The organism is Vibrio sp. 10N.222.49.C9 (assembly GCF_041474985.1).
Classification (GTDB): Bacteria; Pseudomonadota; Gammaproteobacteria; order Enterobacterales; family Vibrionaceae; genus Vibrio; species Vibrio crassostreae_C.
Genome location: NZ_JBFRVD010000030.1, coordinates 130,535 through 172,515, shown reverse-complemented (window position 1 = coordinate 172,515; position 41,981 = coordinate 130,535). Strand labels below are relative to the sequence as shown.

The following is a 41,981-nucleotide window of genomic DNA, read 5'->3' as shown; positions in this document are numbered from 1 at the left end:
CGCTAATCCGCGATGAACCATAAAAAAGGGAAGCCATTGGCTTCCCTTTGCTGTTTGCTGATTATTTAGTCATTTTTTGTGTAGAAACGCTGTAGCTCTGTCAGGCCTTGCATCAACACAGGTAAGCGAGGGCTTACGTTTTTCAGGCGCTTGTAATTTTGGTCGTACAATTTGTAGTTACCAAATTTATCCAACACCGTTGTTTGCTGGTCAGTAACAAGAGCAAGTTCACGAGAGTCGCCCGCGAGAATCCACTTTCTGTTACGTTCATTAAACAGGCTGCGACCACTACTGAAATCTGTTGGGTTCGAAGATACACCCAATAGCTCTTGCATCAGTGTTACTGACACGTCTAGATGACTAGAACGGTGGGTGTATTCAGAAGCAGACTTGCCAGGCCAGCTGATAAACAGTGGTACTTGTAACTGATAACGACTGTAGTTGGAGTTTGCACCCCAGCTGTTGGTTTTGGTTTCGTTAAACTCAGTACCGTGGTTAGAGGTAATGATAACCACCGTGTTATCGGCAAGCTCTAAGCGTTCCAGTTCAGCGTAGATAGTTGCTAGCTGAGCATCGGCCGCTGTCGCCGACTTTTGATAGTCTGCTGCAAAACGCTCTGCTGTCGTTAGCGTAGAGTCCGACTCTGAACTTGAATCGTAGCTGGCGAAGTTATCCAGTGTGGTTAATTCAATAAAGTTAAACCAAGGGCGTTTAGCTTGCGGTGATTGAATCCAGTTAGACCAAGCTTTTATGGCACTCTGGTCATCATAAGTTGCTTGCTCTGGCATCACATCACGGCCTCGGAAGATGATATCCGAGTACAGTGCATCACTAAAGTTGTCGCCACTGAAAGCAGCGAACTTGTAATCGTGATTCTCTAAAACATCGAGCAATACTGCGCTTGACCCCTGAGCTTCAATGCTGCTTGCGTAGCTGCTCGGTAGGCCGTAGAACAAGCCAAAAATACCAAACATATCGTTACTTGAACTGTAGTGGTTGGTGAAGTTGATCGACTGTTGTGCGTAGGCATAGCTGTTTGGCATCGCTGTCGCATTAAGAGCGTCAGAGCGAAGGTTGTTCACACTCACCATCAGGATATTAAGATCATCACTGCGGCGGTTGTATTGAATTTTTTCTAGCGGGTAGCTAACTAGGTTTACATTCTCTTTGTTCGCTTCTAAACGCTCAAGGTACTCTTCACGGTCTAATAGGCCATGTTTTTCCATAAAGCTTTTCGCTGTCATTGGGTAAGACAGTGGGAAGTTCGCTTTCTGGCTAGTAATTGGGTTATAGAAGTACGCATCAGCCCACATGTAGGTCAAGTGGCTGCTGATGAAACACAAGAAGAAGACGGCAGTAATCGGACGGCCAATGTGTTTATGAGACAGTTTACGCTGCTTACGCCAAACCCACTCAGATAGACCGAGTTGCAGCAAGAAGATAAGCGGCATAACAATGAAGAGGTGCTGCAAATCAGACGTGAATGCAGATTCCTCTCCACTGAATAAAACCTCCCACACGACAGGCGTCAGGTGGAGGTTTATATTTTGATACGTTTGGGTATCAATCAGTAGGACAGTTAAACCTATGGTCGCGAAGATAACGGCAACCAAACGTAATAACTTCCTCGACGGAAGAATAAAAGTGAGCGGGAACAGCACTAATAGATAGAGCGCGAACACTAAAAAGCCAAAATGACCAACCCACGATGCAGCCAAATAGAATTGGCCTAGCAAGGTTTCTGGCCAAGCAGATTGAGTAATATAACGAGTACCAATCAACATCGCAGCAATGATGTTGAAAAATGCAAACCAGTGACCCCAACCAACCAGTCGAGATACACGATCGCTATATGAGTTTGCGCTGTCTACCATTTATAATTCTTTTATCCGTCAATCAAATTTAGTGAGACTTTTTATCTTCAAGAGAAGAAATTAAAGCCTCGGCAAATTTTTCAGCAATTCCTTTGCGTTGTGAAGCAGCAACATTCTGATTTAAGACATTGGTTGCGATATTTCCAGCGATCATCAGTGAAAGTTCTGGCGAAGCTTTGTGCTTAGTTAGTACAGCACCTACTTCAGCTAGGATTTTTTCAACTTGATCATCTGTGTATTTAGATATAATCGGCATAAGGACTCTAATAATGATAGTAAAAGCGGCTTATGATAACCTACTATGCACGACAACTGAAACCTGAACGGTAATATTTTCACTATGAGCCTTCACCTTTCCAACGTAATTTTACACCAGCTGAGCAAGAACGATCAGGATGAGCTGATTGTTAACTATCGTGCTGAATCTCTAGAAAACGATGCTTCATCTGAAAGCCTAGTTGCTGAACTTCACCGTGTTTTTAATTCAAAAGCAGGCAAAGGGTTTGGTTCTTTCAAATCTGACAGCGAATTCCAGCAGTGGTTGCATCAACTTCGTGCTGGTGAGACAAACTTTTACGATTTTTCTCAAAAGAGTGCGCAACGTCTAAAAGACGAACTATCAAAGTACCCATTCGCTGACGAAGGTATCTTGGTAATGGCTGAATATCAGTCACTTGCAACAGATTACCTTTTCATTGGTTTATTGCCTTCAAACCAAAGCCTAAAGGTAACTGAAGGGCTTGATATTAGTGCGACTGACTACCTTGATATCTCAAAAATGGATATCGCGGCTCGCCTAGACCTTTCTACTTATGAGACTGATAAAGAGTCAAACCGTTACTTAACTTATATTAAAGGACGTGTTGGCCGTAAAGTCGCGGATTTCTTCTTAGATTTCTTACAAGCTGAAGTCGGTTTGGATGCGAAACAGCAGAACCAAGTACTGATGCAAGCGGTAGAAGACTTCGTTTCTGACTCTAAATTAGAGAAAGAAGAAGCGATCAGCTACAAAAAGCAGGTTGCGGATTACTGTAACGAGCAGCTTAAAGCGGGCGATGAAGTACAAGTTCGTGAACTTTCTGGTGAGTTGCCAGCAAGCACAGGTGGCACAAGCTTCTTTGACTATACTAGTGAGCAAGGCTACGAGTTAGAAGACAGCTTCCCAGCCGATCGCGCAACTATGCGTAAACTAACAAAATTTGTTGGTGCTGGTGGCGGTTTGAATGTTAGTTTTGATAGTCTGCTTCTAGGCGAACGTATCTTTTACGATCCGGAGACAGACACGCTAACGATTAAAGGCACTCCACCGAACTTACGTGACCAACTGACTCGCAATAAGTCATAGTCCGAAGTTAACGGATAAAAGCGGCAGCAGGACGTTGTCGCTTATTTTGTGCTTAATCTTTTAGCTACGGTCATGGCTTCAAGTTAACACGCACAAGGAATATAGATGGAACAATCAGTAGCAAAGCCCAAACGCTTTAAAAAACCAGCCACCTTTTTGGTTGTGCTCTTGGCTCTGTGGTTACTTCCTTCATTGGCTCTTCTTAATCTAAGCCGTTCCTACACCAATTCTCTAGCTCAAATCGAAGAGCTCGGTATTCGAGTCAACGAATTGAGGCAATCGCTTTATTTCTCAGAACCGCTTCGAGTCTCTCGTATCAATGATCTCGCACTCGATGCTCAGTTGGTTTATTCGATCCGACTGCAGATTGAATCTGATTTCCAACACGCCTTGTTTCGTCCTGATGTCAACCAACTGTTGTACGTAGCTGATCAGTTCCTAGAAAAGTTCGATGAGTTCATTCCAATAGAAAGCCAAGTTCAAGACATCGTTGATAACATTAAGATCTTGCGTGCTGATAAAGAGCTTTCCCCTCAGCTAAAACCGCTCCTCAACGAATTCGGTGTTGTGGTATTTGAAGCAATGTACTCTGAAAATCAAAGTTCGTCAGCGACTTATCGCGCCTTTGATTCCATTCTAGAAAAATCTTATTCCTTAGAAAACGAAGAACAAGATGCACTCCAACAACTACTGGCTGATGCGTCAGCATTGTTGAGTGATTACGCTCAGCTTAACTATTTGGTTGATAAGATTAAGAAAAACTCAGTAAATGAACAGATCATAAAACTCGAAGCTGAGTTCCATGATCGTCAATTCAACCTATTGTTGGTGATGCTAGGCTTAAGCTTGGTGGCGATGAGCGGGATAGTGTTTTGGGGCGTTAGGTCCACAAAAACGATGAAAGAAGCAGACCAAGAACTCAGCTCTGAACTAGAAATTAATTCAAGTAAGGAAGACGCTTCTTATAGCGATGTTGTTTCCTCAGCAGTGAAACAAGCAGATAGTGACGCTTATGTATCCGAGAACAGGCCAACGCGCCAGTCTTCCGACTCTCAACCTCCGCAGAGCGTTAATGTTACAAGCCAACCCGTTGTACCGCAATACTCTATTCAGCAAGTCCCTGAACAGGCGCCAGTAGTAGAGAAACACGTTGCCAGTGTCACAGATTCAAAGCCTGCGATTGATATCGAAGACATGTTAGAAACGCTCGATGGTGATGCTGAGTCTGTTGAACTCTTGCTTGGTGTGTTTGTACAAGACCACGCAGGTGACTACGAGAAGTTTAAGTCTTTGTTGACCAAAGATGAAACCTCCGCGGCTCGCATTGTACATAGCTTAAAAGGCGTGGCTGGCAGTATTAAAGCGTCTCGGTTAGCCATCATTGCCGCAACCATTGAAATGACAATGAAGCAGTCCAGAGCGATCAGTGAACATGATTTAGCTGAACTAGAGCAGGCTATAAAAGCCTCTGTGGATTCTGCTCATGAATATTTAGACAGTCAGCGTTAACTTTTACAGGATTTTTGACAATACTCTGACGAAGCGCTCATACAATCAGCGCCCTTAGTCTTTGTCAGAGGTTTATATGTTACGAGTTTCGAGTCGAAGTTGGATGGTGTTGGTGCTTAGCATTGTGCTAAGTGGTTGTTCTCTCTTAGAAGTTAAGTTAGATAGTCAAACGACGCCTCTCACTCAACAAGAGTTAAATGCTCGGATCATGACGCGTGAATACGCCAAGATGTTCTTTACACGAGTAGAAGATTCGGCCGATCTCATCGCGCAATCTTACCCTGCTGATGACACCTTACATCAATCTTATGTGTTGCTTTGGAAGATCCATGCAGAGCAGGGCTTACAACAAGCGGCTTACCAAACTTCCCCTATGTCTGCGTTAATTGACTCGTGGGTTTTCACTGCCCAAATGAATCAGTTTTATAGCCAAGGCGACGGCGCGGATCTGTTCGCGACGGATGATGCAGTAGAGACCGCTCGTTTTCTTGATCAAGAAGCCGAGAAGCTGGCAAAGGGTGTATTGAGCTCGAGTGATTTCAAAAACAGCAAAGCGTTCGTTGCGCAGTTTTCTGCTAGCCACCCATTTAAAGACCTCACATTCAGAAGCACACCTGCTTACCGTGAATGGCTAAATTACCTTGGTAAAGACGAATCGCAAATCGTTCAGAGCTTAGGCACCATGCCAGAAGCAATGAGTGACGCATCTGATCGTTTAAGCCTTATGGCTGACCAGACACCAAAACTGATGTCGTGGAAGGCGGAGTTGGTTGCATTGAATAGCTCACTAACGGGTGAAGACCTATCGATGACGCTGGAAAGCCTTCGTCAAACATCAGCAAGCATGCAAGACTTCATTGAGAACAATCCGGAGTACATGCAAACACTGGCTTCTATTATGTCGACAGAAATGCAACCATTGCTCAACGACCTCAGTGATAAAACCGACCAAAAATTAGCGATGCTGAGTGATGAACGTGTGGCATTAGAAAAAATGGTGACACGTGAGAGAGAAGCTCTAGTAGAGATGATTGCGAAAGAGCGCATCGAGATTGCCGGCATTGTGACTTCAGAAAGAGAACTGTTCACGCAAGACCTTGATCGCGTCTCTCAAGAGGTGGTGGTACTGGCGATTGATAAGCTAATGGAGTTAATCAAAGGTGTGATTATCTACTTCATCCTGTTTATCTTAGTAGTGTTCTTTGCACCGTTAGGCATCGGTTACTGGTTGGGTAAACGAACCGCCAATAAATAGATAAATAAGTAAATCAGCAGATCAAAAAAGAGCGCTCTAGGGCGCTCTTTTTGCATTTATCCATTAACGTTTTGAGTTACGTTCGAAAGCGTTAGCTCCTGAACTTAAGCTTGTTGCTTGCTTAACTCGGTCGCTTCTTCAGCTTCAAACGCTGGTGCTGTTGGTTCACACTTATCAACGAACCAACCCATGTAAGATGTCACGATAGTCACGATGATACAGATGAAGCTTAACCACATGAAGGGTGCGTAAGACAGCGTCGCAACACCAAGAATACTCGCCATGTAGATACCGTTATCACTCCAGGGAACCATACCCGACGTTAGCGTGCCACCAAACTCAGCATTACGAGATAGGTTCTTACGCTTGTAGCCTAAACGGTCGTAGTTTTTCGCACAGATTTTTGGCGTAAGGATTAACGATACGTACATTGCAGAACCGAACACGTTACCCATGAAGGCCGTACCAATTGTGCTCGTCGCTAGTGAGCCTGCGCTGTTTACGCGGCGCTCAAACACCTTAGCGATTGTCTCTAGTACGCCCACTTTATCCAGTAAGCCACCGAAACCTAGACCAAATACGATAACCGCAACTGAACCTAGCATTGAAGACATGCCGCCACGGTTAAGAATCGAATCAATAAACTCTACGCCAGATGAGATTGAGAACGGTGCCCAAGCAGTGTTGAATGCCGTTAGGAAGTCGATATCTTGGATCATGACTGCCCAGATAATACCCAGCAGAGAACCAAAACTGATGACCGGGAATGAAGGCATACGGAAAGCCAACAGACCAAGCACGATAAGTACCGGAACGAATGAGTAAGGCGTGATGTAGAACTGAACTTCCATTGCTTTGATTACAGAGTCTACTTGGCTCATGTCAACGTTGCCCGCGTAGTGGAAACCAAACGCAGTAAACATGATGCCTGTAATCACGTAGCTGATTAACGCAACTGGAAGCATGCCCTTGATGTGTTCAACCACTTCAACACCAGACATTGAAGAAGCCAGAATCACTGAATCAGAAAGAGGAGACATCTTGTCACCGAAGTAACAGCCTGACAGCACGGCACCTGCAGTAATCGGTGCTGGAACACCTAGGCCTTGGCCGATACCCATCATCGCGATACCTGCTGTACCCGCAGCACCCCAAGAAGTACCGGTCGCCAATGCAGTTAGAGAACAGATGATCATGGTCGCTAAAAGGAAGATAGAAGGGTGGATAGCTTTCAGACCATAGTAAATGATAGTAGGTACGATCCCGCCTGAGATCCAAGTACCAACAAGAGCGCCAACGGCTAAAAGTATTAAAACCGCGCCTAAGCCATTGGATATTCCTTTGAGTGCTGCTTTTTCTAAGTCTTTGTATTGGTGTCCAAGACGAATACCAAGAACCATGATAATGAACCAGCCAATATACAAGGCAAGTTGAATTGGAAGGTCAAGCTTTGCAGTAAAGGAAAAAGCAAGGGATAGAAATAGTCCTAACGCGATGAATACCTGCAATAGGTTCGGTAGGCGAGTTTTACTCTGCTTCATAAAAGCCTCTTGTGATTTCGAGCATTTATAGTGCTTCGTTATAGTGTGTGGTGCAAAACGGACACTACAGTAATTAGTTTATTATATCGAAAAAATACGCCCAAGTTGTGATATTTGACTGTTAACTCAATCAATTGTGGTTTCATAATCTAAATTTTTGTTACATTCATGATTGTTACATGTTGAAATCTGTCGCACGTTGTTTTCGTTTTGTAAAATAAAACTCTGATTAACCTTGGTTTAAAAGAGGGATTTACTGTTTGTGATGAGCGTCGATTGAATCGACTTTGGCGATGTAAATGTTTGAATTTGACGATAATGGACGCTTAATCAATGAGGTGGAGATGGAATGTCGATACAGAGATAACTGCACGATTCATTACGTTCACTTAAAAGAAACGAAAAAGTTACACTTTTTGACAAAAAGCACTTGAGTTCTGTTTCTGAAAAACTTATAGATGGGGGAGAGCAATTTTTAATTTATACATGGAGAGTGAGCGATGAGAGTAGGTCTAGTTGGTTGGCGCGGTATGGTTGGTTCTGTACTGATGCAACGTATGGTTGAAGAGAAAGACTTCGACTTGATTGAGCCTGTTTATTACAGCACATCTCAGATTGGTATTCCTGCCCCTGTTTTAGGTGGTAAAGATGCGGGTCTACTTCAAGACGCTTTTGATATTGATAGCCTAAAACAGCTTGATGCTGTGATTACCTGTCAAGGCGGCGATTACACATCAAAAGTATACCCAGCACTGCGTCAAGCAGGTTGGAAAGGTTACTGGATTGATGCAGCATCTACTCTGCGTATGGATGCTGATTCAATCATCACTCTTGATCCTGTTAACTTGGCTCAAATCCAGCAAGGCATTCACAGCGGCACCAACACGTTCGTTGGCGGTAACTGTACTGTGAGCTTAATGCTTATGGCTCTAGGTGGTCTGTACGAGAAAGGCATGGTTGAGTGGATGAGTGCCATGACTTACCAAGCAGCTTCTGGTGCGGGTGCTAAGAACATGCGTGAGCTGATCTCACAAATGGGTGTGATCAACGACAGCGTAAGTTCTGAGTTAGCAAACCCTTCAAGCTCAATTCTTGATATCGATAAGAAAGTGGCTGATACGATTCGTTCATCTTCATTCCCAACAGACCAATTTGGTGCTCCGCTTGCAGGCTCACTGATTCCTTGGATCGATGTGAAGCGTGAAAACGGTCAGAGTAAAGAAGAGTGGAAAGCCGGTGTTGAAGCGAACAAGATTCTTGGTCTAGATGGTCAGCCAATCCCAATTGATGGTACTTGTGTACGAATCGGTGCAATGCGTTGTCACGCTCAAGCACTAACGATCAAGCTTAAGCAAGACGTGCCAATGGACGAGATCGAAGAGATCATCGCAACGCACAATGATTGGGTTAAAGTGATTCCTAATGACCGCGACATCACGGCACAGGAGCTAACACCAGCGAAAGTAACAGGCACAATGTCTGTACCTGTCGGTCGTCTGCGTAAGATGTCGATGGGTAACGACTTCCTAAACGCCTTCACGGTTGGTGACCAACTACTTTGGGGTGCTGCAGAACCACTACGTCGTACTCTACGCATTATCCTTGCTGAGAAATCGTAATAGGCAAGATTGCTTAAATTCTATTAGCTGATAAACCGAAAGGGTTGACGACAAACGTCAACCCTTTTTAGTTTATTGCTACCTCGTTATTCGGCCCTCGAAACTGCCCTTAAATCTCTTCGCATCTCGCTACTCGAATCTCGTGTCTGCTTTTATTTCTCGTCGGTGACGACACGCTTGTCTGGATCCGCTAATTCGCTAGCACAGTGCTTGCAATACATGGCGTCTGAATCATGACCCGCTCGGTTACAATTCGGGCACTTAACCAACTCTTTGTGCGAGTTCATCTCATTACTGAGTTCTGCAGTAATGATCCCGGTTGGCACTGCTAAGATAGAGTAACCCAATAGCATGGTCAGTGATGCTATGGCTTTACCAAGCGCGGTCTGCGGCACCATGTCACCATAACCTACCGTAGTGATAGTCACGATGGCCCAATAGATACTGTGAGGAATACTGGTGAAGCCATTGTCAGGACCTTCAATAACAAAGATCAAGGCGCCAAAGATAACCACCAAGATGCCGACGGTGCTAAAGAAGATCATTATCTTTCGTCGTGCCATTAATAGTGAGCGCAACAGAATATTGGAATCTTGCAGGTAGCGAACCAGCTTTAGAATTCGGAAGATACGCATCACACGCAGCAGTCTCACCACACCCATAAATGAAGCGCCTGGGAAGATGATTGCTAGGTAGGTCGGAAGAATCGCCAATAGGTCAACGACACCATAAAAACTGGTGGCGTAAGATTTTGGCTTTGGGGAGCAATAGAGCCTTAACAAATACTCAAGAGTGAAGAGTGCAGTGAAGGTGTATTCGATATAACGCAGCTGTTGTGACCATTCGGTCATCACATTAGGGATGGATTCTAAGATCAGAACCAACAGCGAAGCCAAGATTGCAACGATCAGAGTTATATCAAATGCACGTCCGGCTGGCGTGTGAGTACCAAAGATAATGACGTACAAATGATGCTTGAGTGGCTTGCGTGACATAAGGAGAGGTTCGTCTTCTGTTAAATGCATTAACAGTCATTATACAAGCTTCATAATAACGAGGCGAGTGAAAGCCCAATTGCTTTACTCGCCTCATCTATATTTCAATATTGTTGCCCTTTATAGAGCAACCGAAATGTTGTTAAACGTTATGCCAAGCCTGGGAACAGATTACGTAGGCCATTGGCGATGAACTCGATGCCCAATGCGCCAAGAATCAGACCCATGATACGAGTGATCACGTTGATACCCGTTTGACCTAAAAAGCGAACGATAACCGGCGCTGAACGGAACAAAAGCCAAGAGCACGTTGCGAATGCGATGATGCTAATGCCGATGCCGACCGTATCAATAGCAGCAGGGTAGCGAGAACCATAAACAATGGTCGAGCTGATTGCACCTGGGCCTGCCATTAGCGGCATAGCAAGTGGAACAACGCCGATCTGCTCTTTGCTGATGTATTCAGACTTCTCTTGTTTGTTCTGCTTATCTTCACCGAGCTTACCGCTCATCATCGAAAATGCGATGCTCAATAACAGTAAGCCACCAGCAACGCGGAATGAATCCAACGAGATGCTAAACATATCAAGAAGCATTTGCCCTGCAACAAGTGACATAATCAAGATCACGGCAACAGCAATATTTGCTTGTAAGGCTGTCCTGTTCCTCTCTTCTGGCGGCATATGAGCAGTAAGAGAAACAAAAACAGGCATGATGCCGATTGGGTTTACGGCAGCAACAAGCCCAAGGAAGAATTGCATAAAAATTGCGAGTTCTAAGCCTTGCATGAGAGCGATCTCCAGTTAGCGTACTTAAGGTTGAAGGGTTGATCTGTGAATAGTTTAGGCGCGTAATGTAAGGGACAAACTCAATTTACGCGAATGAAAAAAACTAACTTGAAATGGGTGATTCTTTTTAGAAAAACTAATTGAATCTCACTTTTGTTTTAAGCCTGTTGCAAGCTAGCTGGTAGTGTTTCATTTTGTAATTTATTATTGAGTAACTGTTAACCGACGCACGAAATTAATAAAAATTATGTCAGAATCTAGCCCGTACAACGCTATGGATATACTCTCAGTAGCACGAATATAGCTGTATACATGTAATTTAACGGACTAAAAATGAAACTTTTTTACAGTTTATTACGCTATGTAGAAAAAAGTTGTCTGTTTGCTTGTTTTTTGCGCGAACGAAAAGTGTGAGTTTAATCTATATAAATCATGCTCTTAAGTTCATTTTTGCGATTGCCTTACTACTTTCTGGTTAATTCTTTTTGGGTAACTGATCTGGGTCAATTTTTTTCACACAGTGAAATAATATACTCAGCCCTGAAAGCAATTTACTAAGAACGCTGGTGTTTAAGGTTAACGGCAAGCAGCGAATTTAATAAAAAGTTTTTAATATTTATTATTTTAGGAGATCCACCATGCCTGTAACTAACTTAGCGGAACTTGATGCTCTAGTAGCTCGCGTTAAAGCAGCACAAGAAGAGTTTGCAACATTCTCTCAAGAGAAAGTAGACGCAATCTTCCGCGCAGCTTCTCTTGCTGCTAACCACGCTCGTATTCCACTTGCTCAACAAGCAGTTGCTGAATCTGGAATGGGTATTGTTGAAGATAAGGTTATCAAAAACCACTTTGCATCTGAATTTATCTACAACAAATACAAAGACGAAAAAACATGTGGCATCTTAGAAGAAGATGACAACCTAGGCACAATGACTATCGCTGAGCCTGTAGGTATCATCTGTGGTATCGTTCCAACAACGAACCCAACTTCTACAGCAATCTTCAAATCTCTAATTTCTCTTAAGACACGTAACGGCATCATCTTCTCGCCACACCCACGTGCAAAGAACTCAACTAACGACGCAGCGAAACTAGTTCTAGACGCAGCTGTTGCAGCTGGTGCTCCAAGAGACATCATCGGTTGGATCGACCAACCATCTGTAGAGCTTTCTAACGCGCTTATGAAGCACGACGGTATCGCACTTATCCTTGCTACTGGTGGTCCAGGCATGGTTAAAGCAGCATACTCTTCTGGTAAGCCTGCTATCGGTGTTGGTGCTGGTAACGTTCCTGTCGTTATCGATGAAACAGCTGACATCAAACGTGCTGTAGCATCTATCCTTATGTCTAAGACTTTCGATAACGGCGTAGTATGTGCTTCTGAGCAAGCTGCAATCGTAGTTAGCGAAGTATATGACGAAGTTAAAGAGCGTTTCGCTTCTCACAAAGCTCACGTTCTATCTAAAGCTGACGCTGATAAAGTACGTAAAGTTCTGCTTATCGACGGCAACCTAAACGCTAAAATCGTAGGTCAACCTGCTCCAGCAATCGCTGAAATGGCTGGTGTTAAAGTTCCTGCTGATACAAAAGTACTTGTAGGTGAAGGTCTTGGTAAAGTTTCTTACGATGACGAATTCGCTCACGAGAAACTATCTCCAACTCTAGGTCTATTCCGCGCAGATGACTTCGAAGACGCAGTTGCTCAAGCGGTAACTATGGTTGAAATCGGTGGTATCGGTCACACATCTGGTCTTTACACTAACCAAGATACTAACGCAGACCGCATCCGTTACTTCGGTGACAAGATGAAGACTGCTCGTATCCTAATCAACATCCCGACTACTCACGGTGGTATCGGTGACCTGTACAACTTCAACGTTGCACCTTCTCTAACTCTAGGTTGTGGTTCATGGGGTGGTAACTCTATCTCTGAGAACGTAGGTCCTAAGCACCTTATCAACAAGAAAACTGTAGCGAAGCGAGCTGAAAACATGTTGTGGCACAAACTACCTAAGTCTATCTACTTCCGTCGTGGTAGCCTTCCAATCGCAATGAGCGACCTAGAAGGTAAGAAACGCGCATTCCTAGTAACTGACCGTTTCCTATTCAACAACGGTTACGCAGATGACGTAGTTAGCTTGCTTAAAGCACAAGGCATCGAAGTTCAAACTTTCTTCGACGTAGAAGCGGATCCAACGCTATCTGTTGTTGAGAAAGGCGCTGAAGCAATGAAGAGCTTCCAACCTGACGTAATCCTTGCTCTAGGTGGCGGTTCTCCAATGGATGCTGCTAAGATCATGTGGGTTATGTACGAGCACCCAGAAACTCACTTCGAAGAACTAGCAATGCGCTTTATGGACATCCGTAAACGTATCTACAAGTTCCCTAAAATGGGTCAAAAAGCTGAGCTTGTATGTATCACTACAACTTCAGGTACAGGTTCAGAGGTTACTCCATTCGCTGTTGTTACTGACGACAAGACTGGTGCTAAATACCCACTAGCTGATTACGAAATCACGCCAAACATGGCTATCGTTGATGCGAACCTAGTAATGAACATGCCTAAGTCTCTAACAGCGTTCGGTGGTTACGATGCAGTAACTCACGCTCTTGAAGCTTACGTATCTGTTCTAGCGAACGAGTACTCAGACGGTCAAGCTCTTCAAGCTCTTAAGATGCTTAAAGAATACCTACCATCAAGCTACAAAAATGGTGCGGCTGACCCAATAGCTCGTGAGAAAGTACACAACGCAGCAACTATCGCTGGTGTAGCATTTGCGAACGCATTCCTAGGTGTGTGTCACTCAATGGCTCACAAAATTGGTGCTGAGTTCCACCTACCACACGGTCTTGCTAACGCACTACTTATCTCAAACGTTGTACGTTACAACGCGAACGATAACCCAACTAAGCAGACTGCATTCTCTCAGTACGACCGTCCACAAGCACGTCGTCGTTACGCTGAAGTTGCTGACCACCTAGGCCTAAGCCAAGCTGGTGACCGTACAGCTCAGAAGATTGAACGTCTACTGACTTGGTTAGAAGAGCTTAAAGTTGACCTAGACATCCCACTATCTATCCAAGCTGCGGGTGTTAACGAGTCTGACTTCATCGCTAAACTAGACGAGCTAGCTGTTGAAGCGTTCGATGACCAGTGTACAGGTGCTAACCCACGTTACCCTCTAATCACTGAGCTAAAAGAAGTTCTAACAACTTCTTACTTCGGCCAACCATACGTTGAAGGCGAAACTTTCGAAGGTACTACAGTTATCCTTAAGAAAGCAGACCAAAAGCCAGCTGAAGCGAAAGCGCCAAAAGCTAAAAAAGAAAAAGCTAACGCATAATAAGTAAGCATTAGTTTTGAGATAAGTTTTCGCTAGCACGATACTTATCTATCGGGAAAAGATGAAAGCCCCAGTCGAGAGACTGGGGCTTTTTTTATGTTTGGTTCGTTTGTAAAACGGATTGAGAGGCAATAGCTCTGCTACTTAATATGAGCTGAGCCAGTCATGTTCAATTGGAATAGGGAGTTAAACCTCTGCCGCGACAACTCGCCCACTGAAGTAGTCATTCGAGACAATGTATTCGGTTGTTCTGGTCAGCTCGTCTTGCAGCTGCGCCCAGTGACATCGGTTGAGCTTGCCATCGGAGTTATGAACGGCGGGAACAACGCCACCGACTCGAATGCCAAAGGGAGTCAGCTCTTTCGCCCAACTATGGGTAAAGCCAGTGATCATTGAGTTTGCGCTCTCTAAGCCAGACACATCGTGAAAGTCATCATGAGATATCACATTAACAATCACGCCTTCCTTATCTTCCTCTCGCAATCTCTCAGCACTGATTTGCCCAAATGCGAACAGGGTCGATGCCATCGATGAGAGATCATTAATAAAGCTGCTCACAGGCTGATCGCCAATTAGGCTAGGCATTGGGGAGCTTATCCAGTTATTGACCAGCACATCGGGTGTCGTGTTGAAGGTGGTTTGAATAAAATCATATACGCTGAGAATCGCTTGGCTGTCATTGCCTTTGAGCGTGTAGTGGTAAACAGAGTCAGAAAACCGGGCACACTGTAGATACGTCGCTTTAAGTGCTTCCGTGTCTTTATCACAAAGGATGACGGTGGCTCCAAGGTTAACAAAGTGGTTCGCAATCGCCCCCCCCAGTCGCGAGCCGGCAGATGTCACCAATATGATTGAGCTTTTTATTTCCATCCCAGTACCTAAACAAATCGTCCATGTCGGATAAGGATGGGTTAAAATTTATACAACTGGTGTGAATTGGTTCAAACTAAGGTGTGCCAATTAATAAGTTTTTATGAACTTAGTGGCACGTCACATTTTGTAGTAACTTCAAGCGGTAACCGACATCAGGTGTTTTTAGGTTGCCTAAGGCTAGTGGTTCATATCATTCGTGTGAATACTTTGAAGTGTGCGAGTTAGTCGAAGAAGAGCTATGGATAGACAGCGAAAAAGGGAAAGGTAGGTGATCGCTATACTTGAGCTTGAATTTGATACCGACGTTGCGCGGTGGTTAGCTCATTGTAGAGCGTGGCATGTGGCAAATCAGGTAAATGCTTGTTTGCGAGTTTGCGTCGGTCATGACCAGAAAGGTTTTGGTAAACCTCTTCGGGTAAGTCGGCTGTATCTTCAGGCATGAAGGCAAGCGCTTCAGGTTTCAAGTAATGGCTGAGTTTGGCGCTGGCAAGGCTAGCTTGATGAAAATGATTAGATTGCTGAGCTGAAATCTCATATGAAGACTGGTTTGAACGCAGTTGTTGAGGTTCTGCTACGCCAAATTGTTTGCGCAGGCGATCTTCATTTGTCTCTGTGATTTCAATGGTGTCAATTGGCGTGCAATCACGGACATCATTAGAAAACATAGATAACAGCAACGCGAAATCTGCACGGCGACCTTGCTCAACCGCTTGGCTGATCCCGATGCCGAACTTCAGTTCGTTGATGATTCCTGCTTTGTCTAAAGTATGTATTTGCATGTCGCCTCTCATTGGATACACCTTTAACGGCATGGAGTCGGCAAACTTTAGTGTTTAATTACAGGCAAATAGAGAATTTATGTAGGGTTGGGAAGAAGGCTATCAATAGTTCGAGAAGTAAGCGCTATTGGCGGGTTTATTACGAAATGTTTAGATTTTGTGGAACACGACAGATACAAAAAAGCTCACGCCGAGGCATGAGCTTTCAATAGATAACTCGCTATAAATAGCGCAGCGTAAGCAATAATTACTTAGCTAGGTTCTCTTCTACGAAAGACCAGTTTACTAGGTTCCAGAATGCAGCCATGTAGTCAGGGCGAACATTGCGGAAATCGATGTAGTAAGCGTGTTCCCATAGGTCAACAGTTAGAAGTGGAGTAACACCTTCTTCTGTTAGAGGAGTAGCAGCGTTAGAAGTGTTAACGATGTCTAGAGAACCGTCAGCTTTCTTAACTAACCAAGTCCAAGAAGAACCGAAGTTGTTGATTGCTGAATCAGTGAATTTCGCTTTGAATTCTTCGAAAGAACCGAATGCAGCGTTGATAGCTTCTGCAACAGCGCCAGTTGGTTCGCCGCCCGCTTTAGGAGCAAGACAGTGCCAGTAGAACGTGTGGTTCCAGATTTGAGCAGCGTTATTGAAAACACCACCAGTAGAAGTCTTAACGATCTCTTCTAGTGTTTTGCCTTCAAACTCAGTACCTGGGATAAGGCCGTTTAGCTTAACAACGTAAGTGTTGTGGTGCTTACCGTGGTGGAAATCTAGCGTTTCTGCTGAGATGTGTGGTTCTAGCGCGTCTTTCGCGTAAGGAAGAGCCGGTAGTTCAAATGCCATTGCTCAATTCTCCATTGATATGAAAGAGTTAACTCTTTCGATTGCTTCCAGTGATATTATTATTCATGGCTCGCTATACTGCCAACCATGGTCAATTTGCTGACTTGCGATATAGTTTAGCAAGTTTTTACTTTATTAAAAGCTTATTTCATCACTTTTGTGTGAATTGTTAGCTTAGCTTGTTAACCGCTTTTTTTATATGGTTTTTATTCTTTTAGTTTGGGGTAGAATAAAGGCAATAAAAGCCGTAATCCATTAACGAGGAAGCAATGGAAACTATCGATAAAATCAAACAGCAAATTGAAGAAAACACTATTCTACTGTACATGAAAGGTTCTCCTAAGCTACCTAGCTGTGGTTTCTCTTCTCAAGCGTCTCAAGCTCTAATGGCATGTGGCGAAAAATTTGCTTACGTAGATATCCTACAAAACCCTGATATCCGTGCAGAGCTTCCTGCTTACGCACAGTGGCCAACTTTCCCACAACTTTGGGTTGAAGGTGAGCTAATTGGTGGTTGTGACATCATTCTTGAGATGTTCCAAAAAGGCGAACTTCAGCCAATCATCAAAGAAGCAGCGGCTAAAGTTGCTGGCGATGACGCTGAATAAGTTCTAGCCTTTGCGCTGAATAGTTAAAATGAGGGGCCTTAATCAGGCTCCTTTTTTGTTTGAATTGATCGAATCATTGACTCGATAAGGAATGAACAATGAACGTAAAACTTCATTATGTGCATGATCCAATGTGCAGCTGGTGTTGGGGTTACAAGCCAACACTTGAGTTATTGAAACAACAATTGCCTGCGAGCATTGAGTTTAACTATGTAGTGGGTGGTTTGGCCCCGGATTCTGATGAGCCAATGTCAGAAGAGATGAAAGGCAAGCTGCAAGCGATTTGGAAGCAGATCGAAGCTAAGTTGGGTACTGAGTTTAACCATGATTTTTGGACAGAGTGCCAACCTGTTCGCAGTACTTACCCTGCGTGCCGTGCCGTGATTGCTGCAGGTTTTCAAGACCACTACGAAGCGATGCTTGAAGCGATTCAACATGCTTACTACCTTCGTGCGATGTTGCCACATAGCCAAGACACACATTTGCAGTTGGCTGAAGAGCTAGGTATGAATGTTCAACAGTTTGAAAATGACCTTTCTAGCAAGTTATTGGAAAGTGAGTTAGATGACCAGCTAGGCTTTAAAGAAGCGATGGGTGTATTTTCTTACCCGACCTTAATGCTTGAAGTGAACGGCATCTTTAGTGAAGTTGAATTGGATTATCATTCAACGGAAGCGACGCTTAAGTCTATTCGCGAAATTTTAGTGAGTAATGCTCCCGCTGCGTAATTCAGCGAGGGTCATCTGTATTCGCAATGATTTCTAAGGCTTACTCATCAGAGTAAGCCTTTTTTGTTTGGTGTCGCTAGTTCAATGAGAGTGAGCGGAAGGAAGAGTAGAATGAATCTCAGAGACAAAAAAGACCGCACGAGGCGGTCTTTATAAAAGTGAGCGTAGGACTGTTTAACTACAGAACCTAATTACAGAACCATGGCTGCAATCCAACCGAATACGATCAGTGGGATGTTGTAGTGCAGGAACGTCGGTACTACGGTTTCCCATACGTGCTCGTGTTGACCATCAGCATTTAGACCAGACGTTGGACCTAATGTTGAGTCAGAAGCCGGAGAGCCCGCATCACCAAGTGCAGCAGCTGTACCTACTAGAGCGATTGTTGCCATTGGCGAGAAGCCAAATGCTGCTGCTAGTGGAACGTAGATAGTTGCAAGGATTGGAATCGTAGAGAACGAAGAACCAATGCCCATAGTAACCAATAGACCAACAATTAGCATAAGTAGTGCTGCTAGAGGCTTGTTGTCGCCGATGCTTGTTGAAAGTGCTTCAACCAGAGATTCAACGCCACCTGTTTGCTTCATAACTGCCGCGAAACCTGCCGCTGCAATCATGATGAAACCGATCATTGCCATCATGTGAACGCCCTTGGTGAAGACATCTTGTGTCTCTTTCCAAGCAATGACGCCACCGAAGGTAAATACCATGAAACCCGCTAGAGCACCGATGATCATAGAGCCCGTCGACAGTTGAACTGTTAGCGCAGCTACGATACCCGCCGCTGCAACTAAGATGTGCTTCTTGTTGATCTCTTTCACTTCTGTTGAAACAACAGTGTGAGAGGTTTCTTTGTATTGGCGAGGCTTACGGTAAGTAAAGAATACTGCAGTAAGGAGACCGAAGATCATGCCTGCTGCTGGTAACAACATTGCCATAGGTACTTGGCTTGCTACAACGTTTTCAAGACCATTGTCGTGAAGGTTTTTAAGCAGGATGTTGTTTAGGAAGATGCCGCCAAAACCAATTGGTAACACCATGTAAGGCGTAATCAGACCAAAAGTAAGTACACACGCAACTAGACGACGGTCTAGGTTCATTTTTGCGAATACGCCTAGTAGAGGTGGGATTAAGATTGGGATGAAGGCGATATGTACTGGAATCACGTTTTGCGAAGACATGGTCACTAAGATCAACGACGCAAGGATGCCGTATTTAAGACCAGTCGATGCCGCACTGTTCTCTTTGCCGTGAATGCGTTTGATAACACTTTGAGCAAGGAGATCTGTGATACCAGAACGTGAGATAGCAACAGCGAATGTTCCAAGCATAGCGTAGCTAAGTGCAATCGTTGCACCGCCGCCTAATCCACTTTCGAAAGCCGCGACTGCGTCGTTCAAGCTCATACCAGAGGCTACGCCACCGATAATTGCACTGAACGTCAGAGCAACGACTACGTTTACACGCATCAAAGCTAAAACAAGCATGATGCAAACTGAAATTACAACAGGATTCATATTATTCTCGGGATGTTGTGTTTTTTATGAAGGCAATACGAGTGAACGTTTACCGACTCTATTTTTTATTCTTCGTCAACAAGAGGCCAACCACCAAGGGCTTTCCATTTGTTTACAATGCCGCAAAATAACTCTGTGGTTTTTTGCGTATCATACAAAGCAGAGTGTGCTTCTTTGTTGTCAAATTCCATCCCTGCAGTGCGGCAAGCTTTAGCCAAAACGGTTTGACCGTAGGCAAGACCACTAAGAGCTGCAGTGTCAAAAGTAGCAAATGGATGGAAAGGGACGCGTTTAAGCTTACAGCGCTCACTTGCCGCATTAACGAAGTTCAAATCGAATGTAGCGTTGTGAGCAACCATGATTGCGCGACTGCAATCTGAAGCTTTTTGTTCTTTTCTCACTAGCTTGTAGATTTCTTTAAGGGCTTCTTGTTCCGACACAGCACCACGTAATGGGCTAAATGGGTCTTTAATTCCGTTAAAGTCTAATGCTGCCTGCTCTATATTTGCGCCTTCAAAAGGCTCAATGTGAAAATGAAGCGTTGATGCAGGGTGCAGATCTCCGTTCTCATCCATTTTTAATGTAATGGCACAGATTTCTAATAATGCATCGGTTTCAGCGTTAAACCCTGCGGTTTCCACGTCGATGACCACTGGAAAATAGCCGCGAAAGCGTTTTTTTAGGGTCAGAGCTTCGTTTTCTACAGTCATGTTAGCCCAAATAAGTGTGATTAAGGCTGCATTATTGCAGATAATAGCAGTGATAAAAACTAGGGAAGGGCAATAAATCATAAATTACCTAACCCATTACGGCTTGATAATTGCATATTTGAACGTGAGAGAAAAATGCGGCAATTGGCTGCATTGTTAAACGAATTGCTTAAGAGATACTCCACTTTATGAAGAAACAACTCATAACAGGTTCAATGCTATTTTCGCTACTTGTGTCGTCATCGGTCATGGCACAAGAAAAGCGTTACGGAGCATCTCCTCAACAGTCGACATGGGAGATGGTGGCCAACACGCCACTAGAATGTCGCTTGGTTCACCCAATTCCAAACTTTGGTGATGCTGAGTTCTCATCTCGCGCGAGTAAAAAAATCATTTTGGACTTTGAGCTTAAAATGCGTCGCCCAATGGGTGCTACGCGTAATGTCAGCTTGATTTCGATGCCGCCACCTTGGCGTCCGGGTGAAAGTGCTGATCGCATGACAACCATTAAGTTCTTCCAACAATTTGATGGCTATGTCGGTGGTCAAACAGCTTGGGGCATCTTGAGTGAGTTGGAGAAAGGGCGTTATCCGACATTCAGCTACCAAGAGTGGCAGAGCCGAGATCAACGTATCGAAGTGTCGTTGTCGTCAGTGCTATTCCAAGAAAAATACAATGTGTTCAGTGACTGTGTTGCTAATCTGCTGCCTTACAGCTTTGAAGATATCTCTTTCACTATTTTGCATTACGACCGCAACAGCGATCAGCTGAATAAATCGTCGCGTAAAAGGCTGAGCCAGATTGCTGATTACGTTCGCTATAATCAAGACATCGACCTTGTGCTGGTGGCAACGTACACCGACTCTGTCGACAGCAAAGGGATTAGCCAAAACCTTTCAGAGCGCAGAGCGGAATCGTTAAGAGAGTACTTCAAATCTCTAGGCTTGCCAGAAGATCGTATTCAAGTACAAGGCTATGGTAAGCGTCGTCCGATTGCAGACAATAACTCGCCAATTGGTAAAGACAAGAACCGACGTGTTGTGATCTCTTTAGGTCGTACACAGGTTTAAGCTAAACAATAGCTTGTTTTGAAATGACAAAGCCCGTCTTGATGACGGGCTTTTTTATGTTTTAGATTTGGAGTCGTTGTTTGGACGTAACTTGTTTAGTTCAAGCGGAAGCGGGCGATCATTTCACAGTTGGTCGCGGTATCGATCTTCTCCACCATAGAGGCAATTTTAGGGTTTGGGTGGCGTTTCATGAAATCGATCAGCGCTTTCTTACAGCAACCAATAGAATCGATAAAGCTTGAACATTGGGTATTAGGGCACTGAGGGATCAGTGTGAGTACCTTTTCGGAAGCCAGTTGAAGATACTTGAGCTCGTATTCAGTGTCGCCAGCCCAACGCCAGAATTGAGCAAGATTGTGGCAAGAAATCACCGAGATCAGTAAGCGTTCATCGGCTTGAATATCGGTGCGTTCTGTAATTTCTTCACTTAAGTTCAAAGCCTGCTGATAATGAAGAATACTTCGTACAGGATCGTCGAGCTGCAATGCAGTATCGGCAAGTAACGTGTGTTTTTCCCATTCGCTAATCATTGTATTACCTCATTAATCAATAGGTGATTAATTTAAATGATAATCATTATCATGTAAAGTTTCATCAATGAGATTATTAAGAATAATTGGTGAAGAATATCGATTATGGGGAGAGTGATAAAAAAAGAAGCGAGCATAGTGCTCACTTCTTTTTTCATTTCATCAGGCGTTCAAACTCAACTTCTCAAAGAGGTTAAGGAATTAACCTTCTAGACCTGCGCTTGCTTGTTTGTTCTGAATCAGCTCAATCATGTAGCCATCAGGATCTTTAACGAACGCAATGTGTGTAGAGCCGCCTTTAACCGGACCCGCTTCTCGCGTTACGTTGCCGCCAGCTGCTTTAATCGCATCACACGTTGTGTAGATGTCATCCACACCGATAGCAACGTGACCAAAAGCAGAGCCAAGGTCGTATTCCGTGGTGCCCCAGTTGTAAGTCAGCTCAATCACTGCGCCTTGAGATTCGTCGCCAAAGCCAACGAAAGCCAGTGTGTATTCGTACTCTTTGTTTTCGTTCTTACGTAATAGCTGCATGCCCATTACATTGGTGTAGAACTCGATAGACTTGTCTAGATCACCCACGCGTAGCATGGTGTGTAAAATACGACCGTTTGACATGATTTGCTCCTAGCTTGTTATTGGTTGTTTCTTTTATAGCACTATATATGAGCAAGCTCATAAGCAACACCAAAGAGATGATGAGTTTGGTCATATTTTCTTATTCTCATCATCTATCTTACTCTCCCCCTCTGCCTTTTTTCTTATTTGTATTACAAGAAATTAAAGAGAGACGGCCTTATTAATTTGTCAGTCACTAGCGCTTAATTCGCAGTTTTGCATAAATAGTAAGTTTGAGTGTTGGTCTTTTTTGTAATGGCCAAGAATGGCCTTGGTTGTTGAATTGTGACTTATATCTCCATCTTGTTGCTGATTTCCTTTCGTTTTTACAATTGGCATCTAACTTTCCATTTTATCAATTTATGATTACGCCAACATTTCCCTGTTTATAGAAAGGTTATTCCGATGTTTTACTTCGTTATTAAGGAATTTTCGATAAAATACGCCGATAACCAATGGTTTTTACGAAAGTGCAAAGGGTGTCTATTTTTTGTGCTTATCTTTTTTAAACAATAGTTTGGGCTTGTATTGTTTGTTTTATGTTTGATGTTTGATGTGGTTGTGTTTTCAAAGTAGTTGTCAAGTGTGTATCAAGTGTATCTTTTGCGATCTTTGCTAAATAGACAATCCTTACTATATAGTTTTTCAAGCGCACCAAATCGACTAAATATTCACTTTTGATTTGTGCGATTTTTCTATCACATAAGAATAAGTATTATTTTATTACATTAGCCTCGGCGTGAGGCATTGATGTGGAGTACTCAAATGACGAGTAAATGGTTTACACAACAAAGTTCAGATGTTTTAAACGAACTGAACGCAGATCAAACGACAGGTTTATCAACTTCTGAAGCGGATGCACGCTTAGAGAAGCACGGCACTAACGAACTGACTGCACAAGAGTCAGCTTCTGCGTGGGAACTGTATATTCATCAATATAAAAACCCACTGATTTTTATTCTAGCTGTTGGTGCAATCGTTTCTTGGTCTACTGGCCACGCGATTGATGCTATTGCTATTGCAGTGATTATCCTTATCAATACTGGTATCGCGTTCTGGCAAGAATTTAAAGCTCAGAAAGGGATGGAAGCGCTAAAAGAAATGGCAGCTCCAGAAGCCGAAGTGATGCGCGATGGTAAATGGATCAGTGTTCCAGCTAAAACCCTCGTTCCTGGTGACATCATCAAAATTAATACTGGCGATATTCTGCCTGCTGATGTTCGTATTCTTGAGTCAAACCGTCTGACGGTAGATGAGGCTGCACTGACCGGTGAATCTGAGCCAGTGAATAAGCAGTCTGAACGCCTTGAAGATGAGACCCTTGGTCTTGGCGATCAGAAGAACATGGGCTTCATGACAACAATCGTGACTACAGGTACAGGCCTTGCTGTGGTAACAAGCACAGGTATGCAAACTGAAGTTGGTCACATCGCTGATATGATGAACCAAACGGAAGAGACGAAAACACCAATGCAAGAGCGTATGGACACCATCGCACTCGCATTATTGGTTGTTGCTCTTGTGGTTGTTGCTATTGTTTGTGCTATCGGTGTTTACCACGGTATGCCATGGTTAGAAATCCTAACAACAGGTATCTCTTTATCGGTTGCCGCTATTCCTGAAGGTTTACCAACGGTGGTTACTATCGTATTAACGATGGGCTCGACTAAGATGGTTAAGAATAATGCTTTGGCTAAACAGCTAGCAGCAATCGAAACGCTTGGTTCTACAACCGTTATCTGTTCAGATAAAACCGGTACGCTAACACAAAACCAAATGCAGGTGATGAAAGCGTACGATGTGTCTGGTCGTTACTGGGATGTGTCAGGTAAAGGTTTTGATCCTAAGGGTGAATTCATTACCAAAGGTCACAATGTCGAAGCGACAAACAGCCCTGCAATGATGAAAGGTCTTGTTGTTGCAACGCTTTGTAACGATGCTGAATATGTAAATGCTGATGGTAAATGGACGGTTCGTGGCAACCCGACAGAAGGTGCACTAATTGTTGCAGCTGCAAAAGCAGGTCTTAAACAAGATGAAATGCTATCAACGGGTGGCTACTCAATCGTTAAGAAGTTCCCGTTCGATTCTGGTCGTAAGATGGCTTCTGTTATCGTTCGTGACCCACAAGGTAAGCACTTCCTAGCATTGAAAGGTGCGCCAGATGTTGTTCTTGGTAAATCAACCAGCTTCATGGTTGACGGTGGTTTCGTACCAACGGTTGGCTGTGAAGTTTCAGGCAACTTGGCTCTCGATACCGCACCGTCTCAAGAGCTTCATTTAAACTTTGAAGCGGCAATCCAAACCTTTGGTGGTGATGCTCTGCGTACACTTGCCGTTGGTTTCCGTGAATTAAAAGAAGAAGAGCTTGAGTTAGATTTCCCTGAGCTTGAAAAAGACGTCAGCATCCTGGGTATCTATGGCATCATGGATCCACCACGCCCAGAAGTACGCGATGCAGTAAATAGCTGTTATAGCGCTGGTGTTCGTACGGTAATGATTACCGGTGACCACGCAGTCACGGCAGCAGCGATTGCTCGTGAAATCGGAATCATCCGTAGCGAAGACGATCTAGTGGTAACGGGTGCTGAGCTTGACCAAATGGATGACGAGAAGCTGTTGTCTATCTGTTCTCAGGTTGCAGTATTTGCCCGTGTTACTCCAGAGCACAAGCTGCGTATCGTAAAAGCGCAGCAAGAGAACAATGAAGTTGCCTCTATGACCGGTGACGGCGTGAACGATGCGCCAGCACTGCGTCGTGCAGACATTGGTGTTGCGATGGGTATTACAGGTACGTCTGTTGCGAAAGACTCAGGTGACCTTATCCTGTTGGATGACAACTTCAGTACTATCGTGAAGGCGGTACGTCAGGGTCGTCAAATTTTCGATAACCTACGTAAGTTTATCCGCCAAGCACTTACAGCGAACGTGGGTGAGGTTTCGGTAATCCTATTTGCATTCCTACTCATGGGACCAGATGTAGTACTTCCGCTAACTCCACTAATGATTTTATGGGTTAACCTCGTTTCTGATGGTCTACCAGCACTCGCACTCGGTGTTGAGCCAGAAGAGAAAGATCTCATGGAGCGTAAGCCAGGCAAACGTGACCAAGGCTTCTTCTCTAATGGTCTAGGCGCTCGTATCCTAACTCGTGGTCTCGCATTAGGTGGTCTAAGCTTTGTGACATTCTCTTACGCACTCGACGGTGGTTACAGTGCTCAATACGCACAAACCGTTGCGTTTTTAACACTGATCTTTGCTCAACTTTGGAGCTTGTTCGATGCACGTACGTTTACAACGATTTATCGTAAGAATCCGTTCACTAACCACTACCTACTTGGTGCGGTGGCAGTATCGGCTATCTTGTCTTTAAGCGTTGTGTACACAAGCTTCGGTCAGTTGGTATTCAGCACAGAAGCGCTAGAGTTTAATCACTTAATATCGTTAATCTTCATTGCAGCAGTACCAACATTTGTTCTATCTGCTATCAAAGAAGTGACTAAAGTGGAGTTTATCTAAGACAGACTTCTTAGCTAAATAATTGAATCCCGCCATAAAAGGCGGGATTTTTTATGCCTGTTGTCTTGGGAACGCAGAATTAGAAGTGAAAACTTATGTAGAGGCGGATTCTAGAGAGTGGCAATAAAAAAGCAGCGCTTTAAGCGCTGCCGTATTGATTAATCGTTGTGAACGGAAAGACTAATCTTCGCTCTTTTCTTTGAATTCACAGAGGTCTTCAATGATACAGCTGCCACAGCGTGGCTTACGTGCGACACAGGTGTAACGTCCATGAAGAATGAGCCAATGGTGGACATCCAGTTTGAATTCTTTTGGGATAACTTTAAGTAGTTTTGCTTCGACATCGTCGACGGTTTTACCCATCGCTAGCTTAGTGCGGTTTGATACACGATAGATGTGAGTATCAACGGCAATGGTTGGCCAACCGAATGCGGTATTTAACACTACGTTTGCTGTTTTACGACCGACACCTGGAAGGGCTTCTAATGCAGCGCGATCTTCCGGTACTTCACCATTATGTAGGTCAAGCAGCATACGACACGTTTTGATGGTGTTTTCTGCTTTTGAGTTAAATAGGCCGATGGTCTTGATATACTCTTTTAAGCCATCAACACCTAGGTCGAAAATTGCTTGCGGAGTGTTGGCTAAAGGGTACAGCTTATCCGTCGCCTTGTTCACGCTGACATCGGTTGCTTGTGCAGACAATAGAACGGCAATCAGCAGCTCGAATGGGCTGTTCCAGTTAAGCTCAGTCTCTGGCTTTGGATTGTTTTCTCTTAAACGCTCAAGTATTTCTACTCGTTTTACATTGTTCATAGCGACATTACTTTCAAATAGTTAGGGCATGAAGCTTGGATTGCTTCTGCTTTATCATCGGTTACGCGCTCTTATGAGCGTCATTATTATATGTACTGTTTAGATCTGATTTCCCCCGCTGAGTGGTTGAGCTAACTCAGCGAGGTTTAAGCTAATTTAACTTATTAGGCATTGGTAACGCGAGCGCGTTCAATGACTGGTTTTTCTTGTTTTGGTTGTCTAGATTTTGCTTGGTTATCGATGATATTTTTCAAAGCAATTAAGAAACCAACACCAATGAAGGCACCCGGTGGAAGCAGGGCTAACAAGAAGCTGTTATCAAATTGGAATATCTGGATTCGTAACACCGAAGCCCAGTCACCAAGCAGCAGGTCTGCGCCATCAAATAGGGTCCCGTTACCAATAATCTCACGCATCGCACCTAACACGACCAATACTGATGTCATGCCTAGACCCATCCAGAAACCATCTTGAGCCGCTGGTAGCACTTCATTTTTTGAAGCGAAGGCTTCCGCACGACCAATGATGATGCAGTTGGTTACGATCAGCGGGATGAAGATACCCAAAGAGAGGTAAAGCCCATAGGCGTAAGCGTTCATCAGCAATTGAACACAGGTTACTAGCGAGGCAATGATCATTACGAATACTGGGATACGTACTTCTTTTGGCACATGATTACGAACCAAAGAAACAGAAACGTTTGAGCCGACCAGTACAAGCAAGGTAGCAATGCCTAGCCCAAGTGCGTTAGTGACTGTTGACGATACAGCCAGCAGCGGACATAACCCAAGAAGTTGCACTAGGGCAGGGTTATTGGCCCACATGCCATTTTTGATCAATGTTTTATGGTCACTCATTATTCACCACCACAATTTAGAGGTTGAGCAAGCAATGCTTGGTTGTTTTGGTTAACGTACTGGACCGCTTGTTTGACTGACTTCACGACTGCTCTTGGCGTGATAGTAGCGCCAGTAAACTGGTCAAAATCACCACCGTCTTTACGAACCTTCCAACGGTCTAGATTAGAATCTGTTACTTGTTTGCCTGCAAACGAAAGTATCCAATCACTTACACGCAAATCAATCTTATCACCCAAACCTGGAGTTTCTTGGTGAGAAAGCACGCGAGTACCTAAAATAGTACCGTCGATCTTCATTCCAACAATCACTTTAATCGCGCCGTTGTAGCCGTCTGGGGCAATCGCTTCGATCGCAATCGCACTCGGCTCACCATTGATTTTAGCAATGTAAGCCGGCATCGCTTGCTCAGTACCAAGCTCTTCTGCTTGAACCAAAGTACAAGACGAAAACAGCTCGTTGTCGTGCAGATCGTGCGGGATCACTTGATTAAGAACAGACAGTAACTGAGCCTGTTCTTGTTGTTTGATCTGATCTTTGGTCAGGTAGTGAGTTACCGCGACCAAACCCGTCGAAGCACACGCAAAGATCGCGAGTACAAGGCCGTTTTTCTTAATTGCATTTAGCATGATATCCGCTCCCTTAGTGGCCGTATGTACGAGGTTTGGTGTAGTAGTCAATCAGTGGAACACACATGTTGGCTAACAATACAGCAAACGCCACGCCATCAGGGAAACCACCCCAACTGCGGATGATAAATACCAAACCGCCGATCAGAGCACCAAACACCAAGCGACCTTTGACTGTCGTGGATGCTGAAACTGGGTCGGTCGCAATGAAAAATGCGCCTAGCATAGTCGCACCAGACAATAGATGAATGGTCGGTGATGCGGTTTCGCCAGGAGTGAACATCAAGAACACTAAGCTAAATAGGGTCAAGCTGCCCAGAAACGCGACTGGGATATGCCATTGAATCACGCGTTGCTTGATAAGCACCAAGCCACCAATAAGGTAAGCAAGGTTTACCCACTCCCAACCCACGCCAGCTAACCAGCTAAATTGAGGTTGAGACAGAGCTTCAGAAGCGGTGTTGCCTGCCGTTAATGCGGTTTTGAAGGCATCGAGTGGCGTCGCCATTGTGGTGCCATCAATCCCTAAACGAGCTTGTTGTAGAGATAATCCTTCATTATTGAAGCCAGTAAAGATCATCAAGAATGAGTCCACAAAGCTGGTTGCTTCAGCGGTTAAGCTCGCGGGAGCATTCCAACTGGTCATCTGAACTGGGAACGAGATCAGCAAAACAACGTAAGCGACCATCGCTGGGTTAAATGGGTTTTGCCCAAGTCCGCCGTATAGGTGTTTCGCGATGACAATTGCGAAGAACATACCTATCACTAGAATCCACCAGGGAGAGTGTGGAGGAATCGCGACACTAAGTAGCCAAGCGGTGACAACAGCACTGTAATCACGTAGCGCCATCACTGGCGGGCGCTTTCTTAGCAGCATGATTGCTGCTTCAAAGGTAATCGCAAGTGCGATAGCAAATACTAACTGGATGAGCGTACCCCATCCGAAGAAGTAGGTTTGAGCTAGTAGACCTGGCAATGCACAAATAGCCACCCATTTCATCAGATCTGGGGTGCTTCTACGACTGTGTGCGTGCGGTGAGCTGGCGATAAAGAAGGCCACTACTCTTTCTCCTCATTATTCTTTTTATCTAGCTCTTGCTGTGCTTTTCTTGCTTTAGCACGAGCAATAGCAGCAGCAACGGCTGCTTTTTTAGGATCGACGGGTTCTGATTGAGTTTCAGCCTTTACTTCAACTGCAGGTTCAACCACAGATTCAGGCGTTTCTGCTGATTCTTCCTGTTTCGCTTGTTGTGCCTTTCTTGCTTTAGCGCGAGCAATCGCGGCGGCAACTGCAGCTTTCTTAGGATCGACTGACTCTTGTTGAGTTTCAGCTTCAACTTCAATCACTGGCTCAGGCGTTTCTGCCGTTTCGTCTTGCTTAGCTTGTTGAGCTTTCTTGGCTTTAGCGCGAGCGATGGCTGCAGCAACAGCGGCTTTCTTAGGGTCGCCAGAGCTTTCAGCCGGAGCTTCACTTTCGGTTTGAACAGCTGATTCCGCTTGTTGAGCTTTCTTCGCTTTAGCGCGAGCAATAGCCGCAGCAACTGCATCTTTCTTGGCATCGTCAGTACTTTCAGTCGGAGCATCAGAAGCTGATTCTGCTTGTTGAGCCTTCTTGGCTTTAGCGCGAGCTATAGCCGCAGCAACTGCATCTTTCTTAGCATCACCTGATTTTTCAGCTGGAGCTTCAGAAACTGACTCTGTTTGTTGTGCTTTTTTCGCTTTAGCGCGAGCGATAGCTGCAGCAACGGCGTCTTTTTTAGCATCACCAGTACTTTTAGCTGGAGCCTCGGAAGCTGAACCTGCTTGTTGTGCTTTCTTGGCTTTAGCGCGAGCTATTGCTGCAGCGACTGCATCTTTCTTAGCGTCACCTGATTTTTCAGCCGGAGCGTCAGAAGCCGATTCCGCTTGTTGAGCTTTCTTCGCTTTAGCGCGAGCAATGGCCGCAGCGACAGCATCTTTCTTAGCATCGCCAGAGCTTTCAACAGGAGCATCCGAAGCAGATTCCGCTTGCTGTGCTTTCTTCGCTTTAGCGCGAGCAATCGCAGCAGCAACGGCGTCTTTCTTCGTATCGCCTGAGCTTTCTGCAGGAGTATCGGCTGCTGCTTGTTGTGCCTTGCGCTCTCTCGCTTGACGCTTGCGCTCTTCACGCAGTTTAGACATTTCAGAGTTGTCTGGTTCAGCGCCTTCCGCTTTTTGAGCTGCAGCTTGTTTCGCTTTTGCCTTCGCAATAGCGGCAGCAACCGCAGGTTTCACTGCTGGTTCTTCATTCGGAGCCTGATCCGCAGCGGCTTTTTGTGCTTTAACACGAGCAATCGCAGCAGCAATAGCATCATCACCGCCGGATGTTTTCATATCTTTACGGCGGTTATCTGCGGCTTTTTTAAAGCGGTTTTCACGTTCGGCTTTATCACGCTCCATACGAGCGTTCTTCTCTTCAAAACGAATCTTGGCGCGTTCTGCAGCAGCGGCTTCATCTTTTCGAGTTTTGATTTCAGCTTTTGCTTGGCGATAGTACTGAACAAGAGGGATTTCGCTTGGGCAGACAAATGCACATGCACCACATTCAATACAGTCTTTAATATTTAGCTCTTCACACTTATCCAACTCGTTGGCTTTGGCGTGCCATTGCAGTTGTTGAGGAAGTAGAGACGCAGGGCAAGCTTCAGCACATGCGCTGCAACGGATACATTCCATCTCGTAAGTGCTTGGTGAGATCTCACGACGCGTTGGCGCCAAAATACAGTTCGACGTTTTGGTGATTGGCACATTGGCATGCGGCAAGGTAAAGCCCATCATCGGGCCGCCCAAAATTAAACGCGGCAGTTTTTTATCTGCTTTGTAGCCAAACTCTTCAAGTAACTCATGTACTGGTGTGCCTAATAGCGCCCAAACGTTACGAGGTTGCTTAAAGGTTTTACCGGTTAATGTCACAACGCGGTTAACCACAGGTTCGCCGTCAATTACCGCTCGCTTAATCGAGTAAAGAGAGCCGACGTTCTGAACCAAAACACCAATGTCTGCAGGAATGCCGCCAGCTGGAACCTCTTTGTTGGTGAGGATCTTGATAAGTTGCTTCTCACCACCAGAAGGGTATTTGGTTGGGATAACGCGAATGACGATATCTTTGTCTTTCGCTGCAATCTCAAGTGCTTTTATCGCATCTGGTTTGTTGTCTTCAATGCCGATAACCGTCAGCTTTGGTTGAAGAATGTGTTCAACCACTTCGATGCCGTTTAATACTTCGTCGGCATGTTCTTGAAGCAACTTGTCATCAGAGGTGATGTAAGGTTCACATTCCGCAGCGTTGACGATCAAAATGTCGGTACGACCTAAGCCTGATTGAAGCTTCTTAGCCGTAGGGAAACCTGCGCCGCCCATGCCTGAAATACCAGCTTGGCGAATCACATCAAGCAGTTCGTCAGAAGTCTTTGTCGAAAAATCTTCAACTGGATTTTTTTCAATCCAAGTGTCTAGGCCATCAGGTTTAATAACCACGCATATTTCGCTCAAGCCTGAAGGGTGAGCGGTAGTTCGCGGTTCGATAGCGGTAATCACACCCGATGTTGGTGCGTGTACTGGCAAAGTAAAACCTGTGTCTAAGGCCGTAAGTTGCTGACCTTTTAACACAGTGTCGCCAGCAGCAACCAATAGGTTCCCCGGCTTACCGATGTGCTGTTTCACAGGAAGAACGATTTCTTCTGGAAGCCTTGCATGGACGATATCAGTAGTATTCGACTGTTTCTTGTTTTCAGCAGGGTGCACGCCACCAGGGAAGTTCCAAATAGAGCCCGTGCGAATTTGTTCAATTAAAGAGATCATACTAACCCTATGCTTTAGGCTCTGACGCAGTCGCATCAGTCGCTTGGTTAGTGATATCAGTAAAAGGGATGATGTTCATCTGCCATTTCCAATTTTCAGTCGTTGTTGCCACTGGAATCATTTCAATACAGTCAGTAGGGCACGGTGCGACACATAGATCACAACCTGTACATTCATCTTTAATTACTGTGTGCAGTGCCTTGGTGCCACCAACAATGGCGTCAACAGGGCAGGCTTGAATACACTTGGTACAGCCGATACACATATCTTCGTGAATGAAGGCAACGGTTTTTACTTTGTTATCTAAGTCATGAGCGGAGTCTTCAACTTCTACGCCCATTAAATCTGCTAGCTTCTCAATGGTTGCTTGGCCGCCCGGAGGACATTTGTTGATCTTGTCTCCGTTAGCGATCGCCTCTGCGTATGGGCGACAGCCAGGGTAGCCACACTGGCCACATTGAGTTTGCGGTAAAATGGTGTCGATTTGATCGACGATAGGATCAGCTTCAACTTTAAAACGGATAGAAGCAAAGCCCAAAATAGCGCCAAAAACAGCGGCTAAAACGGCTAGCGCAATGATCGCAATTAAAATGGTACTCATGTTTATTTCACCAACCCAGTAAAGCCCATGAATGCCAGAGACATTAGGCCTGCTGTGATCATCGCAATCGATGCGCCTTTGAATGGCATTGGAACATCAGCAACCGCAATACGTTCACGCATTGCAGCAAATAAGATCAATACAAGAGAGAAACCCACCGCTGCGCCGAAACCATAGATGATCGACTGAATGAAGTTGTGGTTTTCATTGATGTTCAGAAGTGCCACACCTAATACCGCACAGTTGGTGGTGATAAGAGGCAGAAAGATACCCAGCAGGCGATAAAGAGTCGGGCTGGTTTTGTGAACGACCATTTCCGTAAATTGAACAACCACCGCGATAACCAAGATGAAACTCATGGTACGCAGGTATTCAATACCCAGAGGGGTAAGGATGTAGGTTTCTACTAGGTATGCAGAGACCGACGCTAACGTTAGAACGAAAGTTGTCGCGAGGCCCATGCCAATCGCAGTCTCCAGTTTCTTGGAGACTCCCATAAATGGACATAGTCCTAAAAACTTCACTAGCACAAAGTTATTGACCAGCACTGTGCCAACCAACAACAAAAGGTATTCGGTCATAATGGATTAATTCTTGAGATTCCGATCCCGATATTATCCTGCTTTGCTCACCTAATAACAACCAAGGATCACTAGGGATTTAGACACTTGGTGAAAAAATCAACGGGTAACCGTTTGATTAAGATGGATCAGGTTAAGTATAGGTGGGTATTTGCGGGGAATGAAAAATAAGATTAACTCAATGATAACTCATCGAATCAATCCTATTTTCTTTGTTGTAAAAAGTGTCGAGGAACGAAATGACTTAGTCTTTATGAACCTGAGCTTTCTCAATTAATGTTTCGAACAGAGGCTCTGCGCACCAAAATTGGCATAAATAGCTTATGTTCCGTGTGTTCTTTTGGCTCGTCACTTGCGAGTTGCAGAGAGAGCTTAACCGCTTGATTAGCCATGACTTGAATTGGGTAACGAATGGTGGTCAATCGAGGGTAGATGAAGCGAGCAATGTGGCCGTCATCAAACCCAATAACTGATATATCTTCTGGAATACGAACGCCATTTTCTTGTAATAACGCCAAACAGCCTGCTGCCATGTAGTCGTTATACGTGGCAATGGCTGTGATATCTGTGTTTTTTGCCATTAAGTTAACCATGGCTTGCTCACCGCCTAGCTCGTCAGGTTCACCATATTCGATGTACTCATCGTTCGATTCAATACCGTGATCTTTCAATGCATCCAAATAGCCACCTAAGCGGTCGTGAGCATCTTCAATATCGTGACTCGAGCAGATGTAGCCAATGTGCTTGTGGCCGTTTTTAATCAAATACTCAGTCGCGATGTAAGAGCCGCGGCGGTTGTCGAGAGCAATACAGCGGTGTTCGATATCGGGAACAATTCGGTTGATGAGAACTAAGCCGGGCACTTCATTGGCTAGCTTAACCAATTCTTCGTCGCTAATGCCTTTGCTATGAACCACGAGTGATTCGCAGCGGCTGTTGATCAGCAAGTTAATCGCATTACGCTCTTTGGTCGCGTCATGGTAGCCGCTGCCAATCAGTAGCTGCTTTTCTTGCTCACTTGCCACGGTATCAATGGCTTTGATCATCGAGCCGAAGAACGGGGCAGAAACATCATTAACCAGTACACCAATCGCGTTTGAAGATTTGCTGACCAATGCACGGGCGTTGGCATTTGGGCGATAGCCGAGTTTTTCCATAGCGGCTTTTACCGCCGCAATTGCGGTTTCACTGGTGTGAGGTGCATTGTTGATTACTCGAGAGGTGGTCGCGATTGATACGCCTGCTTCCTTCGCAACATCTTTAATGGTAGCCATTCCGCTCTCTTATTCTGAATATAATGCTGTGTGCTGGTGGTTGGACATTTAACAACGGATAGTTAGGCAATTCAAATATTAAACATCAAATATGACGAGGTTTGATGGTTTATTTTTGATTGGCTGACTAGTTTGAAAATAAAAAGCCAAGCTCTAGATTTGAGCTTGGCTTTTGAGTCACATTGGCGTGTGGACTGCTGTCGTGTGAGCTGTTGTCGCGTGAAGTAAGGTAATCACAGGTAACCCAAAGTAATAGGGGAACCAAGTGGCTTAGAGCAAGCCGCTTGGTCCGAATCTACTTACGATGCGCTTGTTAGCGTAACCTGATAACGATATTGATTGTCGGTGAGTTGAAACTCTTGGTGAACACTTGGACTCCAAGAATCATCACCACCAACACCCATATGTTGGTGATCTACGCGTACATAGATTTTCTCTTCACGAGTCAGGTCATTGGTATGCTTAGCATCCGTTAATTGTTGCTGGCTGTACTGACTCACACTGAATGAAAAATCGCCTTCGATCCCGATATTTCCTACATTCAAGTTTTTGGTTCCGCAACGTAACCCGCTATCGGTTGGGAATATATACGGCGTATGCATCTGATCCAGTGTCTGTTTGTGTAAACCGAATCGAGCAGCAGCCAAACGGTCTGGATAGTTTTCAAAAGGACCTAATCCCAGCCACGATACTGGAGTTTCATTGGCAGTTTCGAGTGGTAAAGGTAGCTCCATCTCAAGACCAATGCGTGGCATCGGTGGTAAGTGATCGGCTAAGTTGACATCAACCGCGATATTCATTTCGCCTAGGTTATTTAAGGTGTATTGCCATTTGGTAATCGCTTGGATTTGGCCATTAAATTGGTAGGCGAATACTGACGCCACTTGTACTGAGTCTGCGAGCGCTTGCACGACACAACTTGTACACTGACGCTCCCATTGACCAATGCCTGCAAGTTCCCAGCGACAAGCCCATGCATTTGGGTCGATGTTGTCTATCTCACTGATACCAATGTCGTTATCAAGTGGCGCGCGATAGAAGTTATCGACAGGTGCCTTGATAACTTGCGGTTGCCCATCAACGATCCAGTGGGTCAACAATCCACTCTCTGTATCCCATTGCCATTGATGTGTTTCATCTAGGCTAGACACGACCACTTTATTGTCTTGCTGATGTAACTGGGGAGCCAAAGCATTTGCCGTGATCGGGAGTTGCAAGCCAGCATGGTTACGTAAAGCAAATTGCTCCGTCGCACAAACATGGCCTTCTTCTGCCCACTTGGTTGAATGAGTCAGAGTAATATCGGTGTTGAGATGATATTCGGCTTGTGCTTTTGGTGTGAAAGCGAGGTCAATTACCAGCTCTTGTTTACTATCTTCAGCAACGGATAAGACTTGTTGCCCTGATTGAATCACGATGCCATTTTCGAGCAATTGCCAGCGTAAGATTTCATTGTCAGTCGCTCGGAACAGGTTTTCATTGGTTACCGTTAGGCGGCATTGATCTTCAGTTTGCTCTGCTAACGTCACATTGATCATTCTCTGGCAGTATTTCGCCTCTTCCAAGGTCGGGTGTACGCTGCGATCTGGGAAGATCAAACCGTTGATGCAGAACTGACGGTCGTTGATGACATCGCCAAAGTCTCCACCGTAGGCCCAGAAGTGTTCACCGTTTTCATCCCATTGGCTTAGTCCTTGGTCAACCCAATCCCAGATGAAACCGCCTTGTAGGCGAGGATATTCTCGGAATGCATCCCAGTAATCATTAAAGCTACCCAAACTGTTACCCATTGCGTGTGCGTATTCACAAAGAATAAGCGGGCGTTGCTCGTTAGGCAGAGAAACCCATTTCTTGATAGACCATTTTGGAACGGCATCGTCTTCGATAGTGCTGTTAACGCGTGCGTACATTGGCGCAATGATATCGGTCGCTGTGGTATTTGAACCACCGCCTTCATACTGTACCGGGCGAGAAGGATCGTACTGTTTCGACCAAGCATACATCGCATTGTGGCTGCTGCCGTGCCCTGACTCGTTGCCCAAAGACCAGATGATGATAGAAGGGTGGTTCTTATCACGCATGACCATTTGCGTATAGCGACTCATATAAGCGTGTGCCCATTGCGGATCCGCAGACAAGCGATTCATAGGCTGCATGCCATGGGTCTCGATGTTCGCTTCATCACACACATATAAACCGTATGCGTCACACAGCTCGTACCATCGTGGGTGGTTAGGGTAGTGAGCGGTGCGCACAGCATTGAAGTTGTACTGCTTCATTAGACAGATATCGCGGATCATGTCTTCTTCTGTCATCACATGCCCCAACTCTGGGTGATGCTCATGACGGTTGACGCCGCGAATCAATAGCGGTTTGCCGTTTAGCTTTAGCTGACCGTCTGTCATTTCGACTTTACGGAATCCAACTTGATAAGCTTCACTTTCTATGTGGTTACCTTGCCTATCAAGCAATGACACGACAATTCGGTAAAGGTTAGGAACTTCTGCGCTCCATTTCTTCGGATCTCGAACATGAAGAGTTTGGAATACCACATCATCGTAGGTGCCACGCTCGTCAATTCGTCGATTATGAGGGCGATCGATAAGCGGTTCAGTCACCGCGTTTTCACCGTCAAACAGTTGAACCTGAACTTGGTAAGTGTCTGGTGCCGTAATTTTGGTGACAATAGACAGTGAACCATCGCGATAGCATGCGTCTAAGTCCGGCGTAACGAACACATCTTCAATGCACTGCTTTGGTTTAGCTAGTAAGGTCACATCACGGAAAATACCGCTTAGCCACCACATATCTTGGTCTTCTAAATAGCTACCATCACACCAACGTATCACCATGACAGAAAGCGTATTGTCGCCAACAGTTAGATACTGAGTTAAGTCGAACTCGGCAGGTAAGCGGCTATCTTGGCTGTAACCAACCCAATTGCCATTACACCAAAGATGAAAAGCGGAATTGACGCCATCAAAGATAATACGTTGGGTGTTCTTTAGGTCATTTTTAGTCAACGTAATTTGAGTGCGGTAACAACCGGTTGGGTTTTCTGCCGGTACAAACGGTGGGTTCACTTCAAATGGGTATTTTACGTTGGCGTAGATAGGTTTATCGTAGCCTTGCATTTGCCAGTTCGATGGTACGGTAATCTCGTCCCATTGTGAGTCATTGAAACTTGTTTCGATAAATTCACCGTCAACTTGTTCAGGTGCATCAAAGTATTTGAACTTCCATTGTCCATTAAGAGATTTACGTTGTGACTCAATGCCGTCTCGAGCGTGCTTAAGGTTGCGGTAGCTTGATAATGGGCTGTGCGCATTAAGGCAGTGGATATTCACAGACTGTGGGTTTTCCCAATCGCGTCTTTGGATGATGTTTGAAAATGCCTTCATGGTATTCCTACTCTTAAAGTGTTCAATATTGGTAATAATTCTATTAAGTCATCGGTCTTTTAAGCCGTGATGACCGTTATCAAATCGTTGGTTATGCGTATTGTTCTGTTGGCTTATTCAGCTATTCAGCGAGCTGTTTTAATAAATAATCTTTTGCTTCGGGTATGCCCTGTTCGGCCGCTTGATTAGCAATAAATGCAGCTTGTTTGATGTCATTGTTGTTTAGGGCTTGGTCAATGTCTTTTTGGATATTCAGCCATTGCGCCTTTTGATTGGTTTCAATTGTCTGATTTGATGGTTGAGAAACTTGCTTTGAACCTAAGGTTTCGGGTTCATTGTCGGATGAAACACCAAGCTCAGCCAATAGAGTCAAAACCGCACTGTTTGTTGATTTGCTCGCCGTAACATCAATGACACCTACGTTGCTCAACGTCGCAGTCAACGGCAGTTGCTTATTGCCAATAATCTGCTGAGATTCTGAATACAGATCTTCAGGATGAATTCGATTGATGGCGCTATCTAACTTAGTGCTATCGGCGCTGACCACAATAAATTGCGCGTTGTCTCGTTGAGGTTCGAGTGCAATTGATGCTTCAATTCTTTCTAACCCTTGCATCGCTGTCGGGTAGTAAGTGAAGTCGTTAGTACTGTATTGACCAAGCAGTCGCCATTGTTTGTCAAAGACATAAATAGACGGTGCGAATAGCGCATCATTTTTAATGTATGAACGAATGAGTAAGGACAGCGATTCTGTCGTGTCACTGATTTGGTACGCGATGGTCGGAAAGCGTTGGCTATCCGCTTGTGTATTGTCATTTAACAATGAAGAGGAAAGGGTCGGTAAATGACCGTCCATAATCACTTGTTGGTGGAATGGAACAGACAATTGCCTCATTGGCAGCGCACTTAGCTGAGAGCAGCATGCACTCTCATTGAAATCAGTATTAAGTTCCTTTTCAGGTATTCCGCTGCATGCGCTAACTGTGAGTGCCGTGACAATGATCACCAATGATTTTAATTTCATCTGATTGCTACCTTAGTAAAGGGGAAAACATCGGCTTTCCCCGTTAAATTGCTATTCCAGTGTTGAGCGTCAATTGGTTGATTGAACAGACGCTCGGGTGTGGTGGTTTACCACCAAGTCTCTACGTTGAAACCAAAGGTAATCTCGTCAACAGTCTCGGCATTGATGCTTGTTGCCGTTCCATAAGTCTCGTTACCACGATCCCATTCGTTGTTGGATTCAGAGTACGTCGCAAAAATACGAATAGATGGACGAGCCCATACCCCTTTTCCAGCTTGGAACATTTGAGCCACGGTCACTTTATACATATCGTTGGTGCCCGAGCCGTTTTGAGCTTCTACCGTTTCGTAACCCACCTCTAATGATGTCGACATGTAATCTGTCCAAGCATATTGAGGACGAGCTCCGACACTGAACCACTTCTCACCATCGTTGTTATCTAGGTTTTTGTCTTGATAAGCGATGGAGTACATCACTTGAACATCTTCACTGATATTCAAGTCACCGTGGTTAAATAGGCGCCAGCTAGAACCATCGTGTTCCACACCCGTGCTGTATTTTCTGTTTGATCCACCTTCAGCACTCATTAATCCACCTGCCAACGCATCGGTACCATATTGGAAGGCCAAGGTGTTTGAACCGTAGTTCCAAGCTTGACGGTAAAGAGCAGAGAGCATTGCGCCAGAAGTAGTAATGTCTTTATCGTCGTAGCTTGAGTTCTGCGTGGTTACGTAGTTTAGGCCGAGTGTTAGGTCTGCTGTTTCACTTAGCTCAATGCCACTTAAGCGGGCATCGATGTTATGAAGGCTGCGTCCATCGTCACTTGAAGAGTTTGGTGCCATCCAAGCTAAGTGAGCATCAGCAAAGCCGAGATCCCAATCTTCAATACCAAGACCGGTGCTGGATGTATCCCAGTACTTCACATCTATCATGTGGACTTCGTGGCGACGGTAAAAACGTTCACCTGCCCAAATTTTTGCGTTGGGTTGGCCGTCGATAAGCCCATGGCCTGCTGACCAAAGCTGAATCGTACTCACGTCTCCCCAGCTATCTCCACTGCCTAGATAAATCGTGGTGTCAAAATAGGCGTCATTGTCACGCCATACATCGGCTTTCACTCCCGCTTCCCACCAATTTAGTTCATTACCTAAACGGTAGTTACCGTAACCTTGGCCCGCTCGAATAACGTCGTTGCGTTCTCCTTTGCCGTCGTTATGTTGGTCATTATCGGTGTAGATGTTGCCCCATTTTGCATAACCAAAATACGTTACGTTCTCCACTGCAGCGAAGCTGACTAATGGGGCGAGGGACAGAGTGAATCCTAATGCTTTGACTAGCATTTTTTGTTTCATGAAGTGTCTCCATTATTTTTTATTTATGGATATTTTTATGTTTGAGTCCTAACTCGAGCGAGAGTGTAAATAAACTTTGGAAACGTTTTCATGATGAAGTTGGCATTTTTATGCTATTGATGGGTTTGTGATTATTTTGTGTGATTTTGATCTGATTATTGGGCTTGTATAGGTGTTTTTACGCTAGGTTTTGTGATTTTAAAGTGGAATCGTTTTCTTTACTCAGTGCTATGTGGTGGTTTAGAGGGAGTGATTATGCTGTTGGTTGTCTTGGAATTTGAGGTGAAGCGGGTTTGAGGTACTTTGAGTGTCGGGTTGTTCGAGGGCTTTGAGGAAAAGCAGCCCAGTTAATGATAACTGGGCTTGTGAGACAAGGAAGTAAGTATCAAAGCAAATGCAGCAGCAAGGCTACAAGCATCGTGTTCTGTACCGTCAAGCTGGAATGTAAAAGTTAGGACCCAGAGAGACACTTCATAGATGTACTCGAAGATCTAAGAATACGAGTGTGATGTGATCAGTTCAAGAGGAAATGTATTTTAGCCTATGTGTTAATGGGAACTTTGATTTAATATACTGAATTTAAAAGATTAAATTGCCATTAATTATCGTTTTATATTGCTTTATTTAGAGTGGAAAGTTCAATTCTACCTAGAGGTAGGCAATATGAGATGGAATGGTGGTCAATCTAAATCTTTGAATTAGGAGCTATTAACCAAAGTTATCAGTCTTGAATATTTACTGGAAACGTTTTCATGATTTCGAGTTTGATCACAGAAACTCTGGGCTTAATAATTATGATACTGGGTAATTAAACGCGTTAAGGTTAAAAAAATGACGAATAAATCCCTAATTGATATTACCGGTCAACACTCGCAACTGATTGTAGAACTTGGCGATTTTGCCGAAATTCTTCATTGGGGAGCTCCCGTTCGTGGTGATTTAGCTAGCTTCCGTGTTTCTCTTGAAAGACCGGTTCCATACGGCCGCCTTGATAATGATGTTGCTATGTCTCTGAGCCCAGAGCTCGGGCGCGGTGTTTTCAGCAGTCCGGCATTAGAAGGGCACCGAGACGGATTGGACTGGGCGCCTGTTTTCTCTATTACGGATGTTCAACAAACACCATCTAGCCTAATCATTGAGAGTGAAGATATACGTGCAGGCTTACGTTTAACAACCGAGTTATGCCTCGATAAACATGATGTTGTGAAATCTCGTCACACCTTAACCAACGTTAAAGCCGGCCTTTATCAGGTGAACCGTCTCGCCAATACTTTGCCATTACCAGCAAGAGCTAATGAGTTGATGACGTACTACGGCCGCTGGGTACATGAGTTCCAAACGGTGCGTCAACCCTTACAGCAAGGGGGCTATCAGCAAGAAAATCGTCGCGGAAGAACGTCTCATGAACATTATCCAGCGATGGTTGTCGGTACCGCTAACTTTAATGAAATGGCAGGTGATGTGTGGGGGATTCACTTCGCTTGGAGTGGTAACCACAGACTGCGCGCGGATGTAAAAGCAGACGGTCGTCGCTACGTGCAAGCGGAAGTTATTTATCTACCGGGTGAGATTA

33 protein-coding genes (1 of these 33 cut by a window edge) are annotated in these 41,981 nt (G+C 44.7%); 10 read left to right on the top strand and 23 right to left on the bottom strand.

Features of this window, described 5'->3' with window-relative positions; genetic code table 11:
* Positions 1-65: 65 nt before the first annotated feature.
* A complete protein-coding gene (locus tag AB4585_RS14055; protein WP_017065981.1) occupies positions 66-1,874 on the bottom strand; it encodes a DUF3413 domain-containing protein in 1,809 nt (602 codons plus the stop codon).
* A 28-nt stretch (positions 1,875-1,902) separates the two neighbouring features.
* Complete coding sequence (locus tag AB4585_RS14050) at positions 1,903-2,130, bottom strand: YejL family protein (protein ID WP_004734063.1); 228 nt, start codon at positions 2,128-2,130, stop codon at positions 1,903-1,905.
* Positions 2,131-2,214: 84 nt separating this feature from the next.
* Between AB4585_RS14050 and yejK the strand changes: the two genes are divergently transcribed.
* The 3 genes from yejK (at position 2,215) to AB4585_RS14035 (ending at position 5,983) form a co-directional block, all read left to right on the top strand.
* A complete protein-coding gene (gene yejK / locus AB4585_RS14045) occupies positions 2,215-3,219 on the top strand; it encodes a nucleoid-associated protein YejK (protein WP_372122679.1) in 1,005 nt (334 codons plus the stop codon).
* 105 nt (positions 3,220-3,324) lie between these two features.
* Positions 3,325-4,728 carry an Hpt domain-containing protein gene (locus AB4585_RS14040; RefSeq protein WP_102398080.1) on the top strand — a complete coding sequence of 468 codons (1,404 nt, stop codon included), beginning with the start codon at positions 3,325-3,327 and terminating at the stop codon, positions 4,726-4,728.
* 76 nt (positions 4,729-4,804) lie between these two features.
* Complete coding sequence (locus tag AB4585_RS14035; RefSeq protein ID WP_017065980.1) at positions 4,805-5,983, top strand: hypothetical protein; 1,179 nt, start codon at positions 4,805-4,807, stop codon at positions 5,981-5,983.
* A gap of 104 nt (positions 5,984-6,087) precedes the next feature.
* Here AB4585_RS14035 and nhaC read toward each other — a convergent pair whose 3' ends face one another.
* Positions 6,088-7,524: a Na+/H+ antiporter NhaC gene (nhaC, locus tag AB4585_RS14030; RefSeq protein ID WP_017063453.1), complete on the bottom strand. Its 1,437-nt coding sequence runs from the start codon at positions 7,522-7,524 to the stop codon at positions 6,088-6,090.
* A gap of 500 nt (positions 7,525-8,024) precedes the next feature.
* On the opposite strand from nhaC, the gene asd reads away from it, so the two are divergent.
* Complete coding sequence (asd, locus tag AB4585_RS14025; protein ID WP_017061186.1) at positions 8,025-9,143, top strand: aspartate-semialdehyde dehydrogenase; 1,119 nt, start codon at positions 8,025-8,027, stop codon at positions 9,141-9,143.
* 152 nt (positions 9,144-9,295) lie between these two features.
* Here the strand turns inward: asd and AB4585_RS14020 are convergent, their stop codons facing one another.
* Both AB4585_RS14020 and AB4585_RS14015 read right to left on the bottom strand, forming a co-directional pair.
* Complete coding sequence (locus AB4585_RS14020) at positions 9,296-10,138, bottom strand: ion transporter (protein ID WP_372097979.1); 843 nt, start codon at positions 10,136-10,138, stop codon at positions 9,296-9,298.
* A gap of 149 nt (positions 10,139-10,287) precedes the next feature.
* Positions 10,288-10,926 (bottom strand): YchE family NAAT transporter, encoded by a 639-nt coding sequence (locus tag AB4585_RS14015; RefSeq protein WP_017061184.1) that lies wholly within the window; start codon positions 10,924-10,926, stop codon positions 10,288-10,290.
* Between the two features lie 638 nt (positions 10,927-11,564).
* Between AB4585_RS14015 and adhE the strand changes: the two genes are divergently transcribed.
* The gene (adhE, locus tag AB4585_RS14010; protein WP_017061183.1) at positions 11,565-14,270 is read left to right on the top strand and encodes a bifunctional acetaldehyde-CoA/alcohol dehydrogenase; all 2,706 of its coding nucleotides are present in this window, start codon (positions 11,565-11,567) and stop codon (positions 14,268-14,270) included.
* Positions 14,271-14,456: 186 nt separating this feature from the next.
* Here adhE and AB4585_RS14005 read toward each other — a convergent pair whose 3' ends face one another.
* From AB4585_RS14005 to sodB, 3 genes are all read right to left on the bottom strand, one after another.
* On the bottom strand, positions 14,457-15,140 hold the full coding sequence (locus tag AB4585_RS14005; RefSeq protein WP_017061182.1) for an SDR family oxidoreductase: 684 nt from the start codon (positions 15,138-15,140) through the stop codon (positions 14,457-14,459).
* Between the two features lie 278 nt (positions 15,141-15,418).
* Positions 15,419-15,922 (bottom strand): VC2046/SO_2500 family protein, encoded by a 504-nt coding sequence (locus AB4585_RS14000; RefSeq protein WP_276202729.1) that lies wholly within the window; start codon positions 15,920-15,922, stop codon positions 15,419-15,421.
* A gap of 247 nt (positions 15,923-16,169) precedes the next feature.
* Positions 16,170-16,754, bottom strand: a complete 585-nt coding sequence (gene sodB, locus AB4585_RS13995) for a superoxide dismutase [Fe] (RefSeq protein WP_004734050.1) — start codon at positions 16,752-16,754, stop codon at positions 16,170-16,172.
* Between the two features lie 269 nt (positions 16,755-17,023).
* Here sodB and AB4585_RS13990 point away from each other — a divergent pair, with 269 nt between their 5' ends.
* Positions 17,024-17,362, top strand: a complete 339-nt coding sequence (locus tag AB4585_RS13990) for a Grx4 family monothiol glutaredoxin (protein ID WP_004741702.1) — start codon at positions 17,024-17,026, stop codon at positions 17,360-17,362.
* Positions 17,363-17,460: 98 nt separating this feature from the next.
* Complete coding sequence (locus tag AB4585_RS13985; protein ID WP_017061180.1) at positions 17,461-18,090, top strand: DsbA family protein; 630 nt, start codon at positions 17,461-17,463, stop codon at positions 18,088-18,090.
* A gap of 191 nt (positions 18,091-18,281) precedes the next feature.
* On the opposite strand, the gene AB4585_RS13980 is transcribed toward AB4585_RS13985, so the two are convergent.
* Both AB4585_RS13980 and rnt read right to left on the bottom strand, forming a co-directional pair.
* Positions 18,282-19,607, bottom strand: a complete 1,326-nt coding sequence (locus tag AB4585_RS13980) for a Na+/H+ antiporter family protein (RefSeq protein WP_048611564.1) — start codon at positions 19,605-19,607, stop codon at positions 18,282-18,284.
* Positions 19,608-19,672: 65 nt separating this feature from the next.
* Positions 19,673-20,317 carry a ribonuclease T gene (rnt, locus tag AB4585_RS13975; protein ID WP_017061178.1) on the bottom strand — a complete coding sequence of 215 codons (645 nt, stop codon included), beginning with the start codon at positions 20,315-20,317 and terminating at the stop codon, positions 19,673-19,675.
* A 188-nt stretch (positions 20,318-20,505) separates the two neighbouring features.
* Here rnt and motY point away from each other — a divergent pair, with 188 nt between their 5' ends.
* Positions 20,506-21,387: a flagellar protein MotY gene (gene motY, locus AB4585_RS13970; protein WP_017063457.1), complete on the top strand. Its 882-nt coding sequence runs from the start codon at positions 20,506-20,508 to the stop codon at positions 21,385-21,387.
* Between the two features lie 95 nt (positions 21,388-21,482).
* Here motY and AB4585_RS13965 read toward each other — a convergent pair whose 3' ends face one another.
* Together AB4585_RS13965 and gloA are read right to left on the bottom strand one after the other, a co-directional pair.
* Positions 21,483-21,917 carry a DUF2753 domain-containing protein gene (locus AB4585_RS13965; protein WP_004734047.1) on the bottom strand — a complete coding sequence of 145 codons (435 nt, stop codon included), beginning with the start codon at positions 21,915-21,917 and terminating at the stop codon, positions 21,483-21,485.
* 201 nt (positions 21,918-22,118) lie between these two features.
* Entirely contained in the window at positions 22,119-22,535 is a 417-nt protein-coding gene (gene gloA, locus AB4585_RS13960; RefSeq protein WP_004734046.1) for a lactoylglutathione lyase, read from the bottom strand.
* A 765-nt stretch (positions 22,536-23,300) separates the two neighbouring features.
* Here gloA and AB4585_RS13955 point away from each other — a divergent pair.
* The gene (locus AB4585_RS13955; RefSeq protein ID WP_102321073.1) at positions 23,301-26,054 is read left to right on the top strand and encodes a cation-transporting P-type ATPase; all 2,754 of its coding nucleotides are present in this window, start codon (positions 23,301-23,303) and stop codon (positions 26,052-26,054) included.
* A 180-nt stretch (positions 26,055-26,234) separates the two neighbouring features.
* Here AB4585_RS13955 and nth read toward each other — a convergent pair whose 3' ends face one another.
* The 11 genes from nth to AB4585_RS13900 all read right to left on the bottom strand — a co-directional run bounded on the left by nth (position 26,235) and on the right by AB4585_RS13900 (position 40,408).
* Positions 26,235-26,870, bottom strand: a complete 636-nt coding sequence (nth, locus tag AB4585_RS13950; RefSeq protein WP_017061172.1) for an endonuclease III — start codon at positions 26,868-26,870, stop codon at positions 26,235-26,237.
* A 164-nt stretch (positions 26,871-27,034) separates the two neighbouring features.
* Positions 27,035-27,727: an electron transport complex subunit E gene (locus AB4585_RS13945; RefSeq protein WP_012603531.1), complete on the bottom strand. Its 693-nt coding sequence runs from the start codon at positions 27,725-27,727 to the stop codon at positions 27,035-27,037.
* A complete protein-coding gene (rsxG, locus tag AB4585_RS13940) occupies positions 27,727-28,356 on the bottom strand; it encodes an electron transport complex subunit RsxG (protein WP_012603532.1) in 630 nt (209 codons plus the stop codon). The genes AB4585_RS13945 and rsxG overlap by 1 nt, the downstream gene beginning before the upstream one ends.
* Positions 28,357-28,369: 13 nt before the next feature.
* Complete coding sequence (rsxD, locus tag AB4585_RS13935; RefSeq protein ID WP_372132043.1) at positions 28,370-29,416, bottom strand: electron transport complex subunit RsxD; 1,047 nt, start codon at positions 29,414-29,416, stop codon at positions 28,370-28,372.
* Complete coding sequence (rsxC, locus tag AB4585_RS13930) at positions 29,416-32,175, bottom strand: electron transport complex subunit RsxC (protein WP_372170072.1); 2,760 nt, start codon at positions 32,173-32,175, stop codon at positions 29,416-29,418. Before rsxC ends, rsxD begins: the two co-directional genes overlap by 1 nt.
* 7 nt (positions 32,176-32,182) lie before the next feature.
* The gene (gene rsxB / locus AB4585_RS13925) at positions 32,183-32,776 is read right to left on the bottom strand and encodes an electron transport complex subunit RsxB (protein WP_102398539.1); all 594 of its coding nucleotides are present in this window, start codon (positions 32,774-32,776) and stop codon (positions 32,183-32,185) included.
* Between the two features lie 2 nt (positions 32,777-32,778).
* Entirely contained in the window at positions 32,779-33,357 is a 579-nt protein-coding gene (rsxA, locus tag AB4585_RS13920; RefSeq protein ID WP_004734039.1) for an electron transport complex subunit RsxA, read from the bottom strand.
* A gap of 269 nt (positions 33,358-33,626) precedes the next feature.
* Positions 33,627-34,631, bottom strand: coding sequence for a substrate-binding domain-containing protein (locus AB4585_RS13915; RefSeq protein WP_136973536.1), 1,005 nt, complete (start codon positions 34,629-34,631; stop codon positions 33,627-33,629).
* A gap of 299 nt (positions 34,632-34,930) precedes the next feature.
* A complete protein-coding gene (locus tag AB4585_RS13910; protein ID WP_372154759.1) occupies positions 34,931-38,032 on the bottom strand; it encodes a beta-galactosidase in 3,102 nt (1,033 codons plus the stop codon).
* A gap of 121 nt (positions 38,033-38,153) precedes the next feature.
* Positions 38,154-39,056: a MalM family protein gene (locus AB4585_RS13905; RefSeq protein WP_372170068.1), complete on the bottom strand. Its 903-nt coding sequence runs from the start codon at positions 39,054-39,056 to the stop codon at positions 38,154-38,156.
* Positions 39,057-39,163: 107 nt separating this feature from the next.
* Complete coding sequence (locus AB4585_RS13900; RefSeq protein WP_371721743.1) at positions 39,164-40,408, bottom strand: carbohydrate porin; 1,245 nt, start codon at positions 40,406-40,408, stop codon at positions 39,164-39,166.
* Between the two features lie 831 nt (positions 40,409-41,239).
* Here AB4585_RS13900 and AB4585_RS13895 point away from each other — a divergent pair.
* Positions 41,240-41,981: the 5' portion of an alpha-galactosidase gene (locus tag AB4585_RS13895; RefSeq protein ID WP_372170066.1), read on the top strand. 1,376 nt of this gene lie beyond the right edge of the window; the window shows 742 of its 2,118 coding nt (coding positions 1-742); it begins with the start codon at positions 41,240-41,242; its stop codon lies off the right edge, out of view.

Coding starts and splice junctions, on each gene's coding strand:
- AB4585_RS13905 (WP_372170068.1), bottom strand. CDS start 39,056: ATGAAATTAAAATCATTGGTGATCATTGTCACGGCACTCACAGTTAGC.
- AB4585_RS13900 (WP_371721743.1), bottom strand. CDS start 40,408: ATGAAACAAAAAATGCTAGTCAAAGCATTAGGATTCACTCTGTCCCTC.
- AB4585_RS14015 (WP_017061184.1), bottom strand. CDS start 10,926: ATGCAAGGCTTAGAACTCGCAATTTTTATGCAATTCTTCCTTGGGCTT.
- AB4585_RS13955 (WP_102321073.1), top strand. CDS start 23,301: ATGACGAGTAAATGGTTTACACAACAAAGTTCAGATGTTTTAAACGAA.
- rsxG (WP_012603532.1), bottom strand. CDS start 28,356: ATGCTAAATGCAATTAAGAAAAACGGCCTTGTACTCGCGATCTTTGCG.
- AB4585_RS14005 (WP_017061182.1), bottom strand. CDS start 15,140: ATGGAAATAAAAAGCTCAATCATATTGGTGACATCTGCCGGCTCGCGA.
- AB4585_RS13945 (WP_012603531.1), bottom strand. CDS start 27,727: ATGAGTGACCATAAAACATTGATCAAAAATGGCATGTGGGCCAATAAC.
- AB4585_RS14050 (WP_004734063.1), bottom strand. CDS start 2,130: ATGCCGATTATATCTAAATACACAGATGATCAAGTTGAAAAAATCCTA.
- AB4585_RS13985 (WP_017061180.1), top strand. CDS start 17,461: ATGAACGTAAAACTTCATTATGTGCATGATCCAATGTGCAGCTGGTGT.
- adhE (WP_017061183.1), top strand. CDS start 11,565: ATGCCTGTAACTAACTTAGCGGAACTTGATGCTCTAGTAGCTCGCGTT.
- AB4585_RS14035 (WP_017065980.1), top strand. CDS start 4,805: ATGTTACGAGTTTCGAGTCGAAGTTGGATGGTGTTGGTGCTTAGCATT.
- AB4585_RS13910 (WP_372154759.1), bottom strand. CDS start 38,032: ATGAAGGCATTTTCAAACATCATCCAAAGACGCGATTGGGAAAACCCA.
- nhaC (WP_017063453.1), bottom strand. CDS start 7,524: ATGAAGCAGAGTAAAACTCGCCTACCGAACCTATTGCAGGTATTCATC.
- AB4585_RS14020 (WP_372097979.1), bottom strand. CDS start 10,138: ATGTCACGCAAGCCACTCAAGCATCATTTGTACGTCATTATCTTTGGT.
- gloA (WP_004734046.1), bottom strand. CDS start 22,535: ATGTCAAACGGTCGTATTTTACACACCATGCTACGCGTGGGTGATCTA.
- AB4585_RS14000 (WP_276202729.1), bottom strand. CDS start 15,922: ATGCAAATACATACTTTAGACAAAGCAGGAATCATCAACGAACTGAAG.
- AB4585_RS14055 (WP_017065981.1), bottom strand. CDS start 1,874: ATGGTAGACAGCGCAAACTCATATAGCGATCGTGTATCTCGACTGGTT.
- AB4585_RS13990 (WP_004741702.1), top strand. CDS start 17,024: ATGGAAACTATCGATAAAATCAAACAGCAAATTGAAGAAAACACTATT.
- rsxC (WP_372170072.1), bottom strand. CDS start 32,175: ATGATCTCTTTAATTGAACAAATTCGCACGGGCTCTATTTGGAACTTC.
- motY (WP_017063457.1), top strand. CDS start 20,506: ATGAAGAAACAACTCATAACAGGTTCAATGCTATTTTCGCTACTTGTG.
- nth (WP_017061172.1), bottom strand. CDS start 26,870: ATGAACAATGTAAAACGAGTAGAAATACTTGAGCGTTTAAGAGAAAAC.
- yejK (WP_372122679.1), top strand. CDS start 2,215: ATGAGCCTTCACCTTTCCAACGTAATTTTACACCAGCTGAGCAAGAAC.
- rsxA (WP_004734039.1), bottom strand. CDS start 33,357: ATGACCGAATACCTTTTGTTGTTGGTTGGCACAGTGCTGGTCAATAAC.
- asd (WP_017061186.1), top strand. CDS start 8,025: ATGAGAGTAGGTCTAGTTGGTTGGCGCGGTATGGTTGGTTCTGTACTG.
- AB4585_RS13965 (WP_004734047.1), bottom strand. CDS start 21,917: ATGATTAGCGAATGGGAAAAACACACGTTACTTGCCGATACTGCATTG.
- AB4585_RS14040 (WP_102398080.1), top strand. CDS start 3,325: ATGGAACAATCAGTAGCAAAGCCCAAACGCTTTAAAAAACCAGCCACC.
- AB4585_RS13980 (WP_048611564.1), bottom strand. CDS start 19,607: ATGAATCCTGTTGTAATTTCAGTTTGCATCATGCTTGTTTTAGCTTTG.
- AB4585_RS13915 (WP_136973536.1), bottom strand. CDS start 34,631: ATGGCTACCATTAAAGATGTTGCGAAGGAAGCAGGCGTATCAATCGCG.
- rnt (WP_017061178.1), bottom strand. CDS start 20,317: ATGACTGTAGAAAACGAAGCTCTGACCCTAAAAAAACGCTTTCGCGGC.
- rsxB (WP_102398539.1), bottom strand. CDS start 32,776: ATGAGTACCATTTTAATTGCGATCATTGCGCTAGCCGTTTTAGCCGCT.
- sodB (WP_004734050.1), bottom strand. CDS start 16,754: ATGGCATTTGAACTACCGGCTCTTCCTTACGCGAAAGACGCGCTAGAA.